A 57,671-nucleotide genomic window follows, 5' to 3' on the forward strand; every position below is an offset into this window, starting at 1 on the left:
AATCGGCCGGGCGCCGGACCAACTACCGCATCACGCCTGCCGGGCTGGCAGAGCTGAACCTGCGCCGCGAAGAACTTGCCGCGGTGGAGAACGAGATCTCCGCCTCTGTTCGGCGGCTGGCAGACAACCTTCGTGAGGACATCCGCAGCAACATGCGCGGGCTGCGGGCTGACCTCGCGGCAACGGCGGAGGCGGCACGGGCCGCCGCCGGTTCTGTCGATTTCACCACCGCCGCCGGCAGGTCGGCCCCCGAGGGCAAACGTTCGCTGAAAGAAGCCGAGGCGATGCTCCAGGCATTCCGCGACGACCTTCGCGCCGAGTTGCGCCTGCAGGCGGGCAACCAGCCGCTGAGCCCCGTGGCCCTGGAAACCCTTCGGACGGTCCTGGAACAGGCCCGCATCGCGGTCCGCAACTCCCTCCTCGAAAAATAGCTTCCCCGCCCGAAGGCGCGGATTGAACCGCAGGTCACGCGGCGGTTCCCGGTTCGCGGGCCGCCACATCATGTGGGAGACTTGAGGGCAGCTCTTTTTGAGTACCAACAGTAAGGAGGCCAGCTATGAGCAAGCGTGCACGCAAGCGTCGTGACCGTAAGCGTGGCGGCGCGAACCACGGGAAGCGCCCCAACACCTAGGCAAATGCCAGGTACTACGGTTCACAGCAAAGGACCCCGGAAGCCACTCGGCTTCCGGGGTCCTTTGTGTTGAGGCAGGGAATCGCTGCCCTGGCCTGGCTGCTGGACGGCTGACCTAGGCGTCCACCGGCCGGATCGAATGGATCCGGTCCAATATGGCGTTCTTCAGATTATCGGGAGCAGCTTCGGTGCAGGAGCGCTTGACCATGTTGCGGATCACGCACTCAAGGTCGTACTGCTCCGTGCATTCCGGGCAGTCATCAAGGTGGGTCTTGATTTCCGTGATGTCCTCACGGGTTAAGGCGCCGTCCAGATACTCATAGATGCGTTGCATCCGGGTATCGTCGCAGTCGCCCAATCCCTGGCAGTCGCTCATTTCCTGTTCTCCTGTTGTGTGCTTTCCGCCGCGTCCTGTGGAGGTGCGGCCGTTTTGAATCCCCGCTCGGCGGCGTACTCCCCGAGCATGTCCCGCAACATTCTCCGGCCGCGGTGGAGCCGGGACATCACTGTGCCGATAGGCGTGTTCATGATGTCTGAAATTTCCTTGTACGCGAAGCCTTCGACGTCCGCGAAGTACACCGCAAGGCGGAATTCCTCCGGAATGTCCTGGAGCGCGCGCTTGACGTCCGAATCGGGCAGGTGATCCAGCGCCTCTGCCTCGGCGGAACGAAGCCCCCTGGAGGTGTGCGACTCGGCCCGCGCAAGCTGCCAGTCCTCGATGGTGTCCGAGTTGGACTGAAGCGGCTCGCGCTGCCGTTTGCGGTAAAGATTGATATAGGTGTTCGTCAGAATGCGGTACAGCCAGGCCTTGAGGTTGGTTCCCGGCTTGTACTGGTGAAACGCGGAGAAGGCCTTGGTGTAGGCCTCCTGGACGAGGTCCTCGGCGTCGGCAGGGTTCCGGGCCATGCGCATGGCGGCAGAATACAGCTGATCGACATACTGCATAGCGTCACGCTCGAACCGGGCACGGCGCTCCTCCGTCGATTCCGTGGAAACATTGACCACCTCTTCAGTGGTTTCCGCGTCAGGCTGCTGTGGCTCTGCCGTTTGATCTGCAGGCCCGGGCCGTGCGTCAGCGCTGCTTTTGGCTTCGCTTTGGGAAGCCTCATACATGGCCGAAACGGCCGGATCCAAGGTGCTCATTGCCTTCAAGTCTACTGTCAGGCTCCGCGCCCGCGGCGAGCCATACTCGGGGGGTTCGGCCTCCAAGGAGTCCATTGCCACCGGGCCTGCTGCCTCAATTCCGTCCAACACCCGCCTCAAGGGCCAACTCCGCTCTGTTGTCCGGTGCTTTGTCTTTGGGCCCGGCTCTCGCGGACCCAGCATCCATAACCTCAGCCCTTGGGCAAATATTCCCCAAAAGTGCAAGACTAGAACGGACTTCGCCGCACCCGACGCGGTTCGTCCATCCAGGAGGAAATCCATGTCCTTTGTCCGCACACTCGCACGGCCCATGCTGGCTTCCAGTTTTGTTCTTGCCGGAATGGATAAGCTCAAGAACGCCGACGACACCGCCCAACAACTGTCGCCGCTGCTGAGCAAGGCCACGGCGGCGCTGCCGTTCCGTACTGACGAGAAGACGCTGGCAAGGGTTATCGGCGGAACACAGGTGGGCGCAGGCGTCCTCTTTGGGCTGGGGAAGTTTTCCAGGCTTTCAGCCAGCGTGCTGACCGTCATTTCCCTTCTCAACACCTTCGTTGAATGGCGCAGTGCGGACATCAGCAGCAAGGAAGGGCGCGGGAACCGCCGCAACCAGCTGCTGAAGAACCTTTCGCTGAGCGGCGGGGCGTTGCTCGCTTCCGTCGACACGGCTGGCAAGCCGGGACTGGCCTGGCGCGCCGAGCACCTGGCCGCAGACGCCCGGAAGGGTGCCGCGCACCTTGCCGCGGACGCCAGGAAGACCACCAACAAGAAGCTGTACAAAGCCGATAAGGCCGTACGCCGCGCCGTCGAACAGGCCACGGGGGCATAAGCAGGACATGACCGCAGCAGCCGCCGCCACCCAGAACCACTCCGGAACGTCCCTCCCCCACTGGCCAGCCCCCTTCGCGTCCCGGCCCGTCGATGCCACTGTTACAGTGCCCGGGTCAAAGTCGCTGACCAACCGGTACCTGGTGCTCGCAGCGCTGGCCGACGGCCCGTCGCGCCTGCGTGCGCCGCTGCATTCCAGGGATTCGGCACTGATGATCGATGCGCTCCGCCAGCTCGGCGCCACCATCACGGAGGTCCCGGGGGACGGCGCGTTCGGTCCGGACCTGGAGGTGGTCCCGCTCGCGGCACACGCGGCGGCGTCCTCCACCAGGATCGACTGCGGCCTTGCCGGTACCGTGATGCGGTTCGTTCCGCCGCTGGCGGCGCTGCGCAACGGTGCCAGCGTGTTCGACGGCGACCCGCACGCCCGCAACCGGCCCATGGGCACCATTATCGAAGCCCTCAAGGCGCTGGGAGTGGCTGTTTCCGCCGAAGACGGCAGCGCGCCGTCGTCGTTGCCGTTTGTCGTGGAAGGCACCGGGGAGGTACCGGGCGGCCACCTGGTCATCGATGCCAGCGCCTCCTCGCAGTTTGTTTCGGCGCTGCTCCTCGTGGGAGCAAGGTTCACCGAAGGCCTTCATCTGGAGCACGTCGGGAAACCGGTGCCGAGCCTTGACCACATCAACATGACCGTGGCTGTCCTGCGGGGCGCCGGGGTTGTGGTTGATGATTCGGTTCCCAACCACTGGGTTGTTTCCCCGGGGCCAATCCGCGCATTCGACCAGCGGATCGAGCAGGACCTGTCCAACGCCGGGCCGTTCCTTGCTGCTGCCCTGGCGTCCTGCGGAACGGTCCGGATTCCGGGCTGGCCGGAGCAGACGCAGCAGGTGGGAGACCTGTGGCGGACGATTCTTGCCGAGATGGGCGCTGAGGTCACTCTCCGTGATGGTGTCCTGACCGTTACGGGCGGACCCGAAATCAAGGGCGCCGACTTCGCGGACACCAGCGAGCTTGCCCCCACCGTCGCCGCGCTGTGTGCCCTGGCCAGCGGACCCTCCCGGCTCAGCGGCATCGCGCACCTGCGCGGCCACGAGACTGACAGGCTGGCTGCACTGGTCACCGAGATCAACCGCCTCGGCGGGGATGCCGAGGAGACCAGCGACGGCCTGGTGATCCGGCCCGCCAAGCTGCACGCCGGCGTCGTCCGCAGTTACGCCGACCACCGCATGGCGACGGCGGGAGCCATCCTTGGCCTGGCCGTGGACGGGGTGCAGGTGGAGGACATTGCCACCACCGCGAAAACCATGCCGGACTTCCCCCGGCTGTGGGAAGACATGCTGGCCCAGGCCGGCCCCTCGGATGCCGGCGCGGAAGGTTCCACCGGTGGCGCGCAGCACTGATTCCTGGGACGAATCGGATGTCCGCATCCGGCCCAGCAAAAAGGGCTCCCGCCCGCGCACCAAGGACCGGCCCAGCCACGACGACGCTGTAACCGGACGCATCATCACCGTCGACCGCGGCAGGTACACGGCAGTGGTGGGTGAGGACTCCGGCAACGAACGCGTGGTCATCGCCGCGAGGGCACGCGAACTTCGCCGCAACCCTGTAGTGGCCGGAGATTTCGTCTCCCTGGTAGGCGATGTATCAGGCGAACCGGACACCCTCGCCCGGCTGGTCAAGATCCAGGACCGCCGGACCCTGCTGCGCCGCAGCGCTGACGACACGGATCCGGTGGAGCGGGCCGTGGTTGCCAACGCAGACCAGCTGGTGATTGTGGTGGCCGCCGCCAACCCCGAACCACGCACGGGCTTCATCGACCGCGCCCTGGTGGCAGCGTATGACGCCGGGATCGAGCCGATCCTGCTGGTCACCAAGGCGGACGTCAAGGATCCGGCGGAGCTGCTGTCCAACTACACACACCTCGACTTCCCCGTGATCATCAGCCGGACAGCCGATTCCAGCGCATCCGGCATCGATGCCCGCTCTGATGACGGCCTGTCCGCCCGTCTCGACAGCAATGCCGTGGCCGAGCTCCGGGGGTACCTGGATGAAAAAGTGACTGTCATGCTGGGGCATTCAGGCGTAGGCAAGTCGACGATGGTGAATGCGCTGACCGGGGCTGAACGGGCCACCGGCGGCGTCAATGCCGTGACAGGGCGCGGGCGCCACACGTCGTCGTCGGCGCTGGCGCTAAGGCTGGCGGACGCTCCTGTGGGCAGCTGGATTATCGATACCCCGGGTATCCGCTCCTTCGGCCTGGCTCACGTGGATCCTGACCGGATCCTGCGCTCCTTCCCGGACCTCTCCCCCGGCATCGATGACTGCGAACGCGGCTGCAAGCACACCGCCACCGCCGTGAACTGTGGGCTGGACGCGTGGGTGGGCGGCGGCCATGCGGGTGCCACCGGGGAAGCACGGCTGGCCTCGCTGCGCCGCCTGTTGGGCACCGACCCGCGCCTGGAGGTGCAGGAGACAAAGGAACTGGGCAGCGTCAACTGACGGTGCCGATCTCCCAGCAGATCAGCGTGCAGGCGGTAGTTTGGAACCATGATCCAACCTGCTTCAAGCTACAACGATGACCTGCGCCTGGCCCACGTCCTGGCAGATTCCGTGGATGACCAGACCATGAGCCGCTTCAAGGCACAGGACCTCAAGGTGGAGACCAAGCCTGACCTCACGCCGGTCACCGACGCGGACAAGGCCGCAGAAGAAGCCATCCGCGGCCAGTTGTCCCGTTCCCGTCCGCGTGATGCCGTGCTCGGGGAAGAGTTCGGCAGCACCGGCCACGGGTCCCGCCGCTGGATCATCGACCCCATTGACGGCACCAAGAATTTCGTCCGCGGCGTCCCCGTCTGGGCCACCCTGATTGCCCTGGTGGATGAGGGCGAGCCCGTTGTTGGGGTGGTGAGCGCACCCGCCCTGGGCAAGCGCTGGTGGGCGGCCAAGGGCATGGGAGCCTACATGGGCCGGTCGCTGGCTGCAGCCACCCGGCTCCGTGTCTCCAACGTCGCCAGCCTGTCCGACGCTTCGCTGTCCTACTCCAGCCTGGGCGGCTGGAAGGAACGCGGCAACCTGGACAACTTCCTGGGCCTCACCGAGGACGTGTGGCGGACCCGGGCGTATGGCGATTTCTGGTCCTACTGCATGGTGGCGGAAGGCTCCGTGGACATTGCCTGCGAACCTGAACTCAACCTATACGACATGGCGGCACTGGTGCCGATTGTGGTGGAAGCGGGCGGCCGCTTCACCTCGCTGGAAGGCGAAGACGGGCCGTTCGGCGGCAACGCGCTGGCCACTAATTCCATCCTGCACTCAGAGGTGCTCCGCCGGTTGAACCCGGACCTGGACGATCTTCTCTAACACCTTCATCGAAGAATCAGCGGCGGGCACCTCCAAAAGGAGGGGCCTGCCGTCGTTTCTTCGGCGAAGCAGCACTTTTCGGCAAGTTCGTAACAAAGGGCTTAACATTCGGGCCGGCTTCAAACCTTCCTGCCTTATGTCCTACGCTCTTAAGCAGGTCACGAGTGCCAGCGCGAAACCCCGGTTTGCTGGCCGGCAACCCTCCAACCGCGGTGGGGTGCCCCGGGTGACGACCAGGCCGGTCCGGAACGGATGCGGCAAGCGCGGATTCCCGGTACAGGGAGTCCTTTCGAAGTGAGGTCTCTGTGACTACTGCCACCGTCTCCCCCAACGCCGCCGCCCAGATTGAAACAGTCCAGCCTGACGCCGCTGCCCCCTTTGATGCCCGCCGCGCCGTCGCCGGCCGGCCGCTTGCGGCTGTCACCGGCGCTGAAATCCAGGCACCGCTGATCTCCGGCGGCCACGTCCGGTATGCGAACCTCGACTACGGCGCCTCCGCTCCAGCCCTCTCCGTGGTCTCGGCCTACCTCAACGAGATCCTGCCGTTCTACGCGAGCGTCCACCGCGGGGCTGGCTACGCGTCCCAGATCAGCACGTCCGTCTACGAGAACGCCCGGAACATCGTCCGGGAGTTCGTGGGCGGCCGCCCGGACGATTCCGTGATCTTCACCCGGAACACCACTGACTCCCTCAACCTGCTGGCAGGCTGCCTGCCCGCAACAGACGGACGGCCCGGCGGGGACGTCCTGTACCTCGACATCGAACACCACGCGAACCTGCTGCCGTGGCAGGGCGTCCCCCACCGCAGCATCGTTGCCGCCGACACCATCGCCGGCACCATCGAGTCCATCCGCGCCGAGCTGGAACAGGGAGGCGTGAGCCTGCTGGCCGTCACCGGGGCGTCCAACGTCACCGGCGAGATCCTGCCCATCCGGGCCCTGGCCACGCTCGCTCACGAACACGGCGCACGCATTGTGGTGGACGCAGCCCAGCTGGCGCCGCACCGCCGCATCAACATCGCCGCGGACGGCGTGGACTACCTCGCTTTCTCCGGCCACAAGCTGTACGCACCGTTCGGCGCCGGTGTGCTGGTGGGCCGCCCGGACTGGCTCGACGCCGGAACGCCCCATCTCGCCGGCGGCGGCGCCGTCAAGGAGGCAAGGCTCGACGGCGTCAGCTGGGCCACCGGCCCGGCCCGCCACGAGGGTGGCTCCCCCAATGTCCTTGGCGCAGCCACCCTGGCACGCGCCACGCAGGTGATCGCCGGGCTGGACCTGGACCGGTGGCATGCCCATGAGTCGGCCATTCGTTCCTTCCTGGTGGAGGGCCTGCAGAAGATCGACGGCGTGACCGTCCACCAGATCTTCAAGGACACCAACCCGGATACGGACACCATCGGCGTGGTCAACTTCTCCGTGGAAGGCTATGACGCCGGACTGGTAGCCGCGTACCTGTCCGCCGAGCACGGCGTTGGCCTGCGTGACGGCCGTTTCTGCGCGCACCCGCTGCTGAAGCGGCTCGGGCTCCCTTCCGGTTCCCTCCGTGCCAGCTTTGGAGTCGGTTCGCGCCTTGAGGACGCAGAACGGCTTCTTACGGGCATCGAGTCGCTGCGCCGCTTCGGCCTGGGGTGGGACTATGTGGTGGACGCAGGACGCTGGGTTCCCGCCAATGACACGCGGACCTATCCGCACTGGGCACCCAACACGCCGGGAACTGCCGGGGCTGCCCCCTGCACCGATGACTGACTGCTGCCGACACCGTCCTGCCGCTCCTGCCGTCCTGACACTGCCTGCTTTTCCTGCCTGCTGATCCTGCCTCTACGGCGCGTGCGGTAAATTCGAAGGATACCCAAGGGCATCAGACGAAGGAGGCCACAGGTGGTACGGGGTGGCCCCAAACTTGATCACGGACGGCGCCGGGAGCTCGGCCAGAGCTTCCAGGACGGCGGCCGGCACTACCAGCAGGTCCGTCCGGGCTATCCGGACGAAGCAGCTCAATGGCTGGTGCCCCCGGGCGCCCATGATGCGCTCGACGCCGGGGCCGGCACCGGTAAGTTCACCGAACTTCTGCTGGACAGGGGCCTGTCGGTCACTGCCCTCGATCCCTCTGCGGACATGCTCGAACAGTTACGGGCGCACTATCCCGCTGCCACGGCGATCCAAGCCACCGCGGAGGCGACGGGCCTGCCCGCGTCGGCCTTCGACGTCGTCAGCGTTGCCCAGGCCTGGCACTGGTGCGACGCCCTCGCGGCGAGCACCGAACTTGCGCGCGTCCTCCGTCCGGCCGGGACGCTGGGCCTGATCTGGAACCAGCTGGACACATCAATTCCCTGGGTCCACCGGCTCTCCCGGATCATGCACGCCGGCGACGTGTACAAGCCCGGCTTCCGGCCGCACGTAGGACCCGAGTTCAAGGGGCTCGAGGGCCACGTCACCCATTGGCAGGACCGCGTCACCACCACCGACCTGGTGGAGCTCACCAAGTCGCGGAGTTATTATCTGCGAGCCGGTGAAACCACCCGGGCGAAGGTGCTGGCCAACCTGGACTGGTACCTCCACGACCACCTGGGCCACAGCCTGGATGAAGAGCTCCAACTGCCCTACCTGACGCTCACGTGGCGGGCCTTCAAAGCATGACGGAGAACGGGCAAAGGGTAGGCTTGGGGCTGTGAAGACCAGCGCGCCCTCCTCCTCCATTGAGGATTACGTCAAGGTCATCTACTCCTTCACGGAATGGCAGGACAAGCCCATCACGTCCTCCCAGCTGGCGCAGCGCCTGGGAGTCGCCAATTCCTCGGTGTCCGAGATGGTCCGCAAGCTGAAGGACCAGGGCCTCGTTGACCATAAGCCCTACAGCGCCATCACGCTGACCGACGCCGGTGTCCGGCTGGCCCTTTCCATGGTGCGGCGGCACCGCCTGATCGAGACCTACCTTGTCCAGCAACTGGGCTACAGCTGGGACGAGGTCCATGATGAAGCCGAACTGCTGGAGCACGCCGTCTCGGACACGTTTATTGAGCGTGTGGCGGCCATACTCGGAAACCCGCAGCGTGATCCGCACGGCGATCCCATCCCCACCGCCGATGGGAAAGTGCTGATGCCCCGCGCGCACCTGATGGGCGAGCTGGACCAGGGGCACACCGGCAGGATCACCCGGATCAGCGACGAGAACCCGGACCTGCTCAGGTACCTTTCCGCGGAGGAGATTGACCTCGACGCCGAGGTGGAGGTGGTGGGCCGCAAACCGTTCGGCGGCGCGCTGGTGGTGCGGATCAGGAATTCGGGCAGGACCCGGGACTACGATCTCGCGGATGAGATCACCTCTGCCCTGTGGGTGCACAGCGACCAGCCACATCCGGGCTGCCTGCTTGGGGACAGCTGAATGAAACCAGCCGGCATGCCGGCGGGACGCACCTGGCTTGCTGTTGCCGCCGGAGGCCTCCTCGGCACCGAAATGCGGTACGGTCTGGGGCTCGTGTTTCCGGATGTTCCGGGATCGGTGCCGTGGGCCACGCTGTGGATCAACATTGGCGGCAGCTTCGTCCTGGCAGCGTTGACAACCATATGGATGGCCCGGCCCCAGACCGCCTTCTGGCTGCGGGCCGGGCTCGGGCCGGGACTGCTGGGGTCCTTCACAACGTTCTCTGCCGTGGTGTTTTCGGTGGACCAGTTGGCCCGGGCCGGGGAGCACTTGGTGTGGGTGGCCTACCTGGTGCTGTCGTTGCTTCTTGGGTTGGCCGCGGCCGGATTGGGGTGGCGGTTCGGCAAGGTGGTGGCCGGGGTTTTTGGTCCCGGCGCGGGTAGCACGCCGTGATGACTGCTGCTCTGGTGGGCCTGTTCGGCGTCGCCGGCGCTCTTCTTCGTTTCGCCGTGGACAGCTGGTTTGCCCATCACGCGTCCATCCGGACGGCACGCCCGGTCATCGGTTCCTCAGGCGGTTCCGGGGTCAAGGCGAGGCTGCACTGGCCCTGGGCCACGCTGCTGGTGAACGCCGCAGGGTGCTTCATTATCGGCGTCACCCACGCCATCACCGTAAAGCTGGGGCTGGCCGCGGAATGGCAGACCGCACTGGCCACCGGGCTGGCGGGCGGACTGACGACCTTCAGCTCGTGGACCACGGCGACAGTGCGGTTGCTGAGTGAAGCGCGGTTCGGCTCCGCGGTGTTGAATGTGGCCGCCAACCTGGTCCTCGGCTTGGGGGCTGCCGCTGCCGGGATTGCCCTGGCTGTCTGACCCGGTGGGGGGCGATTTGGCGGGCTCCCGTATCGTGGATGGTGATGATTAGCAGACGCGACGCGGCCATTGCCCTTGATGTACCGATGGAAATGGCCCAGCGCCACGGCCTTCCGAAGTGGATGACCGAGGCCGAACTCGGTGAGATCCTGGACAACCCGCCGCCCTGGCTGGTCCAGTCCCGCGCCAACCGCACCGGCAAGCGGCCCGTCTGGGTCCATCTCGAGTGCGCGGTCTGCGGCTACGAGGAAGCAGCGCGCCCCAAGAAGTGGTGGCCGGACTTTACGTACGTGGTGTGCGGCCACCACGATCCCGAGGACGTTCCGCGCGTGCGCGAGGGTTACGTCCGCAGCGAGTTCGACGGCGTCGGCACGCGTTTTGTAGGCATCGCGGACGTGCCTGTTCCGGACTGACCGCGCGCCATTTCCGGCCATTACATTGGGGGCCGAAAAGGCGTATTTTACGAAGAGGGACAAAGCTTGTCCCCTGTTGTAAGGAGCGCGCCATGCCGGACAAGACACCCCATCAGAACCTGGCAAAGAAGCCGGTCAAGACCATCAAGGAAAAACGCGCCGAGAAGAAGTCGAAGAACCCTGAAGGTGCCCAGGACCCGGTGGCGCACTTGAAGAAACGCCGGTAGCTTACTGCCCGTTTGTTTGCATCTCTTCCGGTACAGCAACCAGGTCCACTTCCCTGCCGTCCCGCAGCACCCTGATCTGCAGCGGCTGCCCGATTGCATCGGAGAACAGCAGCTTCTGCAGGCTCTCGGCGTTGCTGAGGGGGCGGCTTCCGGCGGTGAGAATGATATCGCCGGCCTGCAGGCCCGCCCGGCCTGCGGGTGATCCGGCCAGCACCTCCACCACCCTGAGCCCGTCCCGCTGGCCCGTTCTGATCACCGCGCTGGCGTTCAACCGGATCGGGGTGCTCACCACACCGAGGTAGGCGCGCCTGACCCGTCCGTCGTTCAGCAGGGCTGAGATGATTCGCCTTGTTGTCGTGTTAATTGGAACGGCAAGGCCCAGCCCGGCGCCGGCCACTGCGGTGTTGATGCCCACGATCCTCCCGTGCGAATCTGCCAGGGCGCCGCCGGAACTGCCTGGATTGAGGGCAGCGTCGGTCTGGATGACGTCTTCGATCACCCTCCGGTTGCCGCCCGCCGTGACCGGGATGGAACGGCCCAGCCCGCTCACGACTCCGGCCGTGACCGATCCTGCCAGCCCAAGCGGATTCCCGACTGCGATAACCAGCTGGCCCACACGCAACGTCTCGGCGTCGCCGAACCGCGCAGGAGCCACTCTCGGGGCTTTGCCGCGGACCACGGCGAGATCCGACAAGGGATCCACCCCCACGAGTTCGAGGTCAGTCCGGCTGCCGTCGGCAAACGCGGCATGGCCCTTATTCGTGCCGGCCACCACGTGGGAGTTCGTGAGGAGATAACCGTCCTCGGTAAAGAGGACTGCGGAACCTGCTCCCACACGGAACCGGCTGTTCCGGCGGGTGCTGGTCATTTCGATGGCCGCGACGTGCGGCGTTACCGTCTCAGCCACCCGCATGACTGTTTGCGAATACGAGTCCAAGGCGTCGTCGTCGGGCGCCGGTGCGGCTGGCTCACTCCCCTGGGTCATGGGGCATCTCCTGGTTGTAGCCAAATCCCGGAGGCGAGGACGTCCGGGTCCTACCGGAGACAACGATCGAAGTCGTGCCGCTAGTCCCGGCTGTGCTACGCCGTGGGTGAACGAGCCGCCAAGCCTTGCCGGCCAGGGGCCTAAAGCGGCCAGGCATCCGGGGGCAAAGAAAAACACCCCGGTCCGAAGACCGGGGTGTTATCTGGTGAGTCACCACATCCGCGAGGGATGTGCCGACTCACCACAAATGTGGAGATGGGGGGAATTGAACCCCCGTCCGATGTCGTGTTGTCAGGGCTTCTCCGGGCGCAGTTTGCGTCGGATTTTCTCGGCCCCAGCCATGCTGCAAACAGCTGGCTGATCCGGGCCCAGTCATCTAAGAGTCCCGTTCACCCCGATGACGGAGGTGAACAGCAGTGGCTATCTAAATGACGCCAGGATCCGGGGCGATAGCAACCTCGGGCTGACGGACTGTCTTACTGGTTAAGCAGCAAGAGCGAAGTCAGTGCGCTTAGATTCGGCACTTATTGGTTTGCAGAAAGCGTTTACGAGATAATTCTGCATCCTCGGCCCGCTTCACCTGTCGCGACTAACATCGTCGAAACCGATCATCCCCATATTCTTTTACCAAACCGGCAGGCGAGCCCGCCGGACTACCCACTATAACGCATCCCCCGGAGAATTCATTCCAGCCTACCGGCGGCGGTTGCGCTCCCGCATTTCGCGCTGCGCTTCCCGGTTGTCCTGCTGCTCACGGAGTGTCTGGCGCTTGTCGTACTCGCGCTTGCCTCGGGCAACGCCGATTTCGACCTTGGCACGGCCATCAACGAAGTACAACTGCAAAGGCACAATGGTGTAGCCCGATTCACGCACCTTGTGCGAGATCTTAATCAGTTCCTCACGGTGCAGCAGCAGCTTGCGGCGGCGTCGGGCTGCGTGGTTGGTCCAACTGCCCTGGTTGTATTCCGGGATGTGGATAGCTTCCATCCACAGCTCGTCGTTGTAGAAGGTGCAGAATCCGTCCACCATGGAGGCGTGGCCCTCGCGCAGGGACTTTACTTCGGTCCCCATGAGCGCGATGCCAGCCTCGTAGGTGTCCAGCACGTGGTAGTCATGCCGGGCCTTGCGGTTGGTGGCCACCACTTTACGGCCACTTTCTTTAGGCAAGGGAAAGCTCCTCAGGTAAAAATCGGATGTCCTCCGGGCCAGCCGGCGCGGAGTCATACCAGTGTACGGCAGGGTTATCCGCCTTAGAGCAGCCCCATTGGATCCACGGCGTTGCCGTTCAGCCAGGTTTCGAAGTGGGCATGGCAGCCGGTGGAGTTGCCCGTGTTGCCGGAGTAGGCGATCAGCTGCCCCTGCGAGACCCGCTGTCCGTTCGACACCACGATGCTGGCATTGTGGTAATAGATGGTGTTCAGCGTGTTGCCCTCCATCAGGCCGTGGGAGATCTTTACCCTCCAGCCGCCGCCGTCGGCTGAGCTCCAGCCGGAGCTGAAGACCTCGCCCGCTGCGGCGGCGTAGACAGGCGTGCCGCAGGCTGCGCCAAAGTCCAGCCCCGTGTGCATGTACCCGCCCTGTCCATAGAAGTCGATGGTGCCTGGCGGGGTAGCACGCCACCCGAACCCGGAAGTTATCGGCACGCTTCCGTCAAAGGGATGCCGGAGTCCGAAGGCAGACGGCGAACCGACTGAGGGCGCGGGCCGTGCGGGCGGCACGTAAGGTTGCACGGGCGGTGGCGGCTGGTTGCGTGCTGCTGCCGCAGCAGCAGCAGCAGCGGCTGCGGCCTCCGCCTGCCTGCGATGCTCGGCTGCGGCGGCTTCCGCCAGCCTCCGCTGCTCGGCTTCCCAGGCCTCCCGCAGCTTTCGGTCGCGTTCCTTGATTTCGGCGGCAACGGCGTTCTGGCTGGCCTGAACACCCGCCAACTGCGATTGGATCTTAGGCTTGGCTGCCTGCAGTTGAGCGTCAAGGCGGCTGGTATCGGCGATTAGCTTATCTACCTGTTCCTTCTTCTCCGCCGCTTCGTCGCGGGCAATCTTCTCCCGCTCGAGGGCAGCGTCGGCTTTGGCTTTCAAGTCCTTGATCTCGGCTTCCACCGCTTGCAGACGGGCTTCCGAGTTCACGTTAGTGGCGTTCTGCTGCTGCAGCTTGTCCATGGCCGCGTTCTGGCTGCGCATGGCCTGGTCTGCCAGGTCCATGGTCTCGGTCAAGCTTCCGCCGTTGCTGGAGCCAAAGAACAGGGACAGGTTTGAGGGTACGCCCCCGGATTTGTACGCCTGGGTGGCGATCTGACCGATCAGCTTCTTTGTGTCTGCAATCTTTTTCTTGTCGGTTTCCATCTGCTGCGTGATTTTGGCCTTGTTCTGCTGGGCCATGTCCACGCGGGCGGATAGCGCTTCGACTTCCTTGACGGCCCCGGCCACCCGGCCCTGGGCTTCCAGAAGGGCCTGCTGGGCTCCAGGCAGCCGGCCCTGGTAGATCACCAGGTCGCTCGCAGCCTTGGCGATGCGGGAATCAACGAATTCCAAGGACTGCTGGACCCTGGTTGCCTCTGCCTCGAGGGCCTTCTGCTTGTCTTCAAGCTCGTCGGCGAAAGCCATCGGGGTGGACGAAGCCAGCCCTGCGGCCAGGACAACGGCGAGCACGGCGCTGATGACGCCGGTGCGCTGCGGTGCTTTGCGCCGACTGTTCAGTCGGTGCCGGGGCGAAGTTTGGTCCGTTACGTTCAATGGCATTCCTTGTTCAGTTTGCATACCTAGACGCGAAGGTATCTGCGCAAGGTCAAGAGGGACGAAATACCGGCCAAGGATCCGCCAAGGATTATCAGCGCGGGGGCGAGGATCAACGTCTGGCCGGATGAGATGAAGGCCGTGTCCGGGTACTGCTGAGACATGAACTCGCCGAGGAAGAAGTGTGCAACGGCCCACAGTGTTGCGGAGGCCAGCGCAGCACCGATGACGGCGGCGATGACGCCTTCCAGGATAAAGGGAAGCTGGATCACCGTTTTCGAGGCACCTACCAGGCGCATGATTCCCGTTTCCCGGCGGCGGCTGAAGGCGGAGAGCCTGATGGTGGTTGCGATCAGCAGGATGGCGCACACGATCATGACACCGGCGATGCTGACCGCCACAAGGGAGGCCCCGTTCATTACCGAGAAGAGGCGCTCAAGCAGCTGGCGCTGGTCGATAACCGTCTCCACGCCGGGCTGGGAGGAGAAGGTTTCGCTGATGATCTGGTACTTTTCCGGGTCCTTCATGTTGATCCGGAAGGATGCCGGCAGCTGGTCCGGCGTCACCGAGTCCACGATGGGCGAATTCGAGAACTGGTCCTTGAAGTGTGTGTACGCCTCTTCCTTGGACTCGAACTGGAAGTCGTTGATGTATTGCGCCACAGCAGGAGATTCCAGCAGCCCGTTGAGGCTTTCCTGCTGCTCGGCGGTGACGGGTCCGCCGGCGCAACCAGCCGCCGTCGACCCTTCACTGCACAGGAAGATGGCTACCTGGACTTTGTCGTACCAGTAGCCCTTCATCTGGTTGATCTGCATCTGCAGCATTCCTGCTGCGCCAACGAAGGTGAGCGAGACGAAGGTGACCAGGATGACCGAGACCACCATGGAGACGTTGCGGCGGAGGCCGCTGCCGATCTCGCTGAGGATGAACGCGAGCCTCATCGCTGTCCCTCGCCTTCGTGCGGCTGTCCCGTTTCCGGGTTTTCCCTGCCGCTGGCGTCCTTGAGCCTGCGCGACTGGCCGACGACCGGGATCATCGACGTGTACAGGGCTTTTGCCTCGTCGCGGATGATGACGCCGTTCTTGAGCTCGACCACGCGCTTGCGCATTTCGTTGACGATATCGTCGTCGTGGGTTGCCATAACCACGGTGGTTCCGTTTTGGTTGATTTTGTCCAGGATGCCCATGATGCCCATCGACGTGGTGGGGTCCAGGTTTCCGGTGGGCTCGTCGGCGAGGAGGATGCCTGGCCTGTTGACGACGGCACGGGCGATGGCCACACGCTGCTGCTCGCCGCCGGACAGTTCGTGCGGCATGCGGTGTTCTTTGCCCTCCAGGCCCACAGTTTTGAGGACCTCGGGGACGGTGTCCCGGATGACGCTGCGGCTCTTGCCGATCACCTGCATAGCGAAGGCAACGTTGGCGAAGACGTTTTTCTGGGGCAGGAGCCGGAAGTCCTGGAAGACGACGCCGATGCCGCGGCGAAGCCGGGGCACGCGCCAGCTGGAGATCTTGGCAACGTTCTGGCCGGCGACGTAGACAGCCCCGGAGCTTGCCCGGTCCTCCTTGAGGACCAGCCGGAGGAAGGTGGACTTGCCGGAGCCGGATGCACCGACCAGGAAGGCGAATTCGCCGCGGTCAATCTCAAGGTTGACGGAGTCCAGCGCAGGCCGGGCTTTCTGGTCGTAGACCTTGGTGACATTTTCGAATCGAATCATGGCCCTAAGTACCCTGCAGGGCATAGCTGATTCTGATGCAGCCCAGTTCTGCAGCCGGTGCGCGGGTTTTCGTTTGGGGGAAGTAGGGCCCCGGCCCCTCGACTATACGCAGGAGTTCCCGTGTATCACGCGGGTTTCAGGGGGCGTGTCGCCGGATCCTGTATCTCCGGCTGCCCCTTATCGCCTTATTTCTCGGCGTTCCGGTTGTCCGTGCGCCACCTGATGCCGGCATCGATGAAGTCGTCGATTTCACCGTCGAAGACTGCCGAGGTGTTTCCGACTTCGTGCTCGGTCCGGAGGTCCTTGACCATTTGGTAGGGGTTGAGGACATAGGAGCGCATCTGGTCGCCCCAGGACGCCTTTACGTCGCCGGCAAACGCCTTCTTTTCCGCGTCTTCCTGTTCCTTTTTGAGGAGCAGGAGCCTGGACTGCAGCACGCGCATTGCGGCGGCGCGGTTCTGCAGCTGCGACTTTTCGTTCTGCATTGAAACTACGGTCCCGGTGGGGATGTGGGTCAATCGGACTGCGGAGTCGGTGGTGTTGACCGACTGGCCGCCCGGGCCTGAAGAGCGGAACACGTCGACGCGGATTTCGTTGTCCGGGATCTCGATCGAGTCCGTCTGCTCGATCAGCGGGATGACTTCGACGGCGGCGAAGGAAGTCTGGCGGCGGCCCTGGTTGTCGAAGGGGCTGATTCTTACGAGCCGGTGGGTTCCGGCCTCCACGCTGAGGGTGCCGAAGGCGTAGGGTGCCTTCACTTCAAATGTTGCTGACTTCAGACCGGCTTCTTCGGCGTAAGACGTGTCCATGACGGTGGTGGGATACCCGTGCCGCTCGGCCCAACGGAGGTACATTCGCATCAGCATCTCGGCGAAGTCAGCAGCATCCACGCCACCGGCGCCGGCCCGGATTGAGACTACGGCCTCGCGCTCGTCATACTCACCCGAAAGCAGGGTGACCACTTCAAGGTCCTTAAGGGCTTTTTTGACGGACTCCAGTTCGGCGGCAGCCTCCCCCATGGAGTCGGCGTCGTCCTCGTCCTGCCCGAGCTCCACCAGGACCTCAAGGTCATCGATTCTTGAAACCAGGGTGTTGAGGCGCTCCAGCTCCGATTGGCGGTGCGACAGCCGTGAAGTGATTTTCTGTGCCGCCGAGGGGTCGTCCCACAGGTCCGGTTCGCCAGCCCGCTCGCTAAGTTCGGCGATGTCTTCCTTCAGTGCCTCTACGTCAGAGACTCGCTCAATGGACTCGTAGGTGGCGCGAAGGGCGCGGATTTCAGCGGAAAAATCAATATTGGCCATGGTTGTTTAAGCCTACGCTATCCCGCAGAAGGCCCGGGCCTTGCGTCTTAGCGTTCGGGTTGCGGGCCGCTCGGCGTGCCGGCGTGAAAGGGCGTCAGCGGGTAAGACGGGAGCGTGCGGTCGAAGTCGCCTCGATCCGGATACCGTCGGGCACCAGGAAGTTCACCACTGGCGGGTGAACAGCAGCAGTCAGCACGACGACGGCGGTGGAACCGTCTGGACTGCCCGTTGCCCCTGTGACGGCGAGACCATCGAAGCGCTGTGACGCGGGACTCCTGGAGACGAAGTCTGCTGCCACGTTCCTCACCCTCGCAGGGCTCAAGACCGCGGACGGGCTGCCGCCTTGTGTTTCCACCTCGCCAAGGGTGTAACTGCCGGCGGCAGCAAGTGAGGCGCCGTCGGCCAGGGAAAGCAGCCGCTTGTGTTCGAGGTAAACGGACGAAATGCCGATGACCACTGTTGTAACAAGCAGGGCCACAACGACGTAGCCCAGGACCATCACCATCATCTGGCCGTTGTCATCTTTTGGCATTGCCGTCACCGGAACCTGCCGACCAGTTGCGTGGACGACGCCTCCACCTCGCTGGCACTGAGGCGGAAATCCCCGTCGAACGGCAGGAACGGAAGTGGCACGGTCAGGCTTACGGTGACGGTGATGGTGCTGCCGGCCGCCTGGCAGTCAGCGGGACTGCAGGATGTTGCCACCCGCGCCTGTTCGGGCTGGTGTCCGAAGTCTGCGAGCGCGATCGCTACCGCCTGTTCGGCTGCTGCCTGTGCTGTGGCGGCGTCAGGCTGCGCTATGTAGACCTTTGCTGCCTGGTCAGCCGCGCCGACGACTGCAAACGAGCCGCCCTGGATCTGGCTCATGGTGATGATGAAGTACACGAGGGGAACCATCAACAGAAGGGCCAGGAAAGTGAATTCCACCACCGCACTCCCCCGTTCATGCTGATTTGCTGCCCGCGGGTTTTTGGTGCGCTCGGGTGCAGCAGTTCTTGGCTCGCGGCAGAGCGCTGCGAGCAGCCGGGCGCGGAAAGGGACCCGCACCAGGTCACGGTTGCACTGCCGCATGCCCCTTCACCTCCAGCAGGTCCCGGGGGCCGATAAGACCAATCACGGGCATGGGGGCACTTACGGTCACTTCCAAGGTCCGCAAACCCTGGTACGTCACCTCGCTGGTGCTAACGTGCTGTGCGAAGCCCGCATTCAAGGCGGACTGAATCAGACCACGGGTCCGTTCCTCCGCGTCTGCGGCACTCCGGTCAGCGAGAGTTCCATAGCGGGCACCGGATGCTGCAGCATCAATCAACGTGTTCCTCACGTGCAGGACCAGTGTCAGCTGGATGATAGCGAGGAAGAACAGCGTGAGCAGGCTGCCTACCAGGACAAAATCGACCACAGCCGAGCCCTGCTCTCGGAGTGTGGTCTCCTGTGGGACGAGTGGAGGGGGTCGCGTGCTGCTGACGGCATCGCCATCAGCGGGAAGTAGGTCGTTCCTGCGGCTGTCCAGAGCGCGGCTAGTGACCCCGCCGCGGATGGACAAAGTCATCGTTTAGCTTCCGACCTTGTCCATCGCCTGGTTGAACATGGCTTCCAGCGCCGGACCGGCGAGCGCCAGCAACGCCGCCACGAGAACCGCGGACATGAGGGTGATCATGACCCAGCCGGGGACGTCTCCCCTCTCGGGATTGTCGGTCACCTTTCCGTTACAGGAATGGCCGTCAAACGAATCCCTGCCTGGGCTACGCTTCCGCCGCAAGCTGTTGCCGCCTACTCCCGGAAGCAGCGTAGCCGCCAGTGACAGGAACAGTACCAAGCAGCGAATCCCCATTTTCTCCATCATTCCGTCCTCTTCCTGATTCAGCTTCCAACTTTGATTTGTTCTGGTGTTGTCGTTGTCTTCGAGCTTCAAAATCCCAAACTGATTGCGGCGATGCCCGGGAAAACGGCAAAGACCACGGTCAAGGGGAGCACGCCGAACACCAGCGGAACCATCATGGCAATCTCCTTTTTGCCGGCAGCCTCCATAAGGTCACGCTTGGCTGTGTCGCGTACGTCCTGGGCTTGGGCTCGGAGGACATCAGCCAAAGGCGTTCCCCGCTCCACCGCGACCACGATGCCGTCCACGAAACGTACGAGTGGCGTCAAATCTGTCCGCGCTGAAAACTCCTGTAGTGCCTGGATAAGCGGCTTGCCTGCCCTCGTTTCGACGAGGATCTTCGAAAACTCTTTGGTGAGCTCGCCCTTGGCGCTACGGCAGACCCGGTCCAGTGCGCCTGTAGCGCTCTCTCCTGCGCTGACCGCCAACGCCATCAGTTCTGCCAAACTGGGGAACTCCGCCATCATCCTCGATTCCCGGCGGCGGATCTGCGCGCCGAGCCAGTAGTCCCGGAACATGAACCCGCCGATGGCACTTCCCAAGACAGCAACGACCGCCAGGAGGGGGTTGAACCTTCCAGAAGCCGCACCTAGAACGATGAAGACGATCGAGATAGCGAACCCAGCAGCTGCCCACAGGAGTTGCTCAGCCCGAAAATCGACAGGGGACTTGCTGATTCCTGCCTGCGCCAATCTTCGCGCCGTAGTTTTCGATGCGGGGTTCAGCCGGCCGAGAGCCGCCAGGCCATCCCGCACCATAGGTCGAAGGATCCGTTCGAGCGGCCCAAACGGCGTCACGTTGTGTTCCCCGGCGTGCAGAAGCCTTGACTCAAGATTTTGTGACTTCAGCTGCGGCTCAATGCGCTGCGACAACGTGACGGCGCGCATGAAAGGAGACCGGAAGATCACCAGCCACAGTCCCACTCCCAACAGCACTCCGACCACAACTGCCGGAGGAGAAACCTCCATCACCTGAGCACCCTCTCGTCTTGGGGAAGTGCACCAATCCGAAGCATCACGGAGTAGCAGAACAGGGAGACGACCAAGCCTCCAAGCAGAACGGCGGCACCCATCGGCGTGTTGTATGCCTGCACTGCCTCCGGTCTGGTCGCAAGGAGCATCATGACGATCCAGGGCGCGGCAACGGCGAGCCGTGCTGCGTTGACTGTCCAGGACTGCCGTGCTTCCAGCTCACTGCGAGTGCGGGCGCTTTCCCGCAGAAACTCAGCCAGGGTTCCGAGGAGCTTTCCGAGGTCTGAGCCTCCAACCTCCCTTGTCAGGCGCAGCGCCTCCACGATTCGGTCCGCAACAGGATCGGCCAGCCGGTGCTTGAGCTGGTTGAGCGAGGCCTCGAACTGGCCTCCGGCCCGATAGTCTGCACCGAAATCCCTGAAGACGTAGCGGAGTTCCTCGGGGCCCTTGTCACCGAGCTGGATGAGGGCCTCCGGCAGCGGCAGCCCTGCGCGGATGGCAGAACGGAGGTGGTCGACGACGTCGGGCCAGAGTGTGCGCAGCAACGCGCTCCTCTTCTTTGCCTTCCAGCGAAGGACTGTTACCGGAAGCCAGGCCCCAAACAACCCGAAGCAGAAGGAGATTGGCCACGAGTGGGTCACGGCAAAAAAGACAAGGGCTACGAAAAGTCCGAGCCCAAGGCAGGTGCCCACCAGTCCTGATGCCGACACCTTTTCTATTCCCGCCCCGGCAAGGAGGTCCGCGAGGCGGCTGGTCCTTTCCTTGGGAAACGCAGGTTTCGGTGACTCCCAGAAGGACCACCAGATCAGGAAGAACCCTGTACCCGCCGTTACTCCCAAAAGTGCCGATATCATCGCGGATCCAGCAGCGCGGCAACGTCATATCCCGCCCTGGCAAATTTCTCCTGCGCCGGCATGGAGTTGGGCCGTGGCTGCAGCATCCCGTCGATTGTGGCAAACACCGGTGATGATTCGATGATGCCGTTTTCAACCCGTCGGCCAAGGGCAAGGATTTCTGTCACTTCCCTGCGTCCGTCAGCTCGGCGGGTGCAGTGCACCACCAGGTCAATGCAGGACGCCACCGTGGGCACAACGAACGCACTGGAGATATTCTCGCCAGCCAGCAACGGAAGCGTGCAGATCTTGGTGACGGCGTCATGAGCAGAATTCGCGTGGACGGTGCACATCCCGGGAAGACCTAACGATGTTCAAACGCAATTCAACCGCCAGCGTGCGCCAAAGTGTCTGAGGAACTTGGCACACCGTGGTTCGTGCAGGCCGAATCTACTTCACGCACATGCTAAGGCTGTCCCTCCGCAGGAGCCTTAGCTTTGATCTGTGACGTTGTCGTCCTCTTCGTATCGATACTCGTGTTGAAGGTTCTTGATCAAGAACCTGGTCACTAGCCAAAAGAGGACAGCGGCAATTACAGCTAATCCTGCCCACCACAGACGTTCCACTGTGGGATCTTGAACGGCGAGAAAAACGATGTAAATGACACCGCCCGTGAACCCGATAGCTTGCCCGGTCCAGAGCATGGTGCCGCGCCTTACTGCCGGATGAACCCATTCCTTGTCGTCCATACGTCACCCCGTGTTCAGGCCTGGCGCTACTTACCGAGTCTTTGGTGCTCGTGGGAGTAAAGGATCTCGCGCAATGGCGGCGTTGTCCACGCCCGGTGCAGATACCCGCAGGTCAGTGGGACGAATCCGCTCCCAACCCCTGCGTGTTCCCCCTTGTACAGGTTGAATACCCGCATGAACTGTTGTGGGAGTTGACGTCATGGTGATCGGCCTTCTGGGATTTTGGCAACGCGCTGCATCGGCACAGGAATCAAGCGGTTAGGTGACCAAACTGATCCCAGGATCACTTCACTGGGGTTCCGTGGGCTCATGATGAGCCTGTAAATTCCGGCAGCCCGGAATTTAAGGCGATGAGCATGTCGAGGCTCTCGGCCTCCCGGACTTCGCCCACCACCAGCCGGTCCGGACGCATGCGGAGCGCTTCCTTGACCAGGCGTCGCAGTGGTATTGCACCCTCACCTTCAAGGTTGGGCTGACGGCATTGCAACCCGACAACGTCCCGAAGGGGAAACTGCAGCTCGAAAATTTCCTCGACGGTGATGACGCGTTCCCTGCTCCCGATGCTGGCTGCGAGGCAGTTCAGCATTGTGGTCTTGCCGGCCTGAGTCGCGCCTGAAACCAGGATGTTAAGCCCACTGGAAACTGCAGCGCCAAGGAAGCGGGCCGACTGAGGGGTGAGGGTGCCAAGCTCCACGAGATGTTCAAGCCGACTGGCTTTGACCACGAACTTCCTGATGTTGACTGCCCAGTGCCTTCGCGTCACGTCCGGGATGACCACATGCAACCTCGACCCGTCCGGCAGGGCTGCATCTACAAAGGGCGAGGACATATCCAACCGGCGGCCGGAGCTCTTCAGCATCCGCTCGACCAGGTCCCGCACCTGTTGATCGGTCAGGCTGAGGGAGGTTAGCTCCGATTCGCCGTTCCTCGCTATGTAGATTTCATTGGGCGCATTGATCCAGACCTCTTCGATGGTCAGATCGTCCAAGAGCGGCTGAAGGACACCGAATCCGGCGACAGCATCAAAAAGAAACCTGCGTGCAGCATCCAGGGGGCCGATCGGAGGCAGGGGACCCATCAGCGCACGTTCGTCGTAGTCTGAGACCGCCGCCTCCACTAAGCGGCGGACCTCGCCGACCTGGTGAAGCGGATCAAGCCCGCGGCGGCGGATAAGCTCGCGGACTTCGTCCTCGACAATTTCCAACGCGTCCATAGGTTCCCCAATACAACTGCCGCCCCCGGCGGAGGCAGTGCAACTGGGTAAAGCCTAGGGAGAGTGAAGCTCGGCAACAAGTCATGCCAAGCATGTGTGGATAACACATATCTGGCCCAAATCACATGAGCAACACCAGAACCACTAGTTCCGTAGGTAACACCAGTGCTATGGTGAGCGCGTTAATTGTCGAAATACCACATGTCAGGTGCCTTTCCCTGGGGGAAATCACCCAGCAGTAACCAAATGAGCGTTCGCCAGAGCGCCACATTGTCTCCGGAGCAAAAATGAAGCGGAACCTGTCTCAGTCCCGTCGCCCCCCGTTGAAGTCCTTGGCCATAGCGCTCTTGGCTGCCTCTCTGGTAGCCGGCCCGGGCCTGGCGGGGGTTGCTTCCGCCGTCGAACCCTCTCCGACGCCGATAGCTTCTTCGCCGGCAACTGGTACCCCGCAGACTGCGGAGCCTGCTCCGGCGGCGCCCTCGCCGGAAGAAGCAGCAGTGCCAGCGGAGACGCAGGCTGCCCAACCTTCAGAGGAGGCTACACAATCCATGGCTGAAGCCGTGGGGGCGGGCGGAGCGGAAATGGGACAGCGCTCGGCTCGCGTCACTGCCTCGGCTCCCTCCGATTCCGTCAAGCGACTCAGCACGGAGTCGTTGTCCACAGAAGGCACCTGGATGCCCACTTTCGGTGTTCAGGGATTGGACGTGAGCGGTCACCAGACGAGCGTGGACTGGCGGCAGCAATGGAACATGGGGGCGCGCTTCGCCTATGTAAAAGCGTCTGAAGGAAACTACTACACCAACGAACGCTTCAGCTCGCAGTACCAGGGCTCCCGAAGTATAGGGATGCTTCGAGGCGCCTACCACTTCGCTATTCCCAACTGGTCCTCGGGCGCCGACCAGGCACGGTACTTTGTAAAGAACGGCGGGGGCTGGTCTGCGGACGGTTACACCCTGCCGCCAGTGCTGGACTTTGAATTCAACCCGTATGAGGGTCGGACCATCAACGGTTTTTACTTTGGCAACACCTGCTACAACATGACTCCGGCACAGCTTCAGTCCTGGGTTCGGGATTTCGGAAACACCATGCGGTCCCTCACGGGAAGACTCCCGGTGATCTACACCAACACAAGCTGGTGGAACAACTGCTTAGGCAACCCTGCCGGGTTTGGTGATTACCCCCTGTGGGTTGCCGCCTACCCGAAATCGGCCACCAACGATGCAGGCCCGGTTCCGACGGCGAGCTGGAGCACGTACAGCATATGGCAGTACAGCAGCACCGGACCTTTCGCTGGAGATTCCAATGTCTGGAACGGAGACATGGCGGGGCTTCACCGCTTCGCCACCAATATTCCCGCGGCCGACTACTCCCGCGCGTTGCGGTTTTCCTCGGGTGACGTGACATCGGATGGCCTCGCCGATCTCATGACGCGCGGCACTGACGGCGCGTTGATGTTGCAGCGAGGCAAGAGTGACGGATCCTTCGATTCGGGGGTGCGCATAGGAGCGGGCTGGAACATCTACGACGTCGTTGTCGCGACAAAGGACTTCGACGGCAACGGCATCGGAGACGTTCTAGCCCGCGACGTCGCTGGCGCGCTGTGGTTTTATGCAGGCGACGGCCGAGGCGGAGTCCGACCCAGAGTGAAGATCGGGGCCGGATGGACCGTCTTCAAGTCCTTCAATGCAGCCGGCGACTTTGATGGCGATGGTAGGAACGACATGTTGACCGTAGCCTCCAACGGGACCCTGTGGTTGTACCCGGGAAACGGACAAGGCGGATTTATGCCAAGGCGCAGCATCGGTCAGGGGTGGCAGCAATTCACGGCCGTTCTCCCCGCAGGAGATTTCACTGGCGATGGAAACGCTGACATTCTTGCGCGCACTCAAACCGGCGATCTCTACCTCTACCCTGGCGACGGCAACTCGGCATTCAAGCAGCGCACTCTCCTAGGCCGCGGCTGGAACGCCTTCTCGGCCATAGTGGGAGGCCTGGACGTGAACGCGGACGGTAAGTCTGACGTTCTTGTGCGGGACGCCGCTGGCAAGCTTCGCAGTTATCTTGGTGGGGGCAACGGCAATTTCGCAGAGACCGCACGCATCGGCGCTGGCTGGCACAGCTTCACAGCGATCTTCGATGCAGGCGACTTCGACGGTGACGGTAGAGCCGATGTCCTGGCCCGGGCTAAAACCGGTGAGCTGTACCTGTATCGCGGGAACGGACGCGGAGGCTGGCTTCCTCGCCGGCAAGTCGGGTCAGGCTGGCAGGCCTTCAGCTGGGTCACTAGCGCACGCAACTTCGACAGCGCTGGCGGTGACGATCTCATAGCCCGGGCGGACGACGGAACACTCTACCTCTACCCGTCGGACGGACAGGGTAATCTTCTACCAAGAAAGATCGTAGGCAAAGGGTGGCAGATCTTCACCGCCATCGTCGGTGCTGGCGATTGGAATGGGGACGGTCGCAACGACATCCTCGCAAGGACGTCCAATGGGACGTTGTGGCAGTATCCCGGTAACGGTTCCGGCGGGTTCCTCCCGCGTCGCGCTATCGGCAGTGGATGGGGCATCTTCGACACCATTGTCCCCGCAGGGGACTTTGATGGGGACGACAAGCCTGACCTTCTGACCACTACTGCCAGTGGGGCCACTTGGCTCTACCCCGGTAGCGGAGTAGGCGGGTTCCTAGCCAGACGTAATGTGGTTGCCCCTTGGACTGATGCGGAAGGTCTTCTTGTTAGCCGCAACTTCGCGGCCACTGGTCATCCTAACGTTTTGGTACGCCAGCCGGACGGTTCATTCCTTATGACGACCGGTGACGGTGCCGGTGCGTTTCGCAGCGTCCTGATAAATGCTGGAATCAGCTAGATCTGGGCTGTCTGGAGTCGGCCGAGATGCGGGAGCTGAAGAAGCGGAACCGGTTGTTGGAGCAGGAGAATGAGATTCTGCGCCGGGCGGCTGCCTATCTGGCCTGGGACATCAACCCAAAATGACTCTTCTATGGGTTCTGTCAAGCCATGATGGTCTGGGGTTGGCGGAAAATCGCGCGGCAGATATAGCGTTTGAGGTTGCGGCGGATCTCGAGGGTTTGATTTTCCGGTGGCACGGCTGCGGGTCACGTAGTCCTTGGTGTCGGGGTCGAAGCTCATGCGGGTGCGGACGATGACGTCGAAGGCCCTGTTGAGCTGACGATCGCCGGTTCGGTTGAGGCGATGTCTGGTCGTGCCGGAGGACGCGGCGCAACGCCGCCGAGTGCGGCGAAGGCTGCCTCTGACCGGATCCGGCCGCGGTGGGAGTAGACGCAGATAATGATGGCCGCTGTCACCGGGCCGACTCCTGGAGGGGTTTGCAGTCCGGGGGCCAGTTCTTCGGTGAGTTGGGCTAAGGCTTTGTGGTTTTCGGCGAGTTGACCGGTGAAGTCTTTGAGGGCCAGTGCCAGTCGCTTCGCCTCGGCGCGGGCGATTCGGATCACGGGGTCGGTGCTGGTGGAGGTCCGCCAAGCTGCGATGGCTGTGATCCGTGCGTCCCGCAGGGATGTCCGGGCGTCGATCCCGAGAATTCTGATCGCGGCCCTGGTGCCTGCAGCGCGCGCCTCCATCACCTGATCGCGCTGGCGTCCGAGGACGGAACGGGCCGCGGCTTCGATCGGATCCGATTTGCCGGTGAGTGACCGCGACGAGCGTGTCGGTGGTCTGACCTCGCCCACCTCTATGCCAGCGGCGAGCAAGATCTGGGTGAGCCGGGCACCGTAGGAGGACGTGCCCTCGACGGCCGCGAAACCCTTTCCCCGCCTGTACGTCGCCGGATCCAGGTGATCGCTCGGTCCATCCCCGAGGAGGTGGCCGGGAATGCGGCGGTGCCACGGCACCGGTTGAGGCGTGAACCGCGGTGAAAGTGTGTGTGCGGGCGTGGGTCCACTCCGACGACAAATTCGAATTCTTCGGCAATGATCGCCATGTGCGTTCTCCTTCTATTGAACTGAACAGGTCGCACGGCCTGTGTGGGTCGCTCGGAGACGCATCTGCAACGGGTCACACCAAAGGTGGACGGTCTTCTGATCAGGTCATCCGTGCGGGCAGACCGGTGCCCGGGGAACGATGCAAACGAGTCATTTTCAAGACACCGCACGTGCGGGTCAGATATACCCTGAGTCACACGCCGTCCTCCGGGACCAGCCTGCCAGCCAGCCTCGGGCCGGCCGCTGACCATTACAGACTTACCCGCTGGTCACGGATCTTGCCGCCGATGGTGTACCCGTGGCGGTGACCAGCAGGGTGTTGGGAAACAGCCGCGCAAGGCTACTACCGGTGGAAGGCCAGCCGGTGACGGAACGGGACTGGGTCGATGCGCACCTCGTCAACGCCGCCCTGGACATCCATTCCGAGGACCCGGCATTCGGGTACCGTTTCATCGCCGACGAGCTCCCGGAGAAAGGCATCACGGCGGCTGAGAACCGGGTCCAGCGGCTGTCCAGGGACCAGCGCATCTGGTTAGTGTTGCCGTCGCAGCACTGGAGAACGCTGTGCGGGCTCGCTGGCCAAGAAGAACCGTGGTCCACTCGGACCGTGGGTCCCAGTTTCGGTCCCGCCGCTTCGTCGAATCGCTCCGGCCTCACAGGATCGATGGGGAGGGTCGGCGCGTGCGCGGACAACGCCGCAATGGAATCGTTCTTCTCGCTGATGCAGAAAAACGTCCTTGACCGTCAACGGTGGCCCACGAGACAAGACCTGCGCCTCGCCATCACGACCTGGATCGAAAGAACCTACCACCGCCGGCGACGCCAAAGACGACTGGGAAAACTGACGCACATCGAATATGAAACAATCAACCGGACCGCGCTCACGGCGGCCTAAGACCCCGAGTTAACAAAAGCCGAGGCAGTCCCACTACAAGCTTGCTCGGGTTCGCCCAACCGTTGGACACAGAACGTGTCCCTATGTTTTTTGTCAAGCGGCTGCGGGGGTTTGGGGTTCGTAGTGGGTTCCGTCGCGGAGCATGGCGAAGAGGGTGTCACAGCGGTGGCGTGTGAGGGCGATGAGGGCCTGGTTGTGGCGTTTTCCTTCGGCTCGTTTGCGGTCGTAATAGGCGCGAGAGAGTGGGTCTTTCACTGCGGCGAAGGCGGAGAGGTAGAGGGGGCATTTGAGGACTTTGTTGCCTTTTCTGGAGGCGCGGTCGGAGCAATTGAGCTGCCGGAGCGCCAGGTCACGGGGGTCAGGCCGGCGGAGGAAGCCAGGTGCCCGGCGATGGGAAAGTCTTTGCCGGCAACCTCGGTGAGGATCCGCGCTGCGGTCCTGATGCCGACCCCGGCAGAGACATCAGGACCGGGTGAAGAGGGTGGGCCTCCAGGAGGGCTTCGACTTGGGCGTAGACGGCGGTGCGGGCGTCGTGGATTCCCGCGAGCACGCCGGCCAGCTGGGGTAAGACGATGGTGGCGGCAGTGGTGCCGACGACTGTCACGGTTTGCTTGGCCGGCGTCGAGTATGTCCTCGGCGAGACGTTCACCCATCCGGGGTGCAAGCTTGCTCAGACGGTTCCCGATCCCCGCCGACCCGCTTGGCGCAGCGCTTCGGCGGTGGGCCTGGTCCGCAGCAGGTCCGGTACCGCAGGATGGTCCAGCCCGGGTCCCAGGACACGTTCGAGCCCCGGATGGATCTGGGTCAGCAGCCCGCGGATCCGGTTCGACGTGGCGGTTGCCTGTTTGGCTAGGTCGTCATCGAACCAGCAGAGCATGCTCAGTTCGGCGAGCTGGGTATCGGCGAGCTGGACCGACCGCAGGGTGTGCGGCAAGGTGCGGGCAGCGTCGGCGATGATGAACGCGTCCCGGGCATCAGTTTTCGCTTCGCCCGGGTGCAGGTCCGCGATCCGGCGCATCGCCAGACCGGGCGGACACCCCACAAGGGCCCCGGCGGCTTGGGCCACCGCCACCGGGAGCGCGCCGATGGTCGCAGGCTGGTCAATCACTACCAGTATCCGGCAGTGGTGTTTAAGTTCGGCCGGGACCTCCCGGATCCTTGCCTCGTCGTTGGGCAGGGCCCTGTCCAGCAGTTTTCCCGGCCCGGTCCAAGGCAACAGCGTGATGCTCTCCCTTGCCCACGTCCAAGCCGACGAACACTTCAACTAATTCGTAGTTCTCAACCACCCCGGCACCTCCAGTCGTAGACCACCCCTGCAGTGCTGGCCTGTCCGCGGTGTCGGAGCCCGGCATCCACGTTACAAACGACGTTCCCTACCGTCCTGTCCCTATTAGCGGTCTCCCCGGCACCTGCCCGGCGGGCCAGCACACCCACATCCTCCAACAGGAAAGGCCGACGAAAAAGGTAACGAGCGCCATCATCGAAAGCGCTCGGTCCGCCCTTAAGTAAAGCCGTCCGCGAGGGCGGCCGGCACTAACGCGCGTGCCGTATCCTTAAACGCGTTCCCCGACGACAACACGAACAACTCTCCAAAGGAGACACGGTCCGGAATGGACATACAGAATCACTTTTATGGCCATTCCGCGGTCCTCGCCGGTTACGCAGGCTTGCACCGACCGCGGCATATGTCGGGTCTCCTGCAGCATGGGTGGACCCCCGTCACTCCCATTCGTACCCACTTCGCGGATCTGGCCGGTTCGGCGCCAGCCGGCAAGTTATTCACATGGACGCACGATTCACGAGGGTGGACCGAAGAAGAGTCGGCGCGTGAGACGGGCTTTCGCAGCACCGCGATCGGATCCCCGGCACTGTACCTCGCAGAAATGGTCAAAAGAACCGGCGTAGCGATCGAACGGCCCATCGAGGCGGTTGTCTTCCCATTCCATGGAACGCGGCTTGTCTCCGTTGAGGGGGACCAAGAAGCCTACGCGCGTGAAGTCTTCGACCGGGAAGGCTCGGCGCTAGTGTGCATGCACATTGACGATCTACAAAAACCCGAAATTGTCAATGCCTGGACCAAGGCCGGCCACAAGATCACCACGGCCGGCGAACGGCGGGACCCAGCCTTCTTGTCCCGGGTGATGTGGTTGCTCATGAGCTCGAGAAAGGTTATCTCCAACCGGCTTGCTACAGCCCTGGTCTATGCCGCGGCTGTGGAGACACCCGTAAGCATTTATGGTCCCCACTTCCAGATAGCGGGCATCGAGGAAACTTCATCTGAAGAATACCTCCAGAGACTTTGGCCGGAGTTCTACGAAGAAATCACCTCGGTTCCGGACCTGCTGAAAATCGCCAACGCCGAACTCGGCCATTCCTATTTGCAATCCCCCGTAGACCTCCGGCGTACTCTAGGATGGGATTGCCCCGCATTCCGTCCCTTCGCGGACTATTGGATAGGAGCACCTATTGCCAAGGCCAAGTCCGTTCTCGGCTGGAAGAAGCGGGAGGTTGGACCTGTGGTCAACGAGGTCAAGCTCTCTCCTTTGCACTTTCTAAAGGACCCTCTAGAGCACCTCCCGGACCGGTTGCCGCGCGTCGCATCCACGTCACTGCTCGCTCCTACGCTGGACATCCTTGGCTGAGTCCCAGGTAGGCCCTGCCTCCCACGCCAGGCAATCACTGTACTACTTGTTGGGAGCAGCACTTCAAGGCATGGGTGCCCTGCTGATCCAGCCCTTTTCCATCCGTATCCTTGATGCCAGAGAATGGGGCCAGGTCGGGTTGGCTACTGTCTTGCTTCAGGTTGGGCAAGTCATACTCTCCGCAGGGTTGCCATTGGCGGTTACGAGGGCATATTTCGCTCCCGTTGACGGCCGACTCCATGCCAAGGCAATCCATGGCGCGAACATTGTTCTCAGCCTCGGACTCTCCTTCGTGGTTGCCGCTGCCTACTACCTGCTCAGCACGGACCGGGACGCCGCCGCGACCTTCGCATGGGCAACGGTTGCGACCGGGTTACTCAGTGTTGTTGTCAGTTCGCAAGCGTTGCTCAGAAGCCAGCAAAGGGCGTTGTCCTTTGTGCTGCTAAGTGGCGGCGCTTCCCTGGGAGCTCACCTGTTCGGCTTGCTAGCAATAAGCTTGATTTCGGCGAACGCAACGACGTACTTCGTTGCCTTCGCCGTGGGAATGTTTCTAACAGCTGTGGTTGCGTTTGCCCTGGCGACTCCAATATGGCCTGGAAGGGCATGTGCGGCTGTCAAATCGGCGTTCCGCCTGGGCCTCCCCGTCCTGCCGCACGGGCTCGCGATCATGTTGCTGATGCAAGGCGACTCTTTCCTGATTCAGCACTTTCAGAGTTCAGAGGCAGCTGGAGAATATGTGGCCGCCGCGGCATTTGCCCTGGGCCCGTTTGCCGTCCTGTCGGGACTTAACAACGTTTGGACTACCCGGATATTCGAGGCCTCCCATGATGAACGCTTCACAGAAGTCGTCAGAACGGTGAGCAAGCAAATGGCTTTAGCTGCCGCCGCGATTGCCATAGCCGGGTCGGCCGCCGCAACCCTAGGTATGCTAGTCCTCAAGGGTGACGATCACGAGGTGATGCAACTTGCCAAAGTCCTGCCTGCTGTTGCCTGCGGCTATTCCTTATACCTTGTCGCGATGTCCGTCATGTTTGCGCGGCAAAAGACCGGAGCCTTCACGTGGGTCACGCCCTTGGTGCTTGTGGCTGCTGCGGCGGCTGCAATGGTCCCGGCGCAGAACGGTCACTACTGGCAACTTGGAGTGGTCAAGGTGGCTGCATTTGGCGGACTTGGTCTTGTGTACTATGTGCTCGCGGAAAAATTACTGCCGGGTTCCATCGCGCTACGGACATTTGCTCTTTCAACTTTGCTGTCGTTAGCTGGCGTCGTCTTCAACGTCCTGCTCCCAACCACGTTGATTTTCGGTGCGGTTAGTGTCGGCGCTGTCGCCGTCGCTAGCATTGCCTGTTGTTTGGTCCTGCGAAGGCAGGGGATGCATCATGATAGAAGCCAAAATGCGATAGCGCGTCAATAGTTCGTAACAAGGAGATAGGGAAGTAATGCATTCATCCTACGAAGTGTCCGGCCGCAGGATCGGCAATTCGGAACGGCCTTTCATCATCGCCGAGGTGTCAGGTAATCACAATGGTGACTTGCAGCGCGCTCTCGAGATCGTCGACATGGTTGCGGCCTCCGGCGCTCAGGCAGTCAAGCTGCAAAGTTACACAGCTGACACGATCACCATCAACTCAAACAAACCCGAATTCTCAATCAGTGCTGATCACCCGCTCTGGGGTGGCAAGAACCTGTACCAGCTCTACAGAGAGGCTCACACGCCATGGGAATGGCATGCTCCCATCTTTGAGCGTGCGCGGTCCCACGGACTGATTCCGTTCTCCAGCCCGTTCGACGCAACAGCGGTGGAGTTGCTGGAATCTTTGGACGCTCCACTCTACAAAATCGCCTCGCTCGAAATCGGAGACCTGCCTCTTCTCAGGCTCGTGGCCCGCACGGGGAAGCCGATTATTCTCTCAAATGGAGCGGCCTCAATGAGCGACATTGATTCGGCGGTCCGAACCATCCGAGAGGAAGGTAACGACCAGATCATTGTCTTGGCGTGCACGTCCTCATACCCCGCAGCAGCCTCCGAATCGAATCTTCGTACCATTCCGGTACTCCAGGATGCATTCGGTGTCCAGGTGGGTCTCTCCGACCACACGATGGGTATCGGTGCCTCAATCGCAGCTGTTGCCCTTGGTGCGACGGTGATTGAGAAGCATGTGACTTTGAGCAGGGCTGATGGGGGCGTTGACTCGGACTTTTCCCTCGAGCCGCGTGAGCTCGCTGCGTTGGTTCAGGAAACCCAAACGGCGTGGGAGGCCTTAGGCTCTCCTGTCATCCGGCAGACTGCTGGAGAGTCCGAAAGCCGCAGGCTCAGGAGGTCTTTGTACGTCGTCAAACCAGTGAAGCAGGGCGAAATTGCAACGGCTGAAAACGTACGCTCAATACGACCATCCGGAGGGCTTGAACCTGCACTGTACGAGACGATCCTCGGGCGTCCGTTCCGGCAGGACTGCGACGGCGGGACGCCACTGACCTGGGACGTCGTCTAACGCACAGAACAAGAAAGAGGACCTCAGGCCCGATCAAGGACGTCCCTTGCGTTAGGTTAGAGGTCCTCTTTTATGCTCCACGCCCGGTAGCAGGGCCCGAACATGTGAAGGTTACGCCGGAAGGTCTTGGCTTTCCTTCACGAGACGGTACCAGCTCTCCCCCCCAGAAAGAGCTGCACGTTCTTCATAGCCCGCGCTGCGGAATAGCTTGTAGGAAGCTACATTTGAGGTCAGCATCGCTGCGTGTAGAACGGCGACGGGATGGAGGATCCGAAACTGACTTTCCGCCGCGGCAAGAATCTTTGAGGCCAAACCACGGCCGCGCATGTTCGGAGCCACGGTGATGGACACTTCCCAATTTGCGTTGTCTAAAAGATGGAATCGAACAGTTCCCGCGGCTGCCCCATCGTATTGCGCAATCAGCAAGCATACGGCCGGATTTTGGATCGCGCGAGCAACCCATGCAACGTGATCGTCCCAAAGCAGCTCACCTTTTTCCCTCGAAACCTCACGGACGGAAGGTTCGTTTCGCCAGTCGAAAAGCTGGGATGCATCACCGATTTCGGCGGGCCTAATGGAGATACCGCGTCGATTTCTAATCATCTCTTCCCAATATCCCACGACGCGATCAGCCCCAGCGCCGTCCACAACTTTCCGAGCCCGTGTTCCCAGCTGGATCCTCCGGGCATCATCTCTGAGAAGACTGCGCAGACCGTTCAAGGCCACGGCTTCGTCCAATGCGCCGCTACTGGCGTTCCCTAGTCCGAAGGCCATGTTGTTCCCGGTTGCAAAAGAATAGTTTTCGGCCTGGTTATCGACCAGCTGTACCAAAGCCATGGGAACACCGAGGGTGGCAAGCTCCCACGTAGTGGTGCCGGCACCACTGACAACTAGATCCATCGAAGGGAACAGCTGCGGAACGTGCATCGACGGTTGGACAACGTCCAAAGTCTGTCCGCTGGCGAGGTCCACGGAGAACCCCGAACGGCCCTGAGAATCGACCACGAGACACCGCGACTCAACGCCGGTTTGCGCCCAGAGCTCTACGAAGAACGACGTCATGTCTCTGGCGTCGGTTCCACCCATTACGATCAGGACGTCTTTTACCGATGAGGGTGGGACCTCGACAAGCTCCGGCCGCCGGAGATTTCGAATAGATCGACGGATCGGCACGGCCCTGGCCCCCCTGAACAATCGGTGCGAGCCGTCAGACGGCCGGTATCGCTTTTCAGCGCCCGGTGAAGGGTCAATGACAAGATCCGCCGATCGGCGTCCGAAACTGCCGTCCTCTACAGACGACAGGAGAACACCCGCTTTGCGCAATTCTCCGTTTAAGTCGCCCTGATCAGAGTAGGTGTCTATATGTACAATGTCCGCTCGTATGAGATTCGCTAGCTGTGCCAGTTCAGCCAGACCCGCGGGTCGCGGGTGGACACCAGAAGAGAATTCCTCGATGAGAATCGCTCCGACGGAACTTTCGACCTCCCCGCAGAACTCGACATCGTGCCCCGCAGCAAGAGCAGCCTCAGCCAACGCCACGGTCCGGATAACGTGACCTAGCCCTTGCGATTTCGTGGAGTCGCATCTCAGCAATACTCGCAATTCAGCCCTCGTTCAGCGCCTTCTGCTCGATATGAGCATTGAGGGCAACGATATCAGGATGTTGGTTGAGGATGTGGACAACATCACGCCAGCTCGGCGGACGAGATGGCAGAAGGGCCACCAATGCATCCAAAAGGGCAGCGTCCTCAGGTGTGTCAAGCGTGACCCTATAGTGTTCCGAAGACGGTCGGAATGTGAGTGCACCGCAATCGAAATTGGCGCCTTCCTCATACAGCGCACTCGTGACGTGTGAACGGTGATGCGCTTCTGCCCGCTGGTTCGCCTTAGCGAGCGCAGCCACGGTAGCCAACTCCACGTCCAATCCTCTGGGCAGGGAGCGCACCTGCGTCGTGGAAACGTAGTCGAGGCGGGTGTCGCTCCGCCAAAGCGCAACAACCTGGGAGATCACGACGGGGTCGAGCAATGGGCAGTCCGCTGTCAACCGAACAATGGCATCCGCCTTAGTCAAATCAGACGCGAGAATGAACCTGCTCAGCACATCATCTTCACTGCCCCGGATAACCTCGATACCGTACTCCGCCCCAAAATGAGCGATGGCGTCATCACCCGCCGCCGCCGACGTTGCGACCACAACTTGATCGATACCGTTCGCAGCTTTCGCGGCCCTCACGACCCATTCGAGAACGGGGGTCCCGGCAAGATCACGCAATACCTTACCGGGCAACCTGGATGAACCAACCCGCGCCTGGATTATCGCGACCACTCGGGGCGCGTTTGATTCTGTCATGACCCCACGACAGCCAGAACATTGTCGATGACACGCTCGACGTCAGCATCCGAAAGTCCAGGATAAAGCGGCAAAGAAATCTGTTGGCGGTAGTATTGCTCGGCAGAAGGACACATGCCGCGCTTATAACCTAGGTCTTCAAAGACCGGGTGCCAATAAGCCGGAATGTAGTTCACCTGTACACCTATCCCACGAGCACGCAGATCCTCGAATATCGCACGTCGACGGTCTGCTTCGACACGCAAAGGGTAAAGATGCCAGGCAGGCTCTGCGCCGTTCACAGTACCTGGAAGGGTTAGGTTGGAGTTGCCGACAAATGCTGCATTGTACAACTCGTGAATCCTTTGGCGGCGTTCGCGGAAAGACTGCAAACGAGCAATCTGGTTAATGCCGAGTGCACATAAAACGTCGGGAAGTCGATAATTTAAACCAAATTCATGAACTTCCTGATGCCACGGACCCTCGTCGGAGAACCTTAATGACGCCGGGTCGCGCACGAGCCCTTGTCCCTTGAACAGGCGAGCCTTCATGGCAAGTGCATCGATTGGTGTGACCACTGCGCCGCCCTCCGCCGTGGTCATGTTCTTTGTCGGAAAAAACGAGAACGTCGTCAGGTCGGCAACACGACCCACAGGAACGCCATGCAGGGATGACCCCACTGAGTGCGCAGCGTCCTCGATAAACAGTGCACCTGTTTCATGAGCCAACGCGTTGAAGGCTGCCGCGTCTACCGGCAATCCAGCGTAGTCGACAGCCGTAATAGCACGGGTCTTAGATGTTACCGCCGCACGTGCAGCATTCAAGTCAAGATTTCCAGTTGACGAGTCAATGTCGGCAAACACAACTTTGGCACCCGCTATGGCGGCCGTAGCGGCCGTCGCCACGAACGTAAGGGGCGTCGTGACGACCTCATCGCCGGGCGCCACGCCAGCCGCAACATAGGCCACGTGAAGAGCTGCGGTTCCCGAGGTCACCGTGACAGCATTGGACCCGCCAGCGACTGCTGAAATAGCGGCTTCGAATTCCCCAACTCTCGGACCGATGGTCAACCAGTCACTGCGTAGCGCCTCAGCCACTGCTTGGATATCCGATTCGTCGATGGACTGACGACCATAGGGAAGCACGCTCTTAGAGCCCTTCGGCTTCAAACATTGCACGCAGCTCATGGATGTCCAGGAACTTTTCGTTGCCATCGGACTGGTAGCTCCAGCCGTCCTTGACGGGGACTGCACCTGCGGGAGTTTCGTAACCCCATCCACCGAGGTGCGGCATGACCACATACCGGTCACCCACCGACACGGTGCGGCGCGAGTCATCAGCCGCTATCATCTCTTCGTGGAGCTTCTCGCCGGGACGAATGCCGATTTCGTGAGTCGTTGAATTGTCGTCCACAGCCTTGGCCAAATCGGTGATTCGCACGGACGGAATCTTCGGCACGTACAACTCCCCACCCTGCATGATTTCGAAAGAGTCCAGCACGAACTTCACAGCCTGCTCCAAGGTGATCCAGAAGCGAGTCATGCGGTCATCCGTCACGGGCAGGGATTTACCCTCGGCCGCCATCTTTTTCCAAATCGGCACAATGGACCCCCGTGAACCCATTACGTTGCCGTAACGCACCACGCAAAAGCGAGTTTCGTACGACGCGGCGTAGTGATTGCCGGAGATGAAGAGCCTGTCAGCGCAGAGCTTGGTTGCTCCATACAGGTTTACTGGACTGGACGCCTTGTCGGTCGAGAGAGCCACTACCTTCTTCACGCCTGCATCAATGGCTGCGTCCACGACGTTCATGGACCCCTCGACGTTAGTCTGGACGTATTCGAACGGGTTATATTCCGCGGTGTCGACCTGCTTGAGGGCTGCGGCGTGAATGACGTAGTCAACCTTGTGGAACGCGCGCTCCAGACGCTGGCGGTCCCGCACGTCTCCGATGAACCAGCGCAGCCGCGGATCGTTGTTGTACATTCCGCGTACTTCGTGCTGCTTCAGCTCGTCGCGGCTGAAAATCACGAGCCTCCGAACATCATGATTTTCCAGGATTTCCTTGATCAACGCCTTGCCAAGCGAACCTGTACCGCCTGTGATCAACACCGAAGAACCAGTCAGTAGGGACATGCCTTTAACCACCTTGAAATCAAGTTTGAATTCTTACTTTTAGTCCGGAACACCAAGTTTTTTCCCGGCATAACGCCTTGCAAGCCTACCAGCATTGCAAACCTTCGGTGTCTGACGGGCCGCCTGCATGTCTCGCTCAACTGTCTGCAGACACCCGCTGTCAGGCCACTTTGGCCCTCAGGGCCGGACGGCGTGGGCCACCAATTTGCGCAGGCCCGGCCACATTCTCTTCGAAACCACCTGCGGAGTAAGCGATGCGGCGTTCAGTCGCGATGTCAGGTGCCAGCGTGCCGAACGAGCGGCACCGTCCCAGCCCTTGGCGCTGAAGTCGCGTACACACTCATCGAAGAAGGCCCGTTCCTCGGCAAACCGCCGGCCATCCAGCGCGCGGACGGACGAGTCAGACCCGCGGTGCCGGCGGTACTGGAAGCAAACGGTGTCCAGCACAGCCATCTTCCCCCCACTAAGAATGATGTCGATGGCCAATGCCAGGTCCTGGACGACGTCGTACTGGGGCCGGAAGTCATGTTTTTTGACCGCCTCGGCGCGCCAGGCGACGGACGGGAAGTACAGCCAGTCCCCGATCATGAGGCTCTCAGCAATAGCCTCCCCTGAGACGATTGCCTCTGAGGACTGGCCCACGAGTCGCTGCCGAAGGTACTGCTTGACCTTGTCGCCGAGGGGAGCATAAACGGCACCGTTCTCGTCAATAACTTCCACCCCCGGCTGCACAATGCTGACGGAGGGCTCCTGGAATGCCTTGCGTACGGTGCCGATGTAGTTCGGGAGCATAAGATCATCTGCACCCATGATGACCACAATTTCGTGCTCGACCAGACCCACGCACTTCTTGTAGTTGCCGTTGGCACCAAGGTTTTGTTCGTTACGGAAGTAGCGTACGCGATCGTCGCCTGCCACGAGGGCGGCGAAGTAGTCCGGCAAGCTGTCATCAGGATACCCGTCATCCACGATCGTGAAGCGGAAGTTCCTGTCGTCCTGTGCGAGTACCGAATCGACCGCGGCTTTCATCATGGCCACGTCGCCGTAGTACGGGAACATTACGTCAATAGTCACTATCATCTTCTCTCGGTGGGCGGTGTTCCGGGTCCCGAGGGACCGTCGTCTGCTGTCGGCTGGGTAAGGCTGATCTGTTCCTGCAGTTGCTCGAATCCGCCGCGAAGGATAGCCACTTCTTCAGCGAGAATTCTGGTTTCGTCTTCCAGGATGGTCAGTTCACGGGAAACATGAAGACTGACTCCCACCAGCAGCAGGATCGAAAGGGAGAAGAGCAAATTGGCGGGGACTACCACGCCAACCATCGACGCTGCCCAGTTCAGCAGTCGAGGAAAGAGGCCCAAAATGATCGTGAGACCACCGATGACAAGCCACAGAACGGCGTACTTCTCACGAAGACGGCCATTGCGTAGCATAACAAGGACAACCGCCACCATAATGATGGCGAGAATCAAGGAACCTGCAACGTTCATTCCTTAGGCACTTCCCTCTCCGGCGATGTCGCCGGACAGCGGCGCATGTAATTCGGTTACCCGGGGTGTCCTGCGGCGCGCCAGCGCGAAACACAGAACAAGCCCGGACCTGGCTAAGTAGATTGAGGCCTTGACCGGACCCTGGCTGGGGGTGCCCGCCTGACGTGCTTTCATCTCCACAGGCACCTGCGTTACCGTGCAGCCGGACTTGATCGCCACAACAAGGGAGTCGATGGTGTCGCCCAGGTATTCAGCCGGAAAGTGCGAAATATATTGCCGAATCGCAGTCTCGTTCGCGGCGCGAAACCCTGACGTCACGTCGGTGAGGCTCGTCCCGGCAATGCCGGAAATGACCTTGGCGAGAAAAAACATAGCCCAACGGCGAGGACCCTTGGCACCATAATTGCCTTTGCCCGCGAACCTTGCACCGATTGAGATATCCGCATGTTCGAGGCCTGCCAGGACGCGATCGATATCGTGCGGATCGTGTTGCCCGTCAGCATCCACCTGTATAACGGCCCGGTACCTGTTGCGGAGAGCGTATTTGAACCCTGCCCGCATGGCCCCGCCGACGCCAAGGTTAAACGGCAAACGAAGCACCGTGGCCCCGGCTTCCTGGGCGATCCGGGGCGTGTCGTCCTTGGAGCCGTCGTCGACGACCAGAACGTCATGCTGAGGAACTGTAGATAACACGTGGCGGATGGTGTTTCCGATCGCTTCTGCTTCGTTCCACGCTGGCATGACAATGAGCACGCCAGATCGCTGTGAGTTACCCATGATTTGCAAGTATAGCGGTGAGAGCGCGTCCCCTTGACGGCAGGAAACGACGTGCGGACACGACACCACGGCGTATCTCCCCCTCAATGCCCGCGAATTCCAAGCAAGTTGCCCATCCTTGTAAGGTTGGGTGTGACTTATGAGGAGCTTGATCGATGACTTGGTGGGAAACCCTCCCTACGTTCGCCGCAACATTACTGGTCTACTTCCTGCCGGGCCTGCTGATCCTTGCCGCAGCTGGAGTGCGGCGGCTCAATCTTGCCGCGCTGGCGGCACCGGTCTCGGCGTCGGTGGCCGGCTCTGTAGCTGTCGTACTGCCTTACCTGCGGCTCCCGTTTAACCCCGTCACGTATTTCGCCATCACGGGCTTGCTCGCCGGGCTGGTGCTGGCCGTCAGGCACCTGCTCCGGCTGCGCCGGGAACGGGCCGGGCTGACCGCTACACACTGGGGCCTCGGGTCAAACGGCCGCTTATCCGCCGTGGATACTGGTATTTGGGTGTCGCGGCTGGCCATCCCGGTGGCCGTCCTGTTTCCAGCAGTGATCATCGGTGCGCGGTACGTCGCCGGCTTTGGTTCCCCGGAGAGCTTCTCCGAGACCTTCGATAACATTTACCATCTCAATGCCGTCCGCCACATTGCAGAGACCCAAAATGGTTCGACGCTGATGTTGGGGAACCTCACCGAGGCATCCCGCGGGCTCTACCCGGCAGCCATGCATGACTCCATGGCTCTGGTACTTATGCTTGGCGCCCCTTCGGTCATGGTCGCTGTGAATGTCGGTACCATCATCACCGGCGCTGTCGTCTGGCCGCTGGCATGCATCTTTCTCATCAGCAGGGTGGTCGGCTACCGGCCAATGCCGCTGCTCGCGGCCGGCGTGCTGTCTGCCGGTTTCAGCGCGTTCCCCTACCTCATGGTCGCCTACGGCGTTCTGTATCCGAACCATGCGGCGCTCGCCCTGCTTCCGGCGGTGCTGGGCCTCGCCATTGAAGCCCTCGGCATGTCGCGTTCCCCGGGAAGATCGTGGCTGCCCCCCGGGCTGGCCTTGCTGGCCACTTTGCCTGGCCTTGCACTGTCCCACCCCAGCGCTTTCGTGGCGCTCCTCGGTATTGCCAGTCCCGTGGTCCTGGCAGCCTTAGTGAAGGCAGTCATTGCCGCAGGGAACGGCGCGTCAACAAAATCCAGTGCCCGGAAATGGCTGGCGTTGACCGGGGCTTATGCTGTGATGACTGCAGCTGTATGGACAGTCGTTCGCCCCAGTCTCAGTTCAGCCGGTTGGACCTCCTTTCAAACCAACGCGAGGGCCCTCGGGGAAATCCTTGGCAGCGCGCCCATGGGTACCACCACGGCCTGGCTCCTCCTGATCCTCACAATCATCGGCCTTTACGTCATTGCACGGCATTTCCAGCGTTTGTGGTGGATAGCAGGCATGTACGCAGTCGGAGGCGTCTTATTCCTCGTGGTTTCCAGCTGGTCGAATGGCGATTTCCGCGACTTCCTCACTGGCGTCTGGTACACCGACAGCTACCGTCTTGCGGCCCTTCTGCCGATGGTCACTTTGCCGGTAGTTGTTCTGGGTGCCGAATGGATCGTGTGGCGTGTGCGCTGGCTCGTGGGTGCACTCATGGGTAAGACGGTCAGCATCCCGGGACCATTGCCGAAAGCCGCCTCCCGACTCCTTGCCAAATTCCCGGGCAGCACCGGAGTGGCCGCGGGGTGCGCGGTTCTCCTGGCCCTCGGCCTGGGCGTCCAAGGTGGATCTTTGAAAGCAGTGCAGAACCGTCTTCAAACCGTTTTCTCGACTACTGACGCGTCCGGCCTTGTGAGCACGGACGAAGTAGCCCTGTTCAACGAGGTTGCCGGGCTGGTCCCAGCCACCGATGTCATCGTTGGCAACCCCCGAACGGGCGCGGCGCTCGTCTATGCGTTCAGCGGACGGCGAACCGTTGCGCCGCACATTTTCGGCATCAGGACAGAACAGGAACAGCTGCTTCTGGACCACTGGAGCGAGGCTGCATACAACCCCCGCGTCTGCCCGGCCATCCGTGACCTGAAGGCCTACTGGGCCCTGGACTTGGGCGATACCGAAATCACCCCCCGCGCTGAACCCCTACTCGGCGTTCGGGACCTTGCCGATGATTCCGCCCCCGGCGTGGAACTGGTCAGCGCCGTCGGCAAGGCCAGGCTGTTCCGGGTAACCGCCTGCGGCTAACGGTCAACGACGGCGGCCCCTGCAGGGCGCGGGCTGCGGAGCCGCCGTCGTACGCTATCCCCTACCTGGTCTTGGACAGATAGGCCGCCTTGGCAATTTCAGGAACGATGTTTCTTCCGGCCCAGGCGATGCCAAGCGGGGAGCCCAGTTCAATGGACAAAGCCTCATTCCCTGACACGAAGTAGACCTGCCCCTTCCCGAAGGCTGGCAAGGAAGGCACCGCCCCCTTCGCCTTGAAGGCAGCCATATCATCGGCTCCGATTGAAACAATCAGGACATCAGCGGAAAGTTCAGACCCCCGCTCGCTTGGCAGCCAGTAGGATGCCGGGGCGTTCGAGGTGTCCGCGGGCCGCCCTTGGGCCTCAGCAAACTCCAAAACGGACTCGCTGGCCAGCCCGAATTCCTTCAGGAGTTTCACGGGCAGGGAGGAATCGGAGAAGATGCGAATATCTGCACCGGGAACGGAAGAGGCGCTGAGGTACAGAACAGTGGACCCCGGGAGTCCAGGGTAGTCCTGACCTGCGGACATGATTGCATCCTCCGTTGCTTCGATCAGTGCCCTCGCTGCGTCGTCACGTCCCAGGATGCGGCCGATGAGCCTGACATTGGACCGCCAATCACGTACTGCTTCGTTCTTCGCCGGAATTACTACAGGCGCAAATTCTGACAGCTCGATATACATGTCTCTCGACAAGCTTGAGCCGAGACCCAAAATCGCATCCGGCCTAAGCGTCTTAATTTCCTCAACCGGTATCCCGTGCCGGTCATTAAAGAAGTACGGGGTGGGCCCGTCGATTGCCTTTAGCGCCACCGTGAACCAGGGCGTCTGACCGGTCTTGGACATACCGGCCGGACGAAGTCCCAGCGCCGTGCAAATATCTGCTTCGGCGGCGCCCAGGACCACCACATGTTGCGGCGGGGCATCAAGGATCGTAGATCCAAATTCGTGCTCGACGGTTACCGGGAAGGCATCGGCATTGGGAGTCACCAGCGGGGGGGGGGGGGGGGGGGGGGGGGGGGGGGGGGGGGGGGGGGGGGGGGGGGGGGGGGGGGGGGGGGGGGAAGAAATAGGGGGGTCCCCTCCCTCCGAGAAAAAAAAACCCCCCCCCAAGGGCAGTGCACCCATGAACGCAAGGAAACCGCGCCGATTAAACACCTGTACTGCGCTGTCCTTCATGGCCATCTATTCAATCCTCAGCAACTCGTTGGATGTACTCATCCCGGAAACGGCAAACGGACAAGTCCGCGTATACAGTTGCAGCGAAATCATCCGGAAGCCTCGCGGAAGCGTGACTCAAGGACGGGCTGCAAAGATCTTATATAGCTCCTTGACACGTGATCGGCGTCAAAGTAAACGTGCAGGCCGCCAATGGCGGCGTAACAACTACGTGAATCGCAGAACTGGTCGGACAAGTCCAGCACATGCGCGTTGGCAGAGCCAAGTTTTCTGACGCCTTCCGCCATAGGATCCGGCGGCAGCGCCACGCTGCGGTCATTAGCGCATGCCGGTGCGTTCCCGCGGTTGCGTGCCAGACATTCGGATGTGGTCTTTTTGAGCGTCAGCGGAGTGTCCCGCAAAAGGAAGATGCGCGTGCCGTTCTCTGCCCAGGCACCGATCCTGGACCGGACTCCGGAGGCGTATTGCTCAACCTGCGAGCCACCGCTCCCATCATCGACAGTCTCCTTGGACCCGAACGATGAAACAAACACCATGTCCGGTTTCTTAGTCAGAATGCGGTCGGAGACCAGCCGGCTCCACTCGAGGCAGCGCTGCTGAACCGCAGTGCTACGGGTGCGGACATCCATAAAGGCCACCCGCGTGGCGTCAATGACCGGGCAGCCGCCGAGAAGACTTTCATGTAGCCGCCAACCGTTTTTTCGGGCCAGCTCGATGATGCCCACCTTCCACTGCTCCGCATGTGAATCTCCCACGAGCCAGACGTCGGCCGCCCCCTGTTTCCCGTCGGAGAAGTCACACTCGTTCAGGTATTTCTTGTCCTGTACGGTAATCGGATTGGATGCCAGCTTGCACTCGGGTTCAGAGAACCAGGGCGCTTCCGCCGGGCCAACGTTGTTGACGAGTGGATCGCTGAAGGCATTCGGACAGGAGTTTTCCGGATTCATACTGCGCCCTCCATAGCACGGCCCATTCTGGAGGTCACTAATGCGCTGGGCTTCGGCGCTTTGAGCTGCTCCCGCGCCCGCAAGGAGTGCACCACACAGCAAAGCCATAACCGACATCGCGGCCACCGTTGACAGCAGCGTTACTCGCGGTTTGGATTGTGCAAACAGTTTGCTGCGGCCCGGGTCCTCGACAAATTTCTTGGTCAGTCCCGACAACAGGAGTGCGGTTGCGAGCAGGCCGAACCGATCCGTTGTGGATAATTCACGGCTGAGCAGACTCGGGCCCAGCACGATGAGCGGCCAGTGCCACAGATACAAAGAGTATGAAATGTCACCCAAATACTGGACCGGGCGGGCGTTCAACGGAACGTTGGGTGACCACAAGGGCCCACGGGGTCCTGAGACGATGACTAGAACCGTTCCGAATACCGGAATTAGGGCTAAGTAGCCCGGAAACTCTGTCTGTTGAGTGAACGCAAGCGCGGCGACGAGAATCAAACCGTAGCCAAGCCACTGCAGGCAGCCCCTGATGTTCCAATATGGAGCCCCGGACTGGGGGACGCGCTCAAAGGCGGCCAATGCAATGAGCGCCCCGGCTGCAAACTCGTATGCACGCGTGGGTGTGACGAAGTACGCCTGGCTCTTGCTGGTCTCTGTGAAATAGATGCTAAACGCCAGCGACGCCGCGAACACAACGCCCATGCCCAAAAGCAGCACAACTCTGTTGCCAGCGGATTTCCGTCGGGCGAGCACAAAGAAACCGAGCAACAACAGGGGCCAGATGAGGTAGAACTGTTCTTCCACCGACAAGGACCAGTAGTGCTGAACCGTCGACGCCTGCTCATTGTGGGCCGAATAGTCTACGGACTTGGCGGCGAGCACCCAGTTCTCAATGTAAAAAACTGACGCAAGCGTTTCCTGCGCCACGCTCGTCCAACGTGAGAAGGGAAGCATGATCCAGACTGCGGCCAAGGAAACTCCGCCAACAAGCAGTGCTGCGGGCAGCAGCCGTTTTGCACGGCGGGCGTAGAACCTACCAAGACGGAGTCTGCCGGTTTCGTCGAGTTGTGCAAGGAGATGCTTGGTGATCAAGTAACCCGAGATGACGAAGAAAACGTCGACGCCGACGTAGCCGCCCCGGAGCAATTCCGGCCACAGATGGTTGATAACCACAAGGCCGACAGCGATAGCCCTCAACGCCTGAATATCCTTGCGCACGCCAGTGGACCCGGAGCGCCGCAGCTCAGATCGCACGAGAGTGGGCTGCTCCGTCACTCCTGCTCCTCATCCATCAAATCTCTTCGTAAAGCACCCGTTGATGAGGCGCCGACCTGCAGCGGCACACGTTCAAGGGTACCCCGATGCTTCCAGCCCTACCGTCCACAGCGGCATGCATGTGACAGGACTCAGGCTGCTGACCGTCGCCTGAGCTGCGCCACCACGTCCCGGACGGGTCCGTCCATCAACACTTCACCGTGTTCCAACAGGACACCGCGCTCACATACTGTGGAAACGAGGTCCAGGTCATGGCTTACAACAAAAAGCGTCTTGCCTTTGTCCGACAGTTCCTTGATTTTCGCAATGCACTTGCGCTGGAAGGGTTCGTCGCCGACGGCGAGGATTTCGTCAATAAGGAAGACCTCGGGGTCCGTATGTACCGCGATGGAGAACGCCAACCGGAGGTACATGCCCGACGAATAGAACTTTACTTCGGTGTCAATGAACTCACCGATCTCCGAGAACTCCACGATGGAGTCGAACATTTCATCGATGTGCTTCTCGGACATACCCAGGATGGCGCCGTTCAGATAAACGTTGTCCCGTCCGCTGAGGTCATGGTGGAAACCGGCCCCGACCTCGATCAGTCCTGCTACCCGGCCGCGCGTCCGCACTGTTCCGCCGTCCGGCTGCAGCACGCCTGAGATCAGCTTCAACAAAGTCGATTTGCCGGAACCGTTAAGTCCCATGAGAGCCACGGTCTCTCCCTGTTTTACTTCGAGCGAGACGTCCTTGAGTGCAAGGAACCTCTTGGAGAGATCGCCCTTGCGGCCCTTGACCAACCACACGAGAGCTTCCTTGAGGGAGCGGGTGTGCCGCAGGACGAACTGCTTCCGGAGTCCGGTGCAGCTAATGGCTACGTGGCCATGCGAGGTCATGTCAGAGCTCCTGGGCGAAGTGTACGGAAAGGCGGCGGAACATCAACTGACCAAGGAACAGGATGGCGAGAGAGATGAGCAGCGACATCGGGAGCCAGAAGCCCAGAAGGTCGGGGGGCATGGTGTCACTGACCACTTGGTCCGCCTTCAGCGTCGGTTCCCAGAAAGTCCAATGGAAGACCTCGACTGCGGTGGTGATCGGGTTCAGCTGGTAGACCCAGTACCAGGGCCCCATGACGCGCTCCACCATGGTCCAGACGTAAAGAACAGGCGAGGCCCAGGTGACAACCATAACGATCATGTCCACGATGTTCTCGGAGTCGCGGAAATAGACGTTGACGGCGCCAAACATCAGGCCCAGGCCGGTAGCCAGCACTGCCATCATGAAGAAGATCAGGACGGCCGCGGCCAGTTGCAGGATGGACGGCGTCCAGCCCATAACCAGGCACGCCGCGACCAGCACCAACAGTTGCGGCAGGAAGTGAGCGGCCGAGACCCACACGGTCGCCGCCGGAAACAACTCCCGCGGGAGGTAGATTTTCCGGATGAGGTCCCGGTTATCCACGATGGAACGGGTGGCATTGGACAAAGACTCCGTGAAGAAGTTGACCAGTACAATGCCCGAAAAGAGGTAAATGGCGTAGTTCGGTGTCCCTTGCTCAAGGTTCAGGAAGACGCCCAACGCGATGAAGTAAATGAGAAACTGCATCAGCGGTTTCACATAGGACCACATCAGCCCGAGCACGGATCCGCGGTAGCGGATCTTGATTTCCTTGCGTACCAGCAGCTTCAGAAGGAAGCGGTCACCGTAGATGTCGAGGAGACCCCGGCCTGTCCCGGGCTTAACCAGCTCATCAATCTGGCTCCCCATTTAGCGGCCTTCCTGGGAGTCGGCGTCGAACGTCTTCTTCCAGGCCGCCATCGAAGTGATCTCCGGAACTGCACGGCGGTACTGCTCAGCCAGCTTGTCCCACTCGCGGTAGAGCCGAAGGTGCAAACGGGTGGCCTCGGCCAGCATCGACTTAAGCTTTTTGGGATCACGGCGGTACCAGGAGGCCCCGGTGCCCTCGGCGTTGGACACAATGACGCTGTCGTAGTGGGCCAGCCGGAACCATCGGTTGTCACGGTGTGCCAGGAAGCCCTGCGGACGTTCGGAGCTCTCCGGCCCGGGGGTCTGCACCAGCTGCCGCGACACGGTCTTGATACCCCAGGAAACAAGGTCCTTTTTGCGCGGCATACCAATCGGAGCGCCCCCCATGGGGCCGCGGCCCAGCTTCGGCGCCGGGAAGTCGTCGACGTCGTCCTTCAACTGGGCGTCCGGGTATTCAGACTTCAGTGCATTGATCTCAGGAAGACGGGTGGCCAGGACCCCGTGGAGGTCATCGGGCCCCTTGAAAATATCCTTGAGTGCTTCGATCCGGCCGTGCTCGGTGAAGTACTGCATTGATACAAGGTGCTTGACGTCAGCCTGGACGGATTCCCTCAATACCCGCCCACCTTTCGGGTAGGGGCTGTGGATGAGGGTAGTGATCAGCCTGTTGCGTCCGTGGAAGTATGACTGCCATCCGACCATGTCGTCTTTGTCAGCCCAGGAGACGTGCCAAACCGCTGCGCCCGGCAGCGATACTGTCGCGAAGTTGGCCTCCCGGGCACGCAGACCGTACTCGGCGTCGTCCCACTTGATGAACAGCGGGAGGGAGAGCCCGATTTCTTCGATCACCTTTGTTGGAATGAGGCACATCCACCAGCCGTTGTAGTCGACATCCACCCTGCGGTGCAGCCAGGCAGTCTGGCGGAGGTTGGCGACGCTGAAGTCGTGGCGGAGCTCCATGTCGGCGTGTGGCTGGGCCGGCACAATCCGGTAAGGATCGACAACCTCACCGAAAGTGTGCAGGACGCTGCGGCTGTACAGGTCAAACATGTGTCCGCCGACGATTGTGGGCCTGCGGCAACGGTCGGCGAACGTAAGAAGCCGGACAATGCTTTCGGGCTCCACAACAATATCGTCGTCAAGCAGCAGCACGTAGTCGCTGCCGTTCTCCACGGCCTCGTACATGCCGCGGGCAAAGCCGCCGGAACCGCCCAGATTTGCCTGGTTGATCACCCGCAGCTTGCCCCCGAGGGACGCTTTTACTTCAGCGAAACCCTCCTGGTCCTCCACCTTCTCCGTGCCCTGATCCACAATGAGGATTTCCTTGACGTTGGTGAGGACGTCCAGGTTCTCCGCAAGGATCCGGGCGTTGTTGAGGCAGAACTCGGGCTTGTTCATCGTCGTGATTTCCAGGGTCACCTGCCCGTTTTCACGGGCGGCCTCCGCCGTCTTCCACTGTCCGCTTTCCAACACCAGTCCGTCGGTGGTGGCAGCGAGGTCAAACCAGTACCAGCCGCCGTCACCAAATGGTTTGAGCGATAGCTCGAAGACCGAGGTGGTATCCGCTTCAACGTGGCGCCCATCGACGCGCTGCACGGATCCTCGCGCATTTGACTTGTAGACAGTAACCGTACCCGCGCCGCTTGTCCTGACAACCAGCCGGATATTGCGCACAGAAGTCCACCGCCGCCAATAACTCGCGGGGAATGCATTGAAATAGGTGCCGAAGGAAATTTGCTCGCCGGCTCGAACCCGCATGGATGCCCGTGACAGTAAGTCCTCGAAGTGCGCCTGGCTCAGGACGGAGCTGAACATCTGCAGTTTGTCTTCGGGCAGCTTAGGCGAGCGCGCCAGTTCATCATTCTCCCGCAGACGGATACCACTCGCCGGACCGGCATCCACGTAGAGCGGGATGGTGTCTGTCTGGTCGGCGGAAGGGAGGATCACTCGCTGAAGAACGCTCCATGAGGACGCCTCTTCAGTAGTAGTCATGCGTCCACGCCTCCGCTTTCCAGCTGTACGCCGCTCTCAAAGTGCGGCCGTATCCTGTTGTCGAACATGCTCAGCGCGGACCCGATGGCCATGTGCATGTCGAGGTATTTGTACGTTCCCAGCCGGCCGCCGAACAGGACCTCCTTCTCCGCCGCTGCCCGGTCACGGTATTTGAGCAACCGGTCGCGGTCTGCAGAGGTGTTAATGGGGTAGTACGGCTCGTCGTCCTTCTCGGCGAAGCGCGAGAACTCGCGCATGATGACCGTCTTTTCTGTCTGGTACTCACGCTCGGGGTGGAAGTGGCGGGGTTCGATGACACGGGTGTACGCCACGTCATCGTCGTTGTAGTTCACTACCGACGTTCCCTGGAAGTCCCCGACCTCAAGGACCTCTTCCTCGAAGTCAATGGTGCGCCAGGACAAATCGCCTTCAGCGTAGTCAAAGTACCGGTCGACCGGGCCCGTGTAGATCACCGGGATGTTGCCGACAACTTTGTTTTTGCTGTACTCGTGCGACTCGTCAAAAAAGTCGGTGTTCAGCCGGACCTCGATGTTCGGGTGCTCGGCCATCTTTTCAATCCACGCTGTGTAACCGTTTGTGGGCAGGCCCTCGTACTTGTCGTTGAAGTAACGGTTGTCGTAGTTGTAGCGGACAGGCAGCCGCGAGATGATGCCTGCCGGCAGGTCTTTCGGGTCCGTCTGCCACTGTTTGCCGGTGTAGTGCTTGATGAACGCCTCATACAGGGGCCGGCCGATCAGCTGGATGCCCTTGTCATTGAGGTTCTGCGGATCAGTACCGGCAAGCTCGCCGGCCTGCTCCTGGATGAGGTCCCTCGCCTGGCCAGGGGTCAGGTTGGCGCGGAAGAACTGGTTGATCGTGGCCAGGTTGATCGGCAGGGAGTAGACCTCGCCCTTGTGCACGCCGTAAACCTTGTGGACATAGTTCGTGAAGGTGGTGAACCGGTTGACGTACTCCCACACACGCTCGTTGGATGTGTGGAACAGGTGGGCACCATAGCGGTGCACCTCTATACCCGTTTGCTCTTCTTTTTCGCTGTAGGCATTGCCGCCGATGTGGTGGCGGCGGTCGATAACGACAACCTTCAAGCCGAGCTCAGTAGCGGCCTGTTCTGCGATCGTCAGGCCAAAAAAGCCGGACCCTACAATGACGAGGTCAGCGGTCACAAAATCTCCTGGTTTGAATGCGGGCAGCGCAATGGTGCGCATTGTCTGCTGCTCTAGCCTACCCGAGGCACTGCAGGCGCCGTCGAATCCAGCGCCGCCGCAACCCGGCCCAGGACCAGGCTTGGGACTGGGACAGAACGGCGTCGATCTGCGCCCGACGTTGTCCACATACGGAAACTCTTTGAACCGAGGCGGCGCACCGCTGGCTAGCGTGGACTAAAAGGCCGTGAGGATTTGTACTGATGAAGTTCCATTGCACGCTGGTCCGCAGCACCGGTTCCGTGATGCAGGAAGCACCATGTGAACTGACCATCAACGCACCCGAAGGGACTGGCGGCGAAGTTGTCCATGCCCAGCTGATTCAGAAGTTCGGGACCGGGCCGATCACTATTCGCGGCCAAGACATCTGCTCGATGACCGTCGGTGCGGCCCCCTTTGTTAACGGCGCGGTTCTTGTGGACGGAACCTACGAGCGGAAGGTCCGACGACGGGCGCCGGCCGAGGACGCCCAGCTTGCACTGGCCGTCCACACCGGCGTCGGAGCTGGCACCGTTGTGCCGCTGCGGCGGGGTTCCTACACCATCGGCAGGAGCGGCACCCGCATAGTGATCCCCGACCCCGAACTCTCCCGAGAGCACGCCCGCCTCGTGGTCACCGAGACGGACATACTGATCATTGACCTGGACAGCGCCAACGGCATCCACGTCGACGGCGAACGGGTCCGAAACGCCGTCATCTCCACCGGCTCGAGCATCACCTGCGGCAACACGACCATGTCGCTGGTTTTTATGGACCTAACGGACACAGCACTGGCCGACGCCGGGACCTCCGCCCAGCAGCCCCTGATCGTCCCTGGCCGGATGGATACCGGCAACAGGGCGGCGCTCCTGCTGACCGCCATGCTTCCCTTGCTGATCGGGATAGGACTCGCCGTGCTCACCGGCATGTGGATGTTCCTTGCCTTTGCTGCCGCTTCCGCAGTGTCTGTCCTGGTGCCCCTCGCCTCAGGGCGCCGGCAGCGCCGCGACCTCACACGAGCCGTTGCAGCCGCCGTGGCAGAAGACCGGGAAAGACGACTCCGGTCCGGCCCCTCCCTCGCCATCCTGGCGCTGGCCGCTAATCAGCGGCAGGGCCCCACCTCTGTTTCCTCTGTCGGGGAAGGGGTTTGGCTGCGGGTCGGGGAGGCTCCGCAGCCAGCGAATGTGAGAGTCGAGCCAGCCGTACCATCGGTGGGCATTCCCGGCGTAGGCGCGGTTCCGGTGTTCCTGGACCCAGGAATCCCCAGGACAACCCTCCGCGGACCAGGTGCAGTGGCGGACGGCATCGTCCGTTCCCTGGTGATGCAACTTGCGGGCTACCCAAAGGGCCACGGCACGCGAGTTGTCATTTATGGTGAAGCAGCCCGCCTACCCCTGGGCGCCCGCTATGTGCCCGGCGTCATTCTCACCGCTTCTGCATCTGATCTTCTGCGCATTCTTAGCGAAGGCTTCGGGCGGAGCTATCAACACGGCGTACTCCTGCTGCTGCCGGCTTCCGGTACAGGGAACGACGACGGCGCTGTTTGCGTAAGTGCGGCGGCCCTCGGTTGGCAGGTCCTTGAGTTTCTTGTGGCCGAGGTAAATGGCGGCACCTGTGATGTAGAACTTGCCGAGCGAAAATCACTCCTGCGGCTTACGGCCCGCGACGTTGCCTTTGTTCCAGATCTGGCACCAGAGGACGTCTTCCTTAGTTTTTGCAGGCAGTTGGCCGTGCATACCGAACGGCCAGAGAACGAGGACCCTGCTGTCCCCGCTCAGTGCTCCCTCCAGGACGTGCTGCCGCTCGCTCCTCAGCATACTGAGGCCCGCTGGAATGCGAGCGCCCGGGATCACCGTCTGAACATTCCTTTAGGGCTGGGCCCCACGGGAACGCGCACCCTGGACCTTCAGGCCGACGGACCCCACCTACTCGTTGCCGGGACCACCGGCTCCGGTAAGTCCGAACTGCTCCGCAGCCTCACCCTGGCTTTGGCCCTCTGCCACCCACCCGAGCGGGTGAATTTCCTTTTTGTTGATTTCAAGGGCGGATCCGGACTCGGTCCCCTCACGGAACTCGTCCACTGCGTCGGGCTCCTGACGGACCTGTCCGCCCACGAGCTCGAACGCACGCTAACTTCTCTGCGTGCAGAAATCCGGGTGCGCGAGGAAGCGCTGGCCTCCGCACGGGTGCCGGATCTCACGGCATACCGGCACACCCGCGCTTCGCAGGATTTCCCACTCCCCCATCTGGTCATCGTCATTGATGAGTTCCGCATGCTCGTGGATGATGCCCCGGAGGCGCTCCGGGAACTCATGCGGATCGCAGCCATTGGTCGCTCACTCGGAATCCACCTGGTCATGGCCACTCAACGGCCGCAAGGAGCGCTAACTGCAGACATTCGGGCCAATGTCACCTCGAGCATTGCGCTTCGGGTGCAATCGGAGATGGAGTCCTTGGACATCATCAATTCGAAATGTGCCGCTGCCATCAGCGTAGATGCACCGGGTCGGGCCTTCCTGGCGCGCGGTACGGAGGCTCCCCTGCAATTCCAGACGGCATCCGTAGGACCAGCGCAGGGCGAGCCCGGCCCAACTGCGGCAGTAAAGGTACAACTTGCCGTGGACTGTCTTGCCTTCACCGGCTCCGTCGGAGCTGATATGTGTCTTCCCACCGGGCAAACGCCGGCCCAGGCTGCACGCCCACTGGTGGCGATGGTGCGGGACCTGTGGCTTGCACGGAAGGGACCGGCGCCGAGGCGGCCAGTCGCTCCTGCTCTCCCTTCCAACCTGACCACACCACACGAGGCCGCATCGTCGTTGCCGGCAGGTGGCTACAGGCCCTCAGCGCGGTCAATCAAGCTCGGTCTTCTTGACCTGCCGGGCCAGCAAAGAGTGGTGCCACTCGAGTGGGATCCGGCCGAAGACGGTCACGTGGCCCTCATAGGCGCTCCGTCTTCCGGTGCCACGGAGGCTCTTGCACTGGCTGTTATGCAGTTGCTTCTCCGCCCGTTCGAAGCACACGGTTACGTCCTGGATGCAGACGGTACTTTCCTGTACGCGGCTGCACACCCCGGCATCGGGGCGCATGCGGGCCTCCATGAGCTGCGGCGGGCCGTCCGCGTGCTCGAACGCTTGAAGAGGGAAATGACACACCGGCTGGGAAAAGGCGGCAAGCAGCACGATGACGCACTCTTGGTCCTCGTCATTTCCGGGTGGGGCTCGTGGATTTCGGCGTTCCGTGCCGGCCCCTTGGCCTGGGCCGAAGACCTCGTCCAGGACCTTGCCCGAGACGGCGAACGGGCAGGGATCATCGTAATGATTGCCGGCGATCGTGAACTCGTCAGCTCAAGGGCGTTCTCGTCGCTGCCCAACCGGCTCTACTTCCCCACCGGTTCCAACACTGACAGCCGGATAGCGTGGCCGCGCATGCCGGCAACGGCCGAACTCACGGGGCGCGCCGTGGCATTCGGCCCCGTCTCCCACGGAGTTCCGGCCGTTTGCCAGCTTTACAGCATCACGCCCCACTCTTGGGACTCAGGATCAACGGCCTTGCTGGACGACGAACAAGCAGGCCTTGACAGTGCGGAGAACGTCGGCAGCCAACAAACCAAACGCCCGTTCAAGGTCGAACAACTCCCGGCAGTGGTGGCAGCCAAAGACATACGGCCGACGGCACAGCCGGGGGTCATGGCACAGCCACCGCCCGACCGCACCCAACCAGCACCAACCCCGCGAGGCAGCAGGCGGCAGGACATCGTTCTTGGCGTGGGCGGTGACGAACTTGGGCCCAAGTCCTGCAGGCTGCAGGGGGCAGGAGTGCTCACCGTCCTGGGAGGAGCCGGATCAGGAAAGACCAACGTCCTTCGCGCGCTGCCGCTCATGAATCCGGACGCCGGTCCATGGCTTTATCCCCAAGATGGGACCGACCCGTGCGACTTCTGGAAGCGGGAACTTGCCACGGCAGCAGCAGGTGAATTGTCAAAGGGGAAGGTGGCGTTGGTTGACGACGCCGATCTCCTCCCCGCCGAAGCCATCCGGAATCTGTCGGACCTTAACGCGTTGGGCTACCCAATGGTCCTCACCGCGACCTACAGTTCCTTGCTCATACAACGCGTGCCGCTGGTCATGAGCTCCCGCTCGGCCGGCACCGGCCTCCTGCTCGCACCGCGCTCCCTGTCGGACGGTGATCTCTTTGGGGTCCGGTTCGAAGTAGAGGCCGACGCACCGCCCGGCAGGGCCGTGCTCGTCTCCCACGGGGTGGCACAAGGCATCCAGGTGGGCTGGGCTCCTCCCGGGGACGTAGCATGACGCTCCATGGAAGGAAATCAGTGCTCAAAAGGATGAGGAGCAGCGCTGCACATGCAACTGGTTTCCCGCCTACACGGTTAGAGGGCCGGCGTCACGCCCCCGGTCCGTGAGGCGAAACTGATGACCTTGTTGTGGAACAGCAGCACGATGGCGGTGACGGCCGGGACCAGCATCGCCATTCCAGCCAAAGGAAGACCGTTCGTCAGCGTGGGAAATCCGATGGTCAAAACGAACAACTGCGCCACCAGCGCAGCCGCCCTGGTCCACCGGTATCCCCGGTAAAGGAACAACGCCACGGAATACAGCCAAGCGGAGAAAGCCAGCAGCAGACCAAGGGTGAACACGGCGCCCCAAAAGGAAAGAACCGGGCTGCCCGCCGCCAACTGGTAGCCGTACCAGGCAGCAGCCGCCAACAGCGCTGTCGCCTCCGCCACCACAATCAGCGCCACCACGAGGACAGCTGCCGGCCGTGGCGGGCGCGCGCCCGCCTGCGGGTCCGGCGCCGGCCGCCCGGAGTCTTGGCCCGGGCCTTCTGAGTCGCTCGGCGGGTCCGTGGGGTCTACAGGGGGTCTTGACACACTGGCACCCTACCGGACATAGTCGGACAGTGGTGAGGGCCAATACCGCCACTGTGATGCATCGCTCAGCGTTCCCGGGATTTCAAGCCTTATTACCCCTTGTTTACACAGCGTTAACATGACAGGCTTGATTCAGATGACCAACGGGGCCCTGCCGGGCCCCTTTCCTTTGTAGCTACTAGTGAATAATTTCACAAAGGGCTTTTCCCAGAATTGGAGCAACTGATCAGCATGGATTGGCGTAACCGCGCAGCGTGCCTTGAAAAGGACCCGGAACTGTTTTTCCCCGTAGGAAATACAGGTCCGGCCCTCCTGCAGATTGAGGAAGCGAAAAGCGTCTGCCGCCGGTGCCCGGTAGTGGACACATGCCTGCAGTGGGCCCTCGAGTCAGGTCAGGATGCCGGTGTTTGGGGCGGCATGAGCGAAGACGAGCGCCGCGCCCTGAAGCGCCGGGCAGCACGCGCCCGCCGGGCTTCCTGATTCCCCGGCACACCGGCGTAAGCTAACCAGCATTTTATAAAAGGCCCTGGCCGCAACCGCAAGGTTGCCGCCAGGGCCTTTTGCTGTCCGCCGCCTACTTGGCTTCGAGGCTAAGACGGATCTGAACGGCAGTACCGCCGCCCTCACGTGGCTGCCACTGGATGGTGCCGCCGAGCTCACTTGTCACCAGCGTGCGGACGATCTGCAAGCCGAGACCCTCGACATGGGGCGTTTCGGGCAGACCCACACCGTCATCGGCGATAGTGACTGTCAACTCCTCCTCGCCCTCATCCCCCTCCGAACGGTCAGCCAGAAGCCATACAGTTCCGGTACGGCCCTCAAGGCCATGCTCCACGGCATTGGTCACCAGTTCATTGATGACCAGCGCCAACGGAGTGGCGAAGTCGCTGGGCAGTTCACCGAACATGCCTGAACGCTCGGTCCTGACCTGCTGCGACGGCGAGGCAACTTCTGCTGAGAGGCGGAACTGCCGCCCGATCAGCTCATCGAAGTCCACGCTCTGCGTCAGGCCCTGGGACAGGGTTTCATGAACCAGCGCGATAGTGGCCACCCGGCGCATCGCCTGCTCCAGGCCCTGCTTCGCCTCGTCACTGACCATACGGCGGGACTGCATCCGCAACAGCGCGGCTACGGTCTGCAGGTTGTTTTTGACCCGGTGGTGGATCTCGCGGATGGTCGCGTCCTTGGTCACCAACTCCATCTCGCGCCGCCGCAGTTCGGACACGTCGCGGCAAAGTACCAGTGCGCCGAAGCGCTGCTGCTCATCACGCAGGGGAATCGCGCGCAGGGACAGGCTCACCCCCCGGGATTCGATTTCGCTGCGCCACGGCATTCGGCCGGTCACCACCAGGGGCAGCGTTTCGTCCACCATACGGCGATCCTTCAGCAGGCTCGCGGTGACCTCGGCCAGCGAGCGCCCCTCCAGCGATTCCCCGTCACCGAGGCGCCGGAAAGCCGAGACACCGTTGGGGCTGGCGTACTGAACGATGCCCTCGGCGTCGAGCCTGATCAGTCCGTCACCCACACGCGGGGCGCCGCGGCGGGAACCCGTGGGGGACGCAAAGTCCGGCCACAACCCCAGGGTTCCCATCCGCAGAAGGTCGTACGCGCACTGCCGGTACGTGAGTTCCAGGCGGGACGGCATGCGCGAACTCGACAGGTCCATGTGCGTGGTGACTACGGCCAGGGTGCGGCCGTTCCGGACCATGGGAACGGCCTCCACCCGCAGCGCCATGTCACTGCTCCAGTTGGTTTCACTGGAACGCTCGATGGAGCGGCTGTTCCAGGCCTTGTCCACCAGGGGCTGGAGATCCGATCGGATGGGATCCCCCACGAAGTCGCCGTGGAACACGGTGTGCGTGGTGGAGGGCCGGACGTGCGCCAGCGCCACATACCCGTGGTCGGGGTGGGGGAACCAGAGCGCCAGGTCTGCGAAGGCCAGGTCCGCTACCATCTGCCAGTCCCCCACCAGGAGGTGCAGCCATTCGGCATCCCCCGGCCCGAAATCAGCATGTTCCCTGATGGGGTCCGTAAAGATTGCCACTGCACCTCCAATTGCGACGCCGGACTCGCTAGCGTCGAACGATTGACCTCAAGAGCCTCAATGCTACCGACAGTGAGGCCATGTCGTCGGCCTCGAGCGCATTGACCTCATCGAACATGCTCTTCGCCCTGCTCAACTGCTCCGCATTCCGGGCTTCCCAATCCTTCAGCCGGGCCTCCGGCGAGTCCGCAGAACTGGTGGCGTCCAGCACCGCCGTCGTCATGTCCGAGATGGTGGAGTACAGGTCATCACGCAACG

General features: G+C 61.9%; 52 protein-coding genes, 1 other RNA gene, 4 pseudogenes and 1 riboswitch (2 of these 58 running past the window's edge). Of the genes and pseudogenes, 21 read left to right on the forward strand and 36 right to left on the reverse strand.

Features of this window, described 5'->3' with window-relative positions:
• Both AC50X7_RS04280 and AC50X7_RS04285 read left to right on the forward strand, forming a co-directional pair.
• On the forward strand, positions 1-431 hold the 3' portion of the coding sequence (locus AC50X7_RS04280) for a PadR family transcriptional regulator (protein WP_494977908.1). 187 nt of this gene lie to the left of the window's left edge; 431 of the gene's 618 nt are visible here — the last part of the coding sequence; its start codon lies beyond the left edge, outside the window; its stop codon occupies positions 429-431.
• Positions 432-556: 125 nt separating this feature from the next.
• On the forward strand, positions 557-631 hold the full coding sequence (locus AC50X7_RS04285) for a 50S ribosomal protein bL37 (RefSeq protein WP_369299106.1): 75 nt from the start codon (positions 557-559) through the stop codon (positions 629-631).
• A gap of 115 nt (positions 632-746) precedes the next feature.
• On the opposite strand, the gene rsrA is transcribed toward AC50X7_RS04285, so the two are convergent.
• Complete coding sequence (gene rsrA / locus AC50X7_RS04290; RefSeq protein ID WP_307094576.1) at positions 747-1,007, reverse strand: mycothiol system anti-sigma-R factor; 261 nt, start codon at positions 1,005-1,007, stop codon at positions 747-749.
• Positions 1,004-1,849 (reverse strand): sigma-70 family RNA polymerase sigma factor, encoded by an 846-nt coding sequence (locus AC50X7_RS04295; RefSeq protein ID WP_494978241.1) that lies wholly within the window; start codon positions 1,847-1,849, stop codon positions 1,004-1,006. The genes rsrA and AC50X7_RS04295 overlap by 4 nt, the downstream gene beginning before the upstream one ends.
• A gap of 205 nt (positions 1,850-2,054) precedes the next feature.
• On the opposite strand from AC50X7_RS04295, the gene AC50X7_RS04300 reads away from it, so the two are divergent.
• The 11 genes from AC50X7_RS04300 to AC50X7_RS04350 all read left to right on the forward strand — a co-directional run bounded on the left by AC50X7_RS04300 (position 2,055) and on the right by AC50X7_RS04350 (position 10,834).
• Positions 2,055-2,603, forward strand: coding sequence for a DoxX family protein (locus AC50X7_RS04300; protein ID WP_494977909.1), 549 nt, complete (start codon positions 2,055-2,057; stop codon positions 2,601-2,603).
• A gap of 7 nt (positions 2,604-2,610) precedes the next feature.
• Positions 2,611-4,002, forward strand: a complete 1,392-nt coding sequence (gene aroA / locus AC50X7_RS04305) for a 3-phosphoshikimate 1-carboxyvinyltransferase (protein WP_494977910.1) — start codon at positions 2,611-2,613, stop codon at positions 4,000-4,002.
• A complete protein-coding gene (rsgA, locus tag AC50X7_RS04310; RefSeq protein WP_494977911.1) occupies positions 3,986-5,101 on the forward strand; it encodes a ribosome small subunit-dependent GTPase A in 1,116 nt (371 codons plus the stop codon). Before aroA ends, rsgA begins: the two co-directional genes overlap by 17 nt.
• A gap of 48 nt (positions 5,102-5,149) precedes the next feature.
• A complete protein-coding gene (gene hisN / locus AC50X7_RS04315; protein ID WP_494977912.1) occupies positions 5,150-5,962 on the forward strand; it encodes a histidinol-phosphatase in 813 nt (270 codons plus the stop codon).
• 156 nt (positions 5,963-6,118) lie between these two features.
• Positions 6,119-6,232, forward strand: a riboswitch (SAM riboswitch).
• Between the two features lie 35 nt (positions 6,233-6,267).
• The gene (locus AC50X7_RS04320) at positions 6,268-7,707 is read left to right on the forward strand and encodes an aminotransferase class V-fold PLP-dependent enzyme (protein ID WP_494977913.1); all 1,440 of its coding nucleotides are present in this window, start codon (positions 6,268-6,270) and stop codon (positions 7,705-7,707) included.
• A 132-nt stretch (positions 7,708-7,839) separates the two neighbouring features.
• Positions 7,840-8,598 (forward strand): class I SAM-dependent methyltransferase, encoded by a 759-nt coding sequence (locus AC50X7_RS04325; protein WP_494977914.1) that lies wholly within the window; start codon positions 7,840-7,842, stop codon positions 8,596-8,598.
• A gap of 31 nt (positions 8,599-8,629) precedes the next feature.
• Entirely contained in the window at positions 8,630-9,343 is a 714-nt protein-coding gene (locus AC50X7_RS04330; protein WP_494977915.1) for a metal-dependent transcriptional regulator, read from the forward strand.
• Positions 9,344-9,775, forward strand: a complete 432-nt coding sequence (locus tag AC50X7_RS04335) for a fluoride efflux transporter FluC (RefSeq protein ID WP_494977916.1) — start codon at positions 9,344-9,346, stop codon at positions 9,773-9,775.
• The gene (locus tag AC50X7_RS04340; RefSeq protein ID WP_494977917.1) at positions 9,775-10,194 is read left to right on the forward strand and encodes a fluoride efflux transporter FluC; all 420 of its coding nucleotides are present in this window, start codon (positions 9,775-9,777) and stop codon (positions 10,192-10,194) included. The genes AC50X7_RS04335 and AC50X7_RS04340 overlap by 1 nt, the downstream gene beginning before the upstream one ends.
• A gap of 44 nt (positions 10,195-10,238) precedes the next feature.
• Positions 10,239-10,607, forward strand: a complete 369-nt coding sequence (locus AC50X7_RS04345) for a hypothetical protein (protein WP_494977918.1) — start codon at positions 10,239-10,241, stop codon at positions 10,605-10,607.
• A 92-nt stretch (positions 10,608-10,699) separates the two neighbouring features.
• Positions 10,700-10,834 (forward strand): hypothetical protein, encoded by a 135-nt coding sequence (locus AC50X7_RS04350; protein WP_255707894.1) that lies wholly within the window; start codon positions 10,700-10,702, stop codon positions 10,832-10,834.
• 1 nt (position 10,835) lies between these two features.
• Here AC50X7_RS04350 and AC50X7_RS04355 read toward each other — a convergent pair whose 3' ends face one another.
• From AC50X7_RS04355 to AC50X7_RS04430, 16 genes and pseudogenes are all read right to left on the reverse strand, one after another.
• On the reverse strand, positions 10,836-11,819 hold the full coding sequence (locus tag AC50X7_RS04355; protein ID WP_494977919.1) for a S1C family serine protease: 984 nt from the start codon (positions 11,817-11,819) through the stop codon (positions 10,836-10,838).
• Between the two features lie 247 nt (positions 11,820-12,066).
• Positions 12,067-12,435: a transfer-messenger RNA gene (ssrA, locus tag AC50X7_RS04360) on the reverse strand.
• 77 nt (positions 12,436-12,512) lie between these two features.
• Entirely contained in the window at positions 12,513-12,986 is a 474-nt protein-coding gene (gene smpB / locus AC50X7_RS04365; RefSeq protein ID WP_050054575.1) for an SsrA-binding protein SmpB, read from the reverse strand.
• An 83-nt stretch (positions 12,987-13,069) separates the two neighbouring features.
• Positions 13,070-14,548 (reverse strand): peptidoglycan DD-metalloendopeptidase family protein, encoded by a 1,479-nt coding sequence (locus AC50X7_RS04370; RefSeq protein ID WP_494977920.1) that lies wholly within the window; start codon positions 14,546-14,548, stop codon positions 13,070-13,072.
• Positions 14,549-14,574: 26 nt separating this feature from the next.
• Positions 14,575-15,489, reverse strand: a complete 915-nt coding sequence (gene ftsX / locus AC50X7_RS04375) for a permease-like cell division protein FtsX (RefSeq protein ID WP_494977921.1) — start codon at positions 15,487-15,489, stop codon at positions 14,575-14,577.
• Positions 15,486-16,265 carry a cell division ATP-binding protein FtsE gene (gene ftsE / locus AC50X7_RS04380; protein WP_494977922.1) on the reverse strand — a complete coding sequence of 260 codons (780 nt, stop codon included), beginning with the start codon at positions 16,263-16,265 and terminating at the stop codon, positions 15,486-15,488. Before ftsE ends, ftsX begins: the two co-directional genes overlap by 4 nt.
• 185 nt (positions 16,266-16,450) lie before the next feature.
• On the reverse strand, positions 16,451-17,566 hold the full coding sequence (gene prfB / locus AC50X7_RS04385; protein ID WP_494977923.1) for a peptide chain release factor 2: 1,116 nt from the start codon (positions 17,564-17,566) through the stop codon (positions 16,451-16,453).
• A 94-nt stretch (positions 17,567-17,660) separates the two neighbouring features.
• Positions 17,661-18,098, reverse strand: a complete 438-nt coding sequence (locus tag AC50X7_RS04390) for a pilus assembly protein TadG-related protein (protein WP_494977924.1) — start codon at positions 18,096-18,098, stop codon at positions 17,661-17,663.
• A gap of 5 nt (positions 18,099-18,103) precedes the next feature.
• Positions 18,104-18,637, reverse strand: a complete 534-nt coding sequence (locus AC50X7_RS04395; RefSeq protein ID WP_494977925.1) for a hypothetical protein — start codon at positions 18,635-18,637, stop codon at positions 18,104-18,106.
• Positions 18,618-18,965, reverse strand: coding sequence for a TadE family protein (locus tag AC50X7_RS04400; RefSeq protein ID WP_494977926.1), 348 nt, complete (start codon positions 18,963-18,965; stop codon positions 18,618-18,620). The genes AC50X7_RS04395 and AC50X7_RS04400 overlap by 20 nt, the downstream gene beginning before the upstream one ends.
• A 153-nt stretch (positions 18,966-19,118) precedes the next feature.
• Positions 19,119-19,406 carry a hypothetical protein gene (locus tag AC50X7_RS04405; protein ID WP_494978242.1) on the reverse strand — a complete coding sequence of 96 codons (288 nt, stop codon included), beginning with the start codon at positions 19,404-19,406 and terminating at the stop codon, positions 19,119-19,121.
• A 68-nt stretch (positions 19,407-19,474) separates the two neighbouring features.
• Complete coding sequence (locus AC50X7_RS04410; protein ID WP_494977927.1) at positions 19,475-20,413, reverse strand: type II secretion system F family protein; 939 nt, start codon at positions 20,411-20,413, stop codon at positions 19,475-19,477.
• Positions 20,413-21,270 (reverse strand): type II secretion system F family protein, encoded by an 858-nt coding sequence (locus tag AC50X7_RS04415; protein ID WP_494977928.1) that lies wholly within the window; start codon positions 21,268-21,270, stop codon positions 20,413-20,415. Before AC50X7_RS04415 ends, AC50X7_RS04410 begins: the two co-directional genes overlap by 1 nt.
• Positions 21,267-21,614 (reverse strand): annotated as a pseudogene (locus AC50X7_RS04420) (CpaF family protein); the annotation flags it as partial. The pseudogene AC50X7_RS04420 and the gene AC50X7_RS04415, both read right to left, overlap by 4 nt.
• Before the next feature lie 126 nt (positions 21,615-21,740).
• Entirely contained in the window at positions 21,741-21,998 is a 258-nt protein-coding gene (locus AC50X7_RS04425) for a hypothetical protein (RefSeq protein ID WP_494977929.1), read from the reverse strand.
• Positions 21,999-22,326: 328 nt separating this feature from the next.
• A pseudogene (locus AC50X7_RS04430) lies at positions 22,327-23,211 on the reverse strand (TadA family conjugal transfer-associated ATPase); the annotation flags it as partial.
• Between the two features lie 287 nt (positions 23,212-23,498).
• Between AC50X7_RS04430 and AC50X7_RS04435 the strand changes: the two are divergent.
• Positions 23,499-26,078, forward strand: a complete 2,580-nt coding sequence (locus AC50X7_RS04435) for a GH25 family lysozyme (protein ID WP_494977930.1) — start codon at positions 23,499-23,501, stop codon at positions 26,076-26,078.
• A 277-nt stretch (positions 26,079-26,355) separates the two neighbouring features.
• On the opposite strand, the gene AC50X7_RS04440 is transcribed toward AC50X7_RS04435, so the two are convergent.
• A complete protein-coding gene (locus tag AC50X7_RS04440; protein WP_494977931.1) occupies positions 26,356-27,078 on the reverse strand; it encodes a transposase in 723 nt (240 codons plus the stop codon).
• 337 nt (positions 27,079-27,415) lie between these two features.
• Between AC50X7_RS04440 and AC50X7_RS04445 the strand changes: the two are divergent.
• Positions 27,416-28,063: pseudogene (locus AC50X7_RS04445) on the forward strand (integrase core domain-containing protein); the annotation flags it as partial.
• A 93-nt stretch (positions 28,064-28,156) separates the two neighbouring features.
• Here AC50X7_RS04445 and AC50X7_RS04450 read toward each other — a convergent pair.
• A pseudogene (locus tag AC50X7_RS04450) lies at positions 28,157-29,415 on the reverse strand (IS110 family RNA-guided transposase).
• Between the two features lie 531 nt (positions 29,416-29,946).
• On the opposite strand from AC50X7_RS04450, the gene AC50X7_RS04455 reads away from it, so the two are divergent.
• From AC50X7_RS04455 to pseI, 3 genes are read left to right on the forward strand one after another with little or no spacing between them, the layout of a single operon-like run.
• Positions 29,947-30,705: a hypothetical protein gene (locus tag AC50X7_RS04455; protein WP_494977932.1), complete on the forward strand. Its 759-nt coding sequence runs from the start codon at positions 29,947-29,949 to the stop codon at positions 30,703-30,705.
• Positions 30,698-32,119 carry a lipopolysaccharide biosynthesis protein gene (locus AC50X7_RS04460; RefSeq protein WP_494977933.1) on the forward strand — a complete coding sequence of 474 codons (1,422 nt, stop codon included), beginning with the start codon at positions 30,698-30,700 and terminating at the stop codon, positions 32,117-32,119. The genes AC50X7_RS04455 and AC50X7_RS04460 overlap by 8 nt, the downstream gene beginning before the upstream one ends.
• Before the next feature lie 25 nt (positions 32,120-32,144).
• A complete protein-coding gene (gene pseI, locus AC50X7_RS04465) occupies positions 32,145-33,197 on the forward strand; it encodes a pseudaminic acid synthase (protein ID WP_494977934.1) in 1,053 nt (350 codons plus the stop codon).
• 111 nt (positions 33,198-33,308) lie between these two features.
• On the opposite strand, the gene AC50X7_RS04470 is transcribed toward pseI, so the two are convergent.
• From AC50X7_RS04470 to AC50X7_RS04500, 7 genes are all read right to left on the reverse strand, one after another.
• Positions 33,309-34,283: a GNAT family N-acetyltransferase gene (locus tag AC50X7_RS04470; protein WP_494977935.1), complete on the reverse strand. Its 975-nt coding sequence runs from the start codon at positions 34,281-34,283 to the stop codon at positions 33,309-33,311.
• A gap of 517 nt (positions 34,284-34,800) precedes the next feature.
• Positions 34,801-35,547, reverse strand: a complete 747-nt coding sequence (locus AC50X7_RS04475; protein WP_494977936.1) for a cytidylyltransferase domain-containing protein — start codon at positions 35,545-35,547, stop codon at positions 34,801-34,803.
• Positions 35,544-36,713, reverse strand: a complete 1,170-nt coding sequence (locus AC50X7_RS04480) for a DegT/DnrJ/EryC1/StrS family aminotransferase (protein WP_494977937.1) — start codon at positions 36,711-36,713, stop codon at positions 35,544-35,546. The genes AC50X7_RS04475 and AC50X7_RS04480 overlap by 4 nt, the downstream gene beginning before the upstream one ends.
• A complete protein-coding gene (gene pseB / locus AC50X7_RS04485; protein WP_494977938.1) occupies positions 36,676-37,662 on the reverse strand; it encodes a UDP-N-acetylglucosamine 4,6-dehydratase (inverting) in 987 nt (328 codons plus the stop codon). The genes AC50X7_RS04480 and pseB overlap by 38 nt, the downstream gene beginning before the upstream one ends.
• Positions 37,663-37,839: 177 nt before the next feature.
• Complete coding sequence (locus AC50X7_RS04490; RefSeq protein WP_494977939.1) at positions 37,840-38,736, reverse strand: glycosyltransferase family 2 protein; 897 nt, start codon at positions 38,734-38,736, stop codon at positions 37,840-37,842.
• 2 nt (positions 38,737-38,738) lie between these two features.
• Positions 38,739-39,149 (reverse strand): DUF2304 domain-containing protein, encoded by a 411-nt coding sequence (locus tag AC50X7_RS04495; protein ID WP_307094538.1) that lies wholly within the window; start codon positions 39,147-39,149, stop codon positions 38,739-38,741.
• Positions 39,150-39,152: 3 nt separating this feature from the next.
• Positions 39,153-39,926, reverse strand: coding sequence for a glycosyltransferase family 2 protein (locus tag AC50X7_RS04500; RefSeq protein WP_307094537.1), 774 nt, complete (start codon positions 39,924-39,926; stop codon positions 39,153-39,155).
• Positions 39,927-40,081: 155 nt separating this feature from the next.
• Here AC50X7_RS04500 and AC50X7_RS04505 point away from each other — a divergent pair, with 155 nt between their 5' ends.
• On the forward strand, positions 40,082-42,139 hold the full coding sequence (locus tag AC50X7_RS04505; protein WP_494977940.1) for a DUF6541 family protein: 2,058 nt from the start codon (positions 40,082-40,084) through the stop codon (positions 42,137-42,139).
• Between the two features lie 61 nt (positions 42,140-42,200).
• Here AC50X7_RS04505 and AC50X7_RS04510 read toward each other — a convergent pair whose 3' ends face one another.
• The 6 genes from AC50X7_RS04510 to glf all read right to left on the reverse strand — a co-directional run bounded on the left by AC50X7_RS04510 (position 42,201) and on the right by glf (position 50,466).
• Positions 42,201-43,127, reverse strand: coding sequence for an ABC transporter substrate-binding protein (locus AC50X7_RS04510; RefSeq protein ID WP_494977941.1), 927 nt, complete (start codon positions 43,125-43,127; stop codon positions 42,201-42,203).
• A 278-nt stretch (positions 43,128-43,405) separates the two neighbouring features.
• The gene (locus tag AC50X7_RS04515; protein WP_494977942.1) at positions 43,406-45,538 is read right to left on the reverse strand and encodes an acyltransferase family protein; all 2,133 of its coding nucleotides are present in this window, start codon (positions 45,536-45,538) and stop codon (positions 43,406-43,408) included.
• A gap of 131 nt (positions 45,539-45,669) precedes the next feature.
• Positions 45,670-46,419, reverse strand: coding sequence for an ABC transporter ATP-binding protein (locus AC50X7_RS04520; RefSeq protein WP_307094533.1), 750 nt, complete (start codon positions 46,417-46,419; stop codon positions 45,670-45,672).
• Between the two features lies 1 nt (position 46,420).
• Positions 46,421-47,290: an ABC transporter permease gene (locus AC50X7_RS04525; RefSeq protein ID WP_494977943.1), complete on the reverse strand. Its 870-nt coding sequence runs from the start codon at positions 47,288-47,290 to the stop codon at positions 46,421-46,423.
• Positions 47,291-49,282, reverse strand: a complete 1,992-nt coding sequence (locus AC50X7_RS04530; RefSeq protein ID WP_494977944.1) for a glycosyltransferase — start codon at positions 49,280-49,282, stop codon at positions 47,291-47,293.
• Complete coding sequence (glf, locus tag AC50X7_RS04535; RefSeq protein ID WP_494977945.1) at positions 49,279-50,466, reverse strand: UDP-galactopyranose mutase; 1,188 nt, start codon at positions 50,464-50,466, stop codon at positions 49,279-49,281. Before glf ends, AC50X7_RS04530 begins: the two co-directional genes overlap by 4 nt.
• Before the next feature lie 242 nt (positions 50,467-50,708).
• Here glf and AC50X7_RS04540 point away from each other — a divergent pair, with 242 nt between their 5' ends.
• Positions 50,709-54,791, forward strand: coding sequence for an FtsK/SpoIIIE domain-containing protein (locus AC50X7_RS04540; RefSeq protein WP_494977946.1), 4,083 nt, complete (start codon positions 50,709-50,711; stop codon positions 54,789-54,791).
• 77 nt (positions 54,792-54,868) lie between these two features.
• Here AC50X7_RS04540 and AC50X7_RS04545 read toward each other — a convergent pair whose 3' ends face one another.
• Complete coding sequence (locus AC50X7_RS04545) at positions 54,869-55,240, reverse strand: hypothetical protein (protein WP_494978243.1); 372 nt, start codon at positions 55,238-55,240, stop codon at positions 54,869-54,871.
• Between the two features lie 360 nt (positions 55,241-55,600).
• On the opposite strand from AC50X7_RS04545, the gene AC50X7_RS04550 reads away from it, so the two are divergent.
• Positions 55,601-55,849, forward strand: coding sequence for a WhiB family transcriptional regulator (locus AC50X7_RS04550; RefSeq protein ID WP_015937605.1), 249 nt, complete (start codon positions 55,601-55,603; stop codon positions 55,847-55,849).
• Between the two features lie 94 nt (positions 55,850-55,943).
• Here the strand turns inward: AC50X7_RS04550 and AC50X7_RS04555 are convergent, their stop codons facing one another.
• Positions 55,944-57,413 carry a sensor histidine kinase gene (locus AC50X7_RS04555; RefSeq protein ID WP_307094528.1) on the reverse strand — a complete coding sequence of 490 codons (1,470 nt, stop codon included), beginning with the start codon at positions 57,411-57,413 and terminating at the stop codon, positions 55,944-55,946.
• 28 nt (positions 57,414-57,441) lie between these two features.
• A protein-coding gene (locus AC50X7_RS04560; RefSeq protein WP_494977947.1) for an NAD-glutamate dehydrogenase crosses the window boundary here: on the reverse strand, positions 57,442-57,671 show its final stretch. The gene runs 4,624 nt beyond the window's last position; the window shows 230 of its 4,854 coding nt (coding positions 4,625-4,854); its start codon lies beyond the right edge, outside the window; its stop codon occupies positions 57,442-57,444.

Source organism: Pseudarthrobacter sp. Hb11 (genome assembly GCF_059383655.1).

Excerpts from the sequence above, each read along its gene's own strand:
- rsrA (WP_307094576.1), bottom strand. The coding sequence starts at position 1,007 with ATGAGCGACTGCCAGGGATTGGGCGACTGCGACGATACCCGGATGCAA.
- AC50X7_RS04295 (WP_494978241.1), bottom strand. The coding sequence starts at position 1,849 with ATGGACTCCTTGGAGGCCGAACCCCCCGAGTATGGCTCGCCGCGGGCG.
- AC50X7_RS04300 (WP_494977909.1), top strand. The coding sequence starts at position 2,055 with ATGTCCTTTGTCCGCACACTCGCACGGCCCATGCTGGCTTCCAGTTTT.
- aroA (WP_494977910.1), top strand. The coding sequence starts at position 2,611 with ATGACCGCAGCAGCCGCCGCCACCCAGAACCACTCCGGAACGTCCCTC.
- hisN (WP_494977912.1), top strand. The coding sequence starts at position 5,150 with ATGATCCAACCTGCTTCAAGCTACAACGATGACCTGCGCCTGGCCCAC.
- AC50X7_RS04335 (WP_494977916.1), top strand. The coding sequence starts at position 9,344 with ATGAAACCAGCCGGCATGCCGGCGGGACGCACCTGGCTTGCTGTTGCC.
- AC50X7_RS04340 (WP_494977917.1), top strand. The coding sequence starts at position 9,775 with ATGACTGCTGCTCTGGTGGGCCTGTTCGGCGTCGCCGGCGCTCTTCTT.
- AC50X7_RS04345 (WP_494977918.1), top strand. The coding sequence starts at position 10,239 with ATGATTAGCAGACGCGACGCGGCCATTGCCCTTGATGTACCGATGGAA.
- AC50X7_RS04350 (WP_255707894.1), top strand. The coding sequence starts at position 10,700 with ATGCCGGACAAGACACCCCATCAGAACCTGGCAAAGAAGCCGGTCAAG.
- AC50X7_RS04355 (WP_494977919.1), bottom strand. The coding sequence starts at position 11,819 with ATGACCCAGGGGAGTGAGCCAGCCGCACCGGCGCCCGACGACGACGCC.
- ftsX (WP_494977921.1), bottom strand. The coding sequence starts at position 15,489 with ATGAGGCTCGCGTTCATCCTCAGCGAGATCGGCAGCGGCCTCCGCCGC.
- ftsE (WP_494977922.1), bottom strand. The coding sequence starts at position 16,265 with ATGATTCGATTCGAAAATGTCACCAAGGTCTACGACCAGAAAGCCCGG.
- prfB (WP_494977923.1), bottom strand. The coding sequence starts at position 17,566 with ATGGCCAATATTGATTTTTCCGCTGAAATCCGCGCCCTTCGCGCCACC.
- AC50X7_RS04390 (WP_494977924.1), bottom strand. The coding sequence starts at position 18,098 with ATGCCAAAAGATGACAACGGCCAGATGATGGTGATGGTCCTGGGCTAC.
- AC50X7_RS04395 (WP_494977925.1), bottom strand. The coding sequence starts at position 18,637 with ATGCGGCAGTGCAACCGTGACCTGGTGCGGGTCCCTTTCCGCGCCCGG.
- AC50X7_RS04405 (WP_494978242.1), bottom strand. The coding sequence starts at position 19,406 with ATGGAGAAAATGGGGATTCGCTGCTTGGTACTGTTCCTGTCACTGGCG.
- AC50X7_RS04410 (WP_494977927.1), bottom strand. The coding sequence starts at position 20,413 with ATGGAGGTTTCTCCTCCGGCAGTTGTGGTCGGAGTGCTGTTGGGAGTG.
- AC50X7_RS04415 (WP_494977928.1), bottom strand. The coding sequence starts at position 21,270 with ATGATATCGGCACTTTTGGGAGTAACGGCGGGTACAGGGTTCTTCCTG.
- AC50X7_RS04425 (WP_494977929.1), bottom strand. The coding sequence starts at position 21,998 with ATGGACGACAAGGAATGGGTTCATCCGGCAGTAAGGCGCGGCACCATG.
- AC50X7_RS04435 (WP_494977930.1), top strand. The coding sequence starts at position 23,499 with ATGAAGCGGAACCTGTCTCAGTCCCGTCGCCCCCCGTTGAAGTCCTTG.
- AC50X7_RS04455 (WP_494977932.1), top strand. The coding sequence starts at position 29,947 with ATGGTCAAAAGAACCGGCGTAGCGATCGAACGGCCCATCGAGGCGGTT.
- pseI (WP_494977934.1), top strand. The coding sequence starts at position 32,145 with ATGCATTCATCCTACGAAGTGTCCGGCCGCAGGATCGGCAATTCGGAA.
- AC50X7_RS04470 (WP_494977935.1), bottom strand. The coding sequence starts at position 34,283 with ATGGGTGGAACCGACGCCAGAGACATGACGTCGTTCTTCGTAGAGCTC.
- AC50X7_RS04475 (WP_494977936.1), bottom strand. The coding sequence starts at position 35,547 with ATGACAGAATCAAACGCGCCCCGAGTGGTCGCGATAATCCAGGCGCGG.
- AC50X7_RS04480 (WP_494977937.1), bottom strand. The coding sequence starts at position 36,713 with ATGAGCTGCGTGCAATGTTTGAAGCCGAAGGGCTCTAAGAGCGTGCTT.
- pseB (WP_494977938.1), bottom strand. The coding sequence starts at position 37,662 with ATGTCCCTACTGACTGGTTCTTCGGTGTTGATCACAGGCGGTACAGGT.
- AC50X7_RS04495 (WP_307094538.1), bottom strand. The coding sequence starts at position 39,149 with ATGAACGTTGCAGGTTCCTTGATTCTCGCCATCATTATGGTGGCGGTT.
- AC50X7_RS04500 (WP_307094537.1), bottom strand. The coding sequence starts at position 39,926 with ATGGGTAACTCACAGCGATCTGGCGTGCTCATTGTCATGCCAGCGTGG.
- AC50X7_RS04505 (WP_494977940.1), top strand. The coding sequence starts at position 40,082 with ATGACTTGGTGGGAAACCCTCCCTACGTTCGCCGCAACATTACTGGTC.
- AC50X7_RS04520 (WP_307094533.1), bottom strand. The coding sequence starts at position 46,419 with ATGACCTCGCATGGCCACGTAGCCATTAGCTGCACCGGACTCCGGAAG.
- AC50X7_RS04525 (WP_494977943.1), bottom strand. The coding sequence starts at position 47,290 with ATGGGGAGCCAGATTGATGAGCTGGTTAAGCCCGGGACAGGCCGGGGT.
- AC50X7_RS04530 (WP_494977944.1), bottom strand. The coding sequence starts at position 49,282 with ATGACTACTACTGAAGAGGCGTCCTCATGGAGCGTTCTTCAGCGAGTG.
- AC50X7_RS04540 (WP_494977946.1), top strand. The coding sequence starts at position 50,709 with ATGAAGTTCCATTGCACGCTGGTCCGCAGCACCGGTTCCGTGATGCAG.
- AC50X7_RS04550 (WP_015937605.1), top strand. The coding sequence starts at position 55,601 with ATGGATTGGCGTAACCGCGCAGCGTGCCTTGAAAAGGACCCGGAACTG.